The organism is Blastococcus sp. SYSU D00695 (assembly GCF_054050555.1).
Genome location: NZ_JBJGZP010000004.1, coordinates 115344 through 173014 on the forward strand (window position 1 = coordinate 115344; position 57671 = coordinate 173014).

The 57671-nt window shown below is 75.8% G+C and carries 49 protein-coding genes and 1 pseudogene (2 of these 50 cut by a window edge); 29 read left to right on the forward strand and 21 right to left on the reverse strand.

What is annotated here, in order from left to right; translation table 11 throughout:
• The 4 genes in view from ACI781_RS04305 to ACI781_RS04320 are tightly spaced (at most 34 nt apart) and all read left to right on the forward strand, a layout consistent with a single transcriptional unit that may run on beyond the window.
• Positions 1–288, forward strand: partial view of a response regulator gene (locus ACI781_RS04305; protein ID WP_456564834.1) — the 3' portion only. The gene continues 96 nt to the left of window position 1, outside the view; only the last 288 of its 384 coding nucleotides appear in the window; its start codon lies off the left edge, out of view; its stop codon occupies positions 286–288.
• Positions 285–785, forward strand: a complete 501-nt coding sequence (locus ACI781_RS04310) for a chemotaxis protein CheX (RefSeq protein WP_456564835.1) — start codon at positions 285–287, stop codon at positions 783–785. Before ACI781_RS04305 ends, ACI781_RS04310 begins: the two co-directional genes overlap by 4 nt.
• Positions 786–819: 34 nt before the next feature.
• Entirely contained in the window at positions 820–1182 is a 363-nt protein-coding gene (locus ACI781_RS04315) for a response regulator (protein WP_456564836.1), read from the forward strand.
• Positions 1179–1670, forward strand: coding sequence for a hypothetical protein (locus tag ACI781_RS04320; protein WP_456564837.1), 492 nt, complete (start codon positions 1179–1181; stop codon positions 1668–1670). Before ACI781_RS04315 ends, ACI781_RS04320 begins: the two co-directional genes overlap by 4 nt.
• Positions 1671–1850: 180 nt before the next feature.
• Here the strand turns inward: ACI781_RS04320 and ACI781_RS04325 are convergent, their stop codons facing one another.
• Entirely contained in the window at positions 1851–2309 is a 459-nt protein-coding gene (locus ACI781_RS04325) for an ATP-binding protein (protein WP_456564838.1), read from the reverse strand.
• 151 nt (positions 2310–2460) lie between these two features.
• Here ACI781_RS04325 and ACI781_RS04330 point away from each other — a divergent pair, with 151 nt between their 5' ends.
• Complete coding sequence (locus ACI781_RS04330; RefSeq protein ID WP_456564839.1) at positions 2461–4185, forward strand: SpoIIE family protein phosphatase; 1725 nt, start codon at positions 2461–2463, stop codon at positions 4183–4185.
• 114 nt (positions 4186–4299) lie between these two features.
• On the opposite strand, the gene ACI781_RS04335 is transcribed toward ACI781_RS04330, so the two are convergent.
• The 3 genes from ACI781_RS04335 to ACI781_RS04345 form a co-directional block, all read right to left on the reverse strand.
• Positions 4300–5052, reverse strand: coding sequence for a ZIP family metal transporter (locus tag ACI781_RS04335; protein ID WP_456564840.1), 753 nt, complete (start codon positions 5050–5052; stop codon positions 4300–4302).
• Between the two features lie 163 nt (positions 5053–5215).
• Positions 5216–6403 carry an AAA family ATPase gene (locus ACI781_RS04340; RefSeq protein WP_456564841.1) on the reverse strand — a complete coding sequence of 396 codons (1188 nt, stop codon included), beginning with the start codon at positions 6401–6403 and terminating at the stop codon, positions 5216–5218.
• 96 nt (positions 6404–6499) lie between these two features.
• Entirely contained in the window at positions 6500–6649 is a 150-nt protein-coding gene (locus tag ACI781_RS04345) for a hypothetical protein (protein WP_456564842.1), read from the reverse strand.
• Positions 6650–6863: 214 nt separating this feature from the next.
• Here ACI781_RS04345 and ACI781_RS04350 point away from each other — a divergent pair, with 214 nt between their 5' ends.
• Positions 6864–7232: a phage holin family protein gene (locus tag ACI781_RS04350; RefSeq protein WP_456564843.1), complete on the forward strand. Its 369-nt coding sequence runs from the start codon at positions 6864–6866 to the stop codon at positions 7230–7232.
• Positions 7233–7373: 141 nt separating this feature from the next.
• Positions 7374–12368 carry an NAD-glutamate dehydrogenase gene (locus tag ACI781_RS04355; protein ID WP_456564844.1) on the forward strand — a complete coding sequence of 1665 codons (4995 nt, stop codon included), beginning with the start codon at positions 7374–7376 and terminating at the stop codon, positions 12366–12368.
• 120 nt (positions 12369–12488) lie between these two features.
• On the opposite strand, the gene ACI781_RS04360 is transcribed toward ACI781_RS04355, so the two are convergent.
• Together ACI781_RS04360 and ACI781_RS04365 are read right to left on the reverse strand one after the other, a co-directional pair.
• On the reverse strand, positions 12489–13904 hold the full coding sequence (locus ACI781_RS04360; protein WP_456564845.1) for an amidase: 1416 nt from the start codon (positions 13902–13904) through the stop codon (positions 12489–12491).
• Positions 13901–14254: a winged helix-turn-helix transcriptional regulator gene (locus ACI781_RS04365; RefSeq protein ID WP_456564846.1), complete on the reverse strand. Its 354-nt coding sequence runs from the start codon at positions 14252–14254 to the stop codon at positions 13901–13903. The genes ACI781_RS04360 and ACI781_RS04365 overlap by 4 nt, the downstream gene beginning before the upstream one ends.
• A 105-nt stretch (positions 14255–14359) precedes the next feature.
• On the opposite strand from ACI781_RS04365, the gene ACI781_RS04370 reads away from it, so the two are divergent.
• Positions 14360–15016: an FMN-dependent NADH-azoreductase gene (locus ACI781_RS04370; protein ID WP_456564847.1), complete on the forward strand. Its 657-nt coding sequence runs from the start codon at positions 14360–14362 to the stop codon at positions 15014–15016.
• 7 nt (positions 15017–15023) lie between these two features.
• Here the strand turns inward: ACI781_RS04370 and ACI781_RS04375 are convergent, their stop codons facing one another.
• The 5 genes from ACI781_RS04375 to ACI781_RS04395 form a co-directional block, all read right to left on the reverse strand.
• Positions 15024–17630, reverse strand: a complete 2607-nt coding sequence (locus tag ACI781_RS04375; RefSeq protein WP_456564848.1) for a SpoIIE family protein phosphatase — start codon at positions 17628–17630, stop codon at positions 15024–15026.
• A gap of 227 nt (positions 17631–17857) precedes the next feature.
• Positions 17858–18649: a peroxide stress protein YaaA gene (gene yaaA / locus ACI781_RS04380; RefSeq protein ID WP_456564849.1), complete on the reverse strand. Its 792-nt coding sequence runs from the start codon at positions 18647–18649 to the stop codon at positions 17858–17860.
• 155 nt (positions 18650–18804) lie between these two features.
• A complete protein-coding gene (locus ACI781_RS04385) occupies positions 18805–19911 on the reverse strand; it encodes a spore photoproduct lyase family protein (RefSeq protein WP_456564850.1) in 1107 nt (368 codons plus the stop codon).
• Between the two features lie 127 nt (positions 19912–20038).
• Positions 20039–23431 (reverse strand): bifunctional lysylphosphatidylglycerol synthetase/lysine--tRNA ligase LysX, encoded by a 3393-nt coding sequence (lysX, locus tag ACI781_RS04390; RefSeq protein WP_456564851.1) that lies wholly within the window; start codon positions 23429–23431, stop codon positions 20039–20041.
• 146 nt (positions 23432–23577) lie between these two features.
• Positions 23578–24381, reverse strand: coding sequence for an exodeoxyribonuclease III (locus ACI781_RS04395; protein WP_456564852.1), 804 nt, complete (start codon positions 24379–24381; stop codon positions 23578–23580).
• A 125-nt stretch (positions 24382–24506) separates the two neighbouring features.
• On the opposite strand from ACI781_RS04395, the gene ACI781_RS04400 reads away from it, so the two are divergent.
• Positions 24507–26162 carry an LCP family protein gene (locus tag ACI781_RS04400; protein ID WP_456564853.1) on the forward strand — a complete coding sequence of 552 codons (1656 nt, stop codon included), beginning with the start codon at positions 24507–24509 and terminating at the stop codon, positions 26160–26162.
• Between the two features lie 120 nt (positions 26163–26282).
• Positions 26283–26483, forward strand: a complete 201-nt coding sequence (locus tag ACI781_RS04405; RefSeq protein ID WP_456564854.1) for a hypothetical protein — start codon at positions 26283–26285, stop codon at positions 26481–26483.
• Positions 26484–26745: 262 nt separating this feature from the next.
• On the opposite strand, the gene ACI781_RS04410 is transcribed toward ACI781_RS04405, so the two are convergent.
• Positions 26746–28392, reverse strand: coding sequence for a carbamoyltransferase family protein (locus tag ACI781_RS04410; protein WP_456564855.1), 1647 nt, complete (start codon positions 28390–28392; stop codon positions 26746–26748).
• A 97-nt stretch (positions 28393–28489) separates the two neighbouring features.
• Positions 28490–30427: a RecQ family ATP-dependent DNA helicase gene (locus tag ACI781_RS04415; RefSeq protein WP_456564856.1), complete on the reverse strand. Its 1938-nt coding sequence runs from the start codon at positions 30425–30427 to the stop codon at positions 28490–28492.
• 116 nt (positions 30428–30543) lie between these two features.
• On the opposite strand from ACI781_RS04415, the gene ACI781_RS04420 reads away from it, so the two are divergent.
• The 8 genes and pseudogenes from ACI781_RS04420 (at position 30544) to ACI781_RS04455 (ending at position 37408) form a co-directional block, all read left to right on the forward strand.
• On the forward strand, positions 30544–32577 hold the full coding sequence (locus tag ACI781_RS04420) for a DUF222 domain-containing protein (protein WP_456564857.1): 2034 nt from the start codon (positions 30544–30546) through the stop codon (positions 32575–32577).
• A gap of 364 nt (positions 32578–32941) precedes the next feature.
• Positions 32942–33334 carry a TOBE domain-containing protein gene (locus ACI781_RS04425; RefSeq protein WP_456564858.1) on the forward strand — a complete coding sequence of 131 codons (393 nt, stop codon included), beginning with the start codon at positions 32942–32944 and terminating at the stop codon, positions 33332–33334.
• A gap of 40 nt (positions 33335–33374) precedes the next feature.
• On the forward strand, positions 33375–34181 hold the full coding sequence (gene modA, locus ACI781_RS04430) for a molybdate ABC transporter substrate-binding protein (protein ID WP_456564859.1): 807 nt from the start codon (positions 33375–33377) through the stop codon (positions 34179–34181).
• Complete coding sequence (gene modB / locus ACI781_RS04435) at positions 34178–35197, forward strand: molybdate ABC transporter permease subunit (RefSeq protein WP_456564860.1); 1020 nt, start codon at positions 34178–34180, stop codon at positions 35195–35197. The genes modA and modB overlap by 4 nt, the downstream gene beginning before the upstream one ends.
• 53 nt (positions 35198–35250) lie before the next feature.
• Positions 35251–35670, forward strand: a pseudogene (locus ACI781_RS04440) (ATP-binding cassette domain-containing protein); the annotation flags it as partial.
• A 120-nt stretch (positions 35671–35790) separates the two neighbouring features.
• The gene (locus ACI781_RS04445; protein WP_456564916.1) at positions 35791–36246 is read left to right on the forward strand and encodes a TOBE domain-containing protein; all 456 of its coding nucleotides are present in this window, start codon (positions 35791–35793) and stop codon (positions 36244–36246) included.
• 99 nt (positions 36247–36345) lie between these two features.
• Positions 36346–36918, forward strand: coding sequence for a nucleotidyltransferase family protein (locus ACI781_RS04450; protein ID WP_456564861.1), 573 nt, complete (start codon positions 36346–36348; stop codon positions 36916–36918).
• A 64-nt stretch (positions 36919–36982) separates the two neighbouring features.
• Positions 36983–37408, forward strand: a complete 426-nt coding sequence (locus ACI781_RS04455) for a molybdenum cofactor biosynthesis protein MoaE (protein ID WP_456564862.1) — start codon at positions 36983–36985, stop codon at positions 37406–37408.
• Positions 37409–37438: 30 nt separating this feature from the next.
• On the opposite strand, the gene ACI781_RS04460 is transcribed toward ACI781_RS04455, so the two are convergent.
• The 4 genes from ACI781_RS04460 to moaA form a co-directional block, all read right to left on the reverse strand.
• Entirely contained in the window at positions 37439–37957 is a 519-nt protein-coding gene (locus ACI781_RS04460) for a GAF domain-containing protein (protein WP_456564863.1), read from the reverse strand.
• Positions 37958–38208: 251 nt separating this feature from the next.
• Positions 38209–38463 (reverse strand): hypothetical protein, encoded by a 255-nt coding sequence (locus ACI781_RS04465; protein ID WP_456564864.1) that lies wholly within the window; start codon positions 38461–38463, stop codon positions 38209–38211.
• A gap of 99 nt (positions 38464–38562) precedes the next feature.
• Positions 38563–38826 carry a MoaD/ThiS family protein gene (locus tag ACI781_RS04470; protein ID WP_456564865.1) on the reverse strand — a complete coding sequence of 88 codons (264 nt, stop codon included), beginning with the start codon at positions 38824–38826 and terminating at the stop codon, positions 38563–38565.
• Positions 38819–39874 carry a GTP 3',8-cyclase MoaA gene (moaA, locus tag ACI781_RS04475; RefSeq protein WP_456564866.1) on the reverse strand — a complete coding sequence of 352 codons (1056 nt, stop codon included), beginning with the start codon at positions 39872–39874 and terminating at the stop codon, positions 38819–38821. Before moaA ends, ACI781_RS04470 begins: the two co-directional genes overlap by 8 nt.
• Positions 39875–40044: 170 nt before the next feature.
• On the opposite strand from moaA, the gene ACI781_RS04480 reads away from it, so the two are divergent.
• Positions 40045–41298 (forward strand): MFS transporter, encoded by a 1254-nt coding sequence (locus tag ACI781_RS04480; protein WP_456564867.1) that lies wholly within the window; start codon positions 40045–40047, stop codon positions 41296–41298.
• Between the two features lie 70 nt (positions 41299–41368).
• Positions 41369–42208, forward strand: coding sequence for an aldo/keto reductase (locus ACI781_RS04485; protein WP_456564868.1), 840 nt, complete (start codon positions 41369–41371; stop codon positions 42206–42208).
• Between the two features lie 99 nt (positions 42209–42307).
• On the opposite strand, the gene ACI781_RS04490 is transcribed toward ACI781_RS04485, so the two are convergent.
• Entirely contained in the window at positions 42308–43117 is an 810-nt protein-coding gene (locus ACI781_RS04490) for a DUF3097 domain-containing protein (protein ID WP_456564869.1), read from the reverse strand.
• 332 nt (positions 43118–43449) lie between these two features.
• On the opposite strand from ACI781_RS04490, the gene ACI781_RS04495 reads away from it, so the two are divergent.
• Positions 43450–44352 (forward strand): DUF2382 domain-containing protein, encoded by a 903-nt coding sequence (locus ACI781_RS04495; RefSeq protein ID WP_456564870.1) that lies wholly within the window; start codon positions 43450–43452, stop codon positions 44350–44352.
• Positions 44353–44448: 96 nt separating this feature from the next.
• Here the strand turns inward: ACI781_RS04495 and ACI781_RS04500 are convergent, their stop codons facing one another.
• A complete protein-coding gene (locus ACI781_RS04500) occupies positions 44449–45720 on the reverse strand; it encodes a M18 family aminopeptidase (protein ID WP_456564871.1) in 1272 nt (423 codons plus the stop codon).
• 225 nt (positions 45721–45945) lie between these two features.
• On the opposite strand from ACI781_RS04500, the gene ACI781_RS04505 reads away from it, so the two are divergent.
• The 6 genes from ACI781_RS04505 to ACI781_RS04530 all read left to right on the forward strand — a co-directional run bounded on the left by ACI781_RS04505 (position 45946) and on the right by ACI781_RS04530 (position 53117).
• Positions 45946–46875, forward strand: coding sequence for an AAA family ATPase (locus ACI781_RS04505; protein WP_456564872.1), 930 nt, complete (start codon positions 45946–45948; stop codon positions 46873–46875).
• The gene (locus tag ACI781_RS04510) at positions 46865–48019 is read left to right on the forward strand and encodes a vWA domain-containing protein (RefSeq protein WP_456564873.1); all 1155 of its coding nucleotides are present in this window, start codon (positions 46865–46867) and stop codon (positions 48017–48019) included. The genes ACI781_RS04505 and ACI781_RS04510 overlap by 11 nt, the downstream gene beginning before the upstream one ends.
• 81 nt (positions 48020–48100) lie before the next feature.
• Entirely contained in the window at positions 48101–49222 is a 1122-nt protein-coding gene (locus tag ACI781_RS04515) for an XdhC family protein (protein WP_456564874.1), read from the forward strand.
• Between the two features lie 27 nt (positions 49223–49249).
• Entirely contained in the window at positions 49250–49870 is a 621-nt protein-coding gene (locus ACI781_RS04520) for an MOSC domain-containing protein (protein WP_456564875.1), read from the forward strand.
• Positions 49871–50031: 161 nt separating this feature from the next.
• On the forward strand, positions 50032–51171 hold the full coding sequence (locus tag ACI781_RS04525; RefSeq protein WP_456564876.1) for an NDMA-dependent alcohol dehydrogenase: 1140 nt from the start codon (positions 50032–50034) through the stop codon (positions 51169–51171).
• Between the two features lie 74 nt (positions 51172–51245).
• Positions 51246–53117 carry an AAA family ATPase gene (locus tag ACI781_RS04530; RefSeq protein WP_456564877.1) on the forward strand — a complete coding sequence of 624 codons (1872 nt, stop codon included), beginning with the start codon at positions 51246–51248 and terminating at the stop codon, positions 53115–53117.
• A 10-nt stretch (positions 53118–53127) separates the two neighbouring features.
• Here ACI781_RS04530 and ACI781_RS04535 read toward each other — a convergent pair whose 3' ends face one another.
• Positions 53128–54003 carry a response regulator transcription factor gene (locus ACI781_RS04535; protein ID WP_456564878.1) on the reverse strand — a complete coding sequence of 292 codons (876 nt, stop codon included), beginning with the start codon at positions 54001–54003 and terminating at the stop codon, positions 53128–53130.
• A gap of 162 nt (positions 54004–54165) precedes the next feature.
• On the opposite strand from ACI781_RS04535, the gene ACI781_RS04540 reads away from it, so the two are divergent.
• Positions 54166–55866, forward strand: coding sequence for an AMP-binding protein (locus ACI781_RS04540; protein WP_456564879.1), 1701 nt, complete (start codon positions 54166–54168; stop codon positions 55864–55866).
• A gap of 48 nt (positions 55867–55914) precedes the next feature.
• Here the strand turns inward: ACI781_RS04540 and ACI781_RS04545 are convergent, their stop codons facing one another.
• Positions 55915–57042 carry an NDMA-dependent alcohol dehydrogenase gene (locus tag ACI781_RS04545; protein ID WP_456564880.1) on the reverse strand — a complete coding sequence of 376 codons (1128 nt, stop codon included), beginning with the start codon at positions 57040–57042 and terminating at the stop codon, positions 55915–55917.
• A 133-nt stretch (positions 57043–57175) separates the two neighbouring features.
• On the opposite strand from ACI781_RS04545, the gene ACI781_RS04550 reads away from it, so the two are divergent.
• On the forward strand, positions 57176–57671 hold the 5' portion of the coding sequence (locus ACI781_RS04550) for a bifunctional 3-(3-hydroxy-phenyl)propionate/3-hydroxycinnamic acid hydroxylase (RefSeq protein WP_456564881.1). The gene runs 917 nt beyond the window's last position; 496 of the gene's 1413 nt are visible here — the first part of the coding sequence; the start codon lies at positions 57176–57178; its stop codon lies off the right edge, out of view.

Here is a 57671-nt window from a genome sequence, read left to right on the forward strand (position 1 = left end):
GGCGGGGAGGCCCTCGAGGTGCTCAACGAGGGCTGGCTGCCCGACCTGGCCACCATCGACTGGAACATGCCGGTGATGGACGGGCTGCAGTTCGTCTCCGCCGTCCGCGCCAACCCGGCGTGGCGCTCGATGACCATGATGATGGTCACCTCCGAGAGCGAGCACACCCAGATCGTCCGTGCGCTGGCCGCTGGCGCGCACGAGTACGTGATCAAGCCGTTCACGGCCGACGCCATCCGCGACAAGCTGGCGCTGCTCGGCCTTCTCCCCCAGGAGGTCGTCCTGTGACCACCGTCGAGACCGCCCGCCCGCTGATCACCGAGCTGATCGACGCCGCGACGATCGAGTCCATCGCCGCCGAGGCGTGGATCTCCCTCGTCGGCGAGGACGAGGTGCTCGTCCCGCTCCCCGCGCCGCTGCCGGCCGACACCCTCTCCAGCTGGGTGGACGTCGTCGGCCCGTGGACCGGCAGCGTCGTCCTCACGGCCTCGCGGGCCACCGCGGAGGCGCTGTCCCGGGCCCTGCTGCGCGACAGCGCGCCGGCCGAGCTCGAGGAGGAGGACGTCGTCGACGCCTTCGGCGAGATCGCCAACGTCGTCGGCGGCAGCGTGAAGGCCGTCCTCCCGGGCCACTCGGCCCTCAGCCTGCCGTCGGTCGGCACGGGCCCCGAGGTCCGCAACCCCGCCGACGTCTGCCGCGTCGAGGTCCTCTGGCGCGGCGAACCCATCGTGATCTCCGCGCAGGGCGCCCTCCCCGCCCTGCCGTCGCACGGCACCACCCACTGACCCGACCCCCGGCACACGAGAACGGAGTCACCCCGTGAAGATCCTCATCGCTGACGACAGCCGTGTGATGCGGCAGATCGTCATCCGGACCCTGCGCCAGGCCGGCTACGACGACCACGACATCGTCGAGGCCGAGGACGGCGCCGACGCGCTGGCCAAGGTCTCGTCGGAGAAGCCCGACCTGGTCCTGTCCGACTGGAACATGCCCAACATGACCGGCATCGAGTGCCTGCAGGCGCTGCGCGCGTCCGGCTCGACGGTGCCCTTCGGCTTCGTCACCTCCGAGGGCTCGGAGGAGATGCGGGGCCGCGCGGCCGACGCCGGCGCGCTGTTCCTCATCGCCAAGCCCTTCACCGCCGACACCTTCACCGAGCACCTGGACGGGGTGATCGCGTGACCGCCCCGCTCGCCGTGGTCCTGCCGGCCCTCAAGGACGTCAAGGACATGCTGTCCGGGCTGGTCGGCAAGCCCGTCGCCGTCGCCCCGGGCGCCCCGGTCACCCCGACCGAGCGCTCGCCGGTGTCGGTCGCGGTCTACGTCGACCCGCAGATGAACGTCAACGCCCTGTGCGTGATGGACCTGGCCCTGTCCGCCTACACCGGTGGTGCCCTGGCCCTGCTGCCCCCCGGCGGCTGCCAGGACGCCGTCGAGGAGGACCGGGAGCTGACGCCGATGCTGACCGAGGCGCTGCACGAGGTCGTCAACGTCGTGTCCGCCCTGTTCAACGTGCCGGGTGCGCCGCACTCCAAGCTGCACAAGCTGTTCGCCCCCGGTGACGACGTCGACGGCGACATCGCGGGCATGCTCGCGGCCTTCAACCGGCTCGACGTCGCCGTCGAGGTCCCCGGTTACGGCAAGGGCAACCTCTCGCTCGTCATCCCGTAGCGACCGGGCTCGCCCCCCGACGCGGGGCGACCACCCGACCGGCCGGGCGCGACCCGGCCACAGGGAGCTGCCCCGGGGCGGCGCAGGGCCACCGCGCCCCGCCGCCCCGGGCGCGACCCGTTCCGCCGCCGTCCACCGGACGGCGGCCCCGCCCCGGCGACACCCGACCGGGGTCGCCGCTCAGCCGTAGCTGGGCTCGCGGTCCTCGACCGCAGTGGGCAGGCAGGCCCACACGTGCTTGCTGACGTCGTCGACGTACCAGCCGTGCGCCACCGCCAGCCGCGCGACCAGGTACAGCCCCAGCCCGCCCTGCGCGGGGTCGCGGTCCACCGCGGGGGACGGCATGGTCTGCCGCGCGCGGTCGCTGATGTCCAGGATCCAGCCGCCGCTCCCGGCGATCACCGTGGCCACCACGGGCCGGTCGCCGTGCCGCAGGGCGTTGGACGCGAGCTCGTCGAACGCCAGGATCATCCGGTCGGCCACCGGGTCGTCGGGGTCGCGCGGGAAACCGACCTCGTCGAGCCGGGCACGCAGCGCGGCGCGGACGGCCGGCAGCTCCGACAGGGAATCGAGGTCCCACCGCCACATCTCGCCCCGGCCGTCCGGCAGCGGCCGCAACGGCCACGCCAGTCGACTCATGTCCTCGCCCCCGTCAGGTCCGGTTCTGGGATGTCCTGGCAGGTGCCCAGGCCCGCGCGGGCTCAACCGTGCGATGGGCCGCCCGCTCCCGACGGGGTGGCGTCCTCCCGGCGACGACGGTCCCGAGCCGGGGATGAGGCAGAGTGTCCGGGTGATCACCGACCGGGCGCTCCCCCCGCCCAGCGACCTGCTCGTGCAGGCCGTGGAGGGGATGGACCGCCCGCTGTTCGTGCTCGACGAGGACTGGCGGTTCACCTACGTGAACCCGGCCGGCGCGGCGGTGCTCGGCCGGACCGTCGCCGACCTGGTCGGCACCGGCATCTGGGACGAGTTCCCCGAGGCCGTCGGGGGGCCCTTCGACGAGCTGTACTCCGCGGTGCGCCGCAGCGGCGAGTCCGGCAGCACCGTGGCCTGGTTCGCGCCGCTGTCCGCGTGGTTCCAGGCCGACGCGTTCCTCACCGACGCCGGCCTCGTGGTCACCTACGACGACGTCACCGAGCGCCGCCGGGCCGAGGAGGAGTGGGCCGCGGCCGTGGTCTCCCGGGAGGAGGCGGCCTCCCGCGCCGCCGACGCCGCGCTGCGGGCCGCCGACGCCGCCGCCCGCGCGGAGCTGGCCGGCCGCCACCTGATGCTGCTCGGGGACATCAGCCAGGCGATGACCTCGACCCTGGACACCGACGAGGCCGTGGCCCGGTTCGCCCGCCTCGTCGTCCCGCTGCTGGCCGACTGGTGCCTGGTGAGCGTCGTGGACCCCGACGGCACCCGGCGCGACGTCGGCCGCGCGCACCGCGACCCCGCCATGGTCGAGGCGATGCACCGCTACGCCGACGCCCGGGTGGGCAGCAACCGGCCCAGTGCGCCGGTCCCCACCGCGCTGCGCAGCCGCCAGCCGGTGGTGATCCCGCAGGTGACCAGCGCCCACATCGAGCAGATGGTGGCCGACGAGGTCGCCCGCGAGGCGCTCGCGCCGCTGCAGCCCTCGGCCGTCGCCAGCTTCCCGCTGCTGGCGCGCGGCGAGCAGTTCGGGGCGATCACGCTGGTCAACGGGCCCGACCGCGGGCCGCACACCGACGTCGAGCTGCGCACCGCCGAGGTCGCCTCGCGGCGGGCCGCCCTGGCGCTGGACAACGCCCGGCTGGCCGCGGCCAACCAGCAGGTCGCCGAGCGGCTGCAGCTCTCGCTGCTCTCCCCGCCGGTGCAGCAGCCGCACCTGGAGACCGCCGTCCGCTACCGGGCGGCCACCCGCGGGGTGTCCATCGGTGGCGACTGGTACGACAGCTTCCTGCAGCCCGACGGCGACATGGTGCTGGTCATCGGCGACGTCATGGGCCACGACATCGAGGCCGCGGCCGCCATGGGGCAGGTGAAGACCCTGGTGCGGGGCATCGCCTTCGACCGCCTCGAGCAGCCCGCCGAGGTGCTGCGGCGGGTCGACCACACCCTGGTCGGGCTGGCCGTGCCGACCATGGCCACGGCGCTGGTCTCCCGCGTCGAGCACGACGGGGCCGGTGGCCGCACGCTGCGCTGGTCGTCGGCCGGGCACCCGGAGCCGATGATGCTGCGCGCCGACGGCACGGTCGTCGACCTCACCGCCCCGGTCGGACCGCCGCTGGGCATCGGGTGGCGGGGGCCGCGGGCCGACGGCGCCGCCGACCTGCCCGACGGCGCCACCGTGCTGCTGTTCACCGACGGGCTGTTCGAGCGCCGGGGCGTGCCGCTGGACGACGGCCGCGACCAGGTCCGGCAGCTGCTGGTGGAGCACGGCGGGCGGCCGCTGGAGGAGCTGTGCGACCGGCTGCTCGGGGTGATGCTCGCCGACGGCGCGGAGGACGACGTCGCCGTCCTGGCGCTGCGCACCCGCACCGCGGCCCGCTGAGCCCGCCTCCCCCCTCCCGCTCCGGCCGTTCCAGCCGTGATCATCGGCAGGTGGCGGCCGACACGCGGGCGGCGAGCAGCCACCCGCCGATGATCACGGCCGGGGCCGCGGCGCTCAGCCGGCCCGTTCGATCGCGAAGGCCACGAGGAAGCCGACGGTCGTGATGAGGCCGGTCCAGGTGCGGGTCTGCTCGAACGCCTCGGGGATCATCGTGTCGGCGACCATCGTGAGGATCGCGCCGGCCGCGACCGCGGTGATGACGGCGACCGCCTCGGGCGGGGCCCCGCCGAGGGCGAGGTAGCCGACCAGGGCGGCGACGGCGCTGATCAGCGCGATGCCGCCCCAGATGCCGAAGACGTAGCCGGCCGGGCGGCCGCTGCGCTTCATCCCGGCCGCGCTGGACAGCCCCTCGGGGACGTTGGAGATGAACACCGCGGCCAGCACCGACAGGCTCACCCCGCCGCCGCCGAGCAGGCCCAGGCCGAGGACGACGCTCTCCGGCACGCCGTCGAGCAGGGCGCCCACGGCGATGGCCGCGCCGCTGCCGGCCTGCTCGTCCTCCGACGGCTGCTGGCCGCCGGAGCGCTTGCGGTGCCGGGCGCCGCGGCGGGCCAGGAGCGCGTTGGCACCCAGGTAGGCCAGCGCGCCGCCGAGGAAGCCGACCGCGGTCGGGCCGAGCCCCCCGGTGTCGGCGGCCTCGGCGACGAGGTCGAAGGCCACCGCGGAGATCAGCACCCCCGAGCCGAACGCCATCACCGACGCGATGACGCCGGCCGGGACGCGCACGAACCAGGCGATCGCCGCGCCCAGCACGAGCGCCGCCCCGCCGAGCAGCCCCCACAGCCCCGCTTGGATCCACTCCGGCACGGCTGCTCGTTGCCCTGCGCAACCGCCGTCGAACCCCTGAGGCATGGGAGGCGATCCCCACGTCCGGGGGCGCCGACACGGGGGGATGGCTTCCCATGCCGGGGGGCCTCAGCCCGGGGGACCTCAGTCCGCGGGGCTCAGCCCGGGGGCCGTCCGCGGGGGCTCAGTCCGGGTGGCTGAGCAGGTACCGGCCGAAGTGCGGGACGGTGAAGGCGATCTGCCCGCGCTCGGCCGAGTACACGAGCCCCTTCTTGATCAGCGAGTCGCGCGCGGGGGACAGCGACGCGGGCTTGCGGCCCAGGGACACCGCGACCTCCGAGGTGGCCACCGCGGCGCCCTGCGGCCCGCCCAGCTCGGCCATGGCGTGCATGTACTCCCGCTCGGCGGGGGTCGCGCGGTCGTAGCGGGAGCCGAAGAAGCCGACGGCGAGCTCGGCCTCGGCGACGGGGGCGGCCATCGCGACGTCGGCGGCGGTGATGGGGGAGGCGGCGGCGACGTCCCAGGTGACCTTGCCGTAGGCCTGCACGAAGTAGGGGTAGCCGTCGGCGGCGGCGTACAGGGCGTCCAGGGCCGCGGGCTCGAACTCGACGTCCTCCCGCTCGGCGGGGGCCAGCAGCGCGCGGTCGGCGGCGTCGCGGTCGAGCCGGTCGATGCGCAGGTAGCGGAACAGCCGTTCGGAGTAGCTCTTCGACGCGCTGAGGACGGCGGGCAGGTGGGGGAGGCCCGCGCCGACGACGATCAGCGGCGCCCCCTGCTGCGACAGCTCGTGGCAGGCCGCGCAGATGGCCGAGACGTCCGGGGCCTGCACGTCCTGCATCTCGTCGATGAAGAGCGCCACGCCCTTGCCGACGTCCGCGGCGAGACCGGCGGCGTCGCTGAGCAGCTCGACCAGGTCGATCTCCATGTCCCCGGAGTCGGCGCGCCCGCTGGCCGCGGGGACGTCGATGCCCGGCTGCCACCGGTCGCGCACCTTCGCGTCGGCGCCGACCGCGCGCTGGGCAAAGGCCTTCACGGTGGCCAGGACGGCGTCCATCGACTCCTGGTCGGGGTGGCGCAGCTCGCGCAGGGCCATGTGCAGCGCCGAGGAGACGGGCCGGCGCAGCGACTGGTCCGGCCGCGCCTCGATCTTGCCGGTGCCCCAGCCGCGGCCGATCGCGGCCGAGCGCAGCTGGTTGAGCAGCACCGTCTTGCCGACGCCGCGCAGCCCGGTGAGCACCAGCGACCGCTCCGGCCGGCCGCGCGCGATGCGCTCGAGGACGACGTCGAACGCCGACAGCTCGTCGTCCCGGCCGGCGAGCTCGGGCGGGCGCTGGCCGGCGCCGGGGGCGTAGGGGTTCCGGACGGGGTCCACGTCGAGCACCGTATGGCCCCGTCTAGCGCGCGCCGTAGACATCCGTAGAACGGCATACGCGTGTCGCGTGGGACGGGTGGGGCGGAGACGGTGAGGTCAGTGGACGCGCAGCGGGGGAGTCGCCGCCAGCAGCAGCGCGGAACGGCGGACGGCGGCCCGGTGCCGGCGGGCGCGGAGGGCGACCGCGCGCTGCCGGGCCTGGCGGAGGACGTCGTCGGAGGGCTGCGGGAACGCGGGGATCGGCATGCCCCGATGCTCGGGCCGGGCGCGGCGACGGCGGCACCGTGACGACCACGGGGGTTCCCCGCCCGGCTACGGGGAAGGCCTCGCCCGGCTACGGGGGACGGGACCCGACGGCCCCGCCTCGACGGGCCTCTACCGCTCTCTGGCGGCGACGCTAGACGGGCGTAGACAGTCCTCGTCCGGGCCGGGGGAGCCCGGGGCCGCTAGCGTTCGGCGGGTGATCAAGTTCGCCATCAAGGTCGTGCTCATGGCCGGCGTCTTCTACGGCGTCGCCTACCTGCTCGACGGCGTGGAGGTGATCCCCAACCCCGACGGCCCGCTCGGCGAGTTCGGCACCTGGCTGTGGATCGCGCTCGTCTTCGCGGTGGTCAACGCGATCGTCGGGCCGGTGCTGCGGCTGTTCGCGCTGCCGTTCGTCATCGTCACGCTGGGGCTCTTCCTGCTGGTGGTCAACGCCGCGCTGCTCGGCCTGACCGCGGCGCTCACCGACCGCCTGACCGTCGACGGCTTCGGCAGCGCGCTGCTCGGCGGCCTCCTGCTCGCCATCGGCGGCTGGGTGATCGACCAGGTGCTCGACCGCGACTGACCGCACGCGGTCCCGCCCCCGGCCGTCGGTCCCCGGTGGCCGGTCGCCGCTGCGTGGCCCGCCTCACCCCGACCCCGGTGATCCGGGCCTCACCCGCCGCGTCGGCGGGCTCGCGGCCCGCGGCAGGGATAGTTTCGTGTCATGGTCCGCACTCCCGGCAGCGTCGCCGAGGCCGACCCCCAGCCCCCCACCGCCGACGGCAGCGGCCCGGACGACGTCGCCGCGCTGGAAGCCGCCCACGAGGAGAAGCGGCGCCTCCTCGCCGAGGCGGCCGAGCAGGCACCCGAGACCTCCGCGGAGCTCCCGCCGGGGTGCACCCCGGACGACCTCCCCGGCCTGATCCGCCGCTACTACCGCAGCGAGCCGGCGGCCGAGGTGGTCCGCCAGCACCCCGCCGAGCTCGCGACCCTGGCGCTGGACCACCTGCGGGTGGCCACCGTGCGGCCGCCGGGGTCGGCCGCGGTCGAGGTCACCCACCGCGAGGGCGGTGACCGTCCCCGCTCCGTGGTCTTCGTCGTGACCGACGACATGCCCTACCTGGTCGACTCCGTCACCGCCGAGGTGGTCCGCCAGGGCTTCCGGCTCGAGCACGTCGTCCACCCGATCCTCGCCGTCCGGCGGGACGCGGGGGGCCGGATCACCGAGCTCGTCGACGGCGTCCCGGGTGCCGACGCGGTGGTCGAGTCGTGGATGGCCGTCGTCCTCGACGGGCCGCTGGACGACGAGGCGCGCAGCGACCTCGTCGGCGGGCTGCGCACCGTGCTGGCCGACGTCCGGGCCGTCGACGAGGACGCCGACCGGATGCGGGAGCGGGCGCGGGCGCTCGCCGACCGCCTGGACCGGCTGCCGCGCGCCGCGCAGGAGCCGGCGCAGAGCACCGTGCAGGACCCGGCCCAGGACCCGGCGCAGGACCCGGCGCCCGGCGCTGCGCAGCCGCCCACGGTCTCTGCCCAGGACCCCGCGCAGGACCCGGCCGAGGCCGCCGCGCTGCTGCGCTGGCTGGCCGACGGCCACTTCGTCTTCCTCGGCGCGCGCGACGTCGAGCTGCCCGCCGGTGACGGCGACGCCGTCCGCGCGGTGCCCGGCAGCGGCCTGGGCATGCTGCGCAGCGACCCCGCCGGCGGTGCCGCCCCGCCCGAGGCCCCGGCGGCCGACGGCGCGGAGCTGCTCGCGGTCACCAAGGCCGACGTCCGGGCGACCGTGCACCGCCGGGCCTGGCTGGACCTGGTCACCGTGACCCTGCCGGGCGACGACGGCGTGGTGCGCGAGCACCGCCTCGCCGGGCTCTGGTCGACCGCGGCCTACGCCAGCAGCGTGCGCGACGTGCCGGTCGTGCGCCGGCGGGTGGCCCAGGTCGTCGCCCGCACCGGGGTCACCGCCGACAGCCACACCGGCAAGGAGCTGGTGGACCTGCTCGAGACGCACCCGCGCGACGAGCTGTTCCAGGTCGGCGCGGACGAGCTGCTGCCGGTCGCGCTGGGGGCCCTGCAGCTGCAGGAGCGCCGCCAGACCCGGCTGTTCCTCCGCCGCGAGCCGCAGGGACGCTTCTGGTCGGCGCTGGTGTACCTGCCGCGCGACCGGTACACCACCGAGGTCCGCACCCGCATGCAGCAGCTGTTGCTGGCCCGGCTGGGCGGCAGCGGCATCGAGTACACCGCCCGCGTCACCGAGTCGGTGCTGGCCCGGCTGCACTTCGTGGTGCGGCCGCCGGTCGCCCGCGAGGGCCGGGCCGCGCTGCCCGAGGTCGACGTCGCCACGCTGCAGGCCGAGCTCGCCGCGGCCGCCCGCAGCTGGACCGACGACCTGACCGACGCCCTGCGCGGGCGCTACGGGGTGGAGGGCGAGCGGCTGCTGGCCCGCGTCGCCGACGCCTTCCCGGCCGCCTACCAGGAGGACTTCCCCGCCGCGACGGCCGTCGACGACCTGGCGCGGCTGGACGCGCTGGGCCCCGGCGAGCTCGGCCTGCGGCTGCGCCGGCCGCGGGACGGCGGGGAGGCCCGGCTGTCGGTCTACCGGGTGGGGGAGCGGCTGCTGCTGTCCGACGTCCTCCCGGTGCTGCAGCACATGGGCGTCGACGTCGTCGACGAGCGGCCCTACGAGATCGACCGGATCGGCGCCCCGCACGCGTGGATCTACGACTTCGGCCTGTCCGCCCCCGTCGGTGACCTGCCGTTCGCCGGGTCCCTGCCGGAGCGGTTCACCGACGCCGTCCTGGCGGTGTGGCGGGGCGAGGCCGAGGACGACGGCCTCGGCGCGCTGGTCCTGCTGGCCGGGCTGAACTGGCGTCAGGTCACCGTCGTCCGCGCCTACGTGCAGTGGCTGCGCCAGGCCGGTCTGCCCTTCGGCCAGGCCTACGTGGAGTCCACGCTCGCCGCGCACCCCGGCATCGTCGCCCGGCTGGTGGCCCTGTTCGAGACGCGCTTCTCCCCGGACCGGGCCACCGGCCGCGAGCGGCGCCAGCAGGAGCTGGCCGACTCGCTGCGGACGGCGATCGGCGAGGTCGAGTCGCTGGACGCCGACCGCGTCCTCACCGCGCTGCTGGCCGCCGTGCTGGCGACCCAGCGCACCACCTACTACGCGCCCGCCCCGCCCGGCACCCCGCTGGCGCTCAAGCTGCACCCGGCCGAGGTGCCCGACGTCCCGCAGCCGCGCCCGGAGCGGGAGGTGTGGGTCAGCTCGCCGCGGGTGATGGGCGTGCACCTGCGCTTCGGCGCCGTCGCCCGCGGTGGGCTGCGGTGGTCCGACCGGCACGAGGACCTGCGCACGGAGATCCTGGGCCTGGTCAAGGCGCAGATGGTGAAGAACACCGTCATCGTGCCGACCGGCGCCAAGGGCGGCTTCGTGGTCCGGCGCCCGCCGGCCGACGCCTCGCGCGACGCGCAGCTGGCCGAGGGCCAGGCCTGCTACCGGCTGTTCATCGGCGCGCTGCTGTCGATCACCGACGACCTGGTCGACGGTGCGGTCGTCCCGCCCGAGGGCGTCGTGCGCCACGATGGCGAGGACAGCTACCTGGTCGTCGCGGCCGACAAGGGGACGGCGACCTTCTCCGACCTGGCCAACGAGGTCGCGATCGAGCGCGGCTACTGGCTGGGCGACGCGTTCGCCTCCGGCGGCTCGGTCGGGTACGACCACAAGGCCATGGGCATCACCGCCCGCGGTGCCTGGGAGTCGGTGACCCGGCACTTCCGCGAGTTCGGGGTCGACGTCCAGACCCAGGAGTTCACGGTCGTCGGCGTCGGCGACATGTCCGGCGACGTGTTCGGCAACGGGATGCTGCTGTCGGAGCACATCCGCCTGGTGGCCGCGTTCGACCACCGGCACGTGTTCGTCGACCCGGACCCGGACGCGGCGACCTCCTACGCCGAGCGTCGGCGGCTGTTCGAGCTGCCCCGCTCCTCGTGGGCGGACTACGACCCGGCGCTGATCAGCCCCGGCGGCGGGGTCTGGCCGCGGACGGCGAAGGCGATCCCGGTCAGCGAGCCGATGCGCTCGGCGCTGGGCCTGCCCGACGACGTGGACAGCCTCTCGCCGGTCGAGCTCATCCGGGCGGTGCTGCTCGCCCCGGTCGACCTGCTGTTCAACGGCGGCATCGGGACCTACGTGAAGGCCTCGACGGAGAGCGACCTGGAGGTCGGCGACAAGGCCAACGACGCCGTCCGCGTCGACGGCCGCCAGCTGCGGGTCCGCGTCGTCGGGGAGGGCGGCAACCTCGGCCTCACCCAGCGCGGCCGAGTCGAGTTCGCGCTGTCCGGCGGGCGGGTCAACACCGACGCCATCGACAACTCCGCCGGGGTCGACACCTCCGACCACGAGGTCAACATCAAGATCGCGCTGAACGGCGTCGTCCAGCGCGGGGAGCTGGACGCGCCCGGCCGCGCCGCGCTGCTGCAGGAGATGACGGACGAGGTCGCCGTCGCGGTCCTCCTCGACAACCACGACCAGAACTCCACCCTGGCCGGGGACGTGGCCGCGGCGCGCAGCCTGCTGGACGCCGGTCAGCGGTTCATCCGCGCGCTGGAGCGCTCCGGCCGGCTGGTGCGCGAGGTCGAGGCCCTGCCCGACGACCGCGCGCTCACCGAGCGGCGCCGCGACGGGCAGGCGCTCACCGGGCCGGAGTTGTCGGTGCTGCTGGCCTACGCCAAGCTGGAGGCCGGCGAGGCGGTGCTGGCCTCCGGGCTGCCCGACGACCCGGCGCTGGAGCCGCTGCTCACCGGCTACTTCCCGACCGCGCTGCGGGAGCGCTTCCCGGAGGCGGTCGCCGGGCACCCGCTGCGGCGGGAGATCGTCGCGACCGCGCTGACGAACCGGGCGGTCAACGTCGCGGGCGTCACCGGCCTGTTCCGGCTGGTCGAGGAGACCGGCGTCGGGGCGGCCGGGGTCGTGCGCGCGCACGCGGTCGCCCGCGCCGTGTTCGCGGTGGACCGCCTGTGGGACGGCGTCCGGCCGCTGGACAACCGGGTGCCCGCCGCCACGCAGGTGGAGCTGCGCACCGAGGGGACGCGGCTGGCCGAGCGCGCGACCCGCTGGCTGCTGCGGCTGCCCGAGCTGGCCGGGGACCGCCCGGCTCCGATCGGCGAGGTCGTGGCCCGGTTCGCCGGCCCCGTCGCCACCGTGCGCGAGGGGCTGCCGGGCTGGCTGCTGGGTGCCGAGGCCGCCGCCTACGCCGAGCGGACCGAGCGCCTCCGTGCGGTCGGCGTCCCGGCGGAGATGGCCGCCGAGGCGGCGGCCGCCCCGCTGCTGCCCGCCGCGCTGGACCTCGCGGTGGTGGCCGAGCGGACCGGCGCGCCGATCGAGCTGGCCGGGCGGGTGCAGCAGTGTCTGGCCGAGCGGCTCGGGCTGGTCACGCTCCACGACCGGGTGACGGCGCTGCCCCGGGACCGGCGCTGGCCCTCGCTCGCCCGCGCCTCCCTGCGCGACGACATCGCCAGCGAGCAGGCCGCCCTGACCGCCCAGGTGGTGGCGGGTGCGCCGGCCGGCGCCGACGCCGCCGAGCTGGTGGCCCGCTGGGTCGAGCAGTGGGACGCCGGGCAGCGGCGGGCCGCGGCGCAGCTGGCCGACCTGACCGCGGGGGACCGGCACGAGCTCGCCGAGCTGCTGGTCGCCGTCCGCACCCTCCGGGGGCTGCGCCGCCGCTGAGGAGCCCCGATGCCGTCGTCTGCGGCTGTCTAGCGGAACCGCTAGACAGCCGCAGACGGCGTCAGAGGACCGAGGTCGGGCGGTCGGAGGATCCGGGGCCGGGCGGTCCCGGGGGCGACGTCAGAGGGACGGCGGCGGGAACGGGCCGCGGGCCCGCTCGAACGCCGCCCCGACCTCCAGGGCCCGCCGGTCGGCCCGCGGCGCGGTGACCACCTGCAGCCCGACCGGCAGACCGTCGGGCGTGCGGCCGGCCGGCACCGACAGCGCCGGGCAGCCCGTCGGGGTGATCAGGGTGCAGGAGCGCATCCACTCCAGGTAGGTGCCGAGCGCGACGCCGTCGATCTCGGTGGGGTACTCCTGCGCCACGGGGAAGGGCAGCACCTGCGTGGTGGGCGCCAGCAGGACGTCGTAGCGCTCGAAGAAGTCGACGACCCGCCCGTACAGCCGGGTGTGCTCCTGCTCGGCCCGCGCGACGTCGGCCCCGGTGAGCCCGGCCCCCTGCGCCACGTTCCACCGGATGGTCTCCTTGACCTGGTCCGGGGCGCGGCGGGACAGCTCGCCGAACGCGGCCTCGAACAGCCACGCGCGCAGCGTGCCGAAGACGTCGTCGGCCCCGCTGAGGTCCGGGCAGGCCTCCTCGACCTCGGCGCCGAGGTCGCCGAACACCGCGACCGCCGGCGCCAGCGCCGCCCGCACCGCGGGGTCGACGGCGATCCGGCCGCCGAGGTCGGGCGCCCACGCCACCCGCAGCCCGGCCAGGTCGCCGGCCAGCGGGGCGGCGAAGGACGCGCCGTCGTCCTCCAGCGCGATCGGCACCCGCGGGTCGGGCCCGGCGATGGCGGCGAGGGTGAGCGCGACGTCGCCGACGGTTCGCCCCATCGGCCCCTGCACGGACAGCTGGGACCAGGCCATCGGCGCCGGCCAGGTCGGCACCCGGCCGGGGGTCGGGCGCAGGCCGACGACGCCGCAGAAGGCGGCGGGGTTGCGCAGGGAACCGCCCATGTCGCTGCCCTCGGCGACGGCGACGAGCCCGGCGGCGAGCGCGGCCGCGGCACCGCCGCTGGAGCCGCCCGCCGACAGCCCGTGCCGGTAGGGGTTGTGCGTGGCGCCGAACAGGGTGTTGAAGGTGTGCGACCCGGCGGCGAACTCCGGGGTGTTGGTCTTCCCCACCCGCACCACGCCGGCCCGCCGCAGCCGCTCCACCACGAGCTCGTCGCGCAGCGGGACGTGCTCGGCGTGCAGCGGGGAGCCCCAGGTGGTGCGCATGCCGCCGGTGGCGTGGGTGTCCTTGTGCGCCGCCGGGAGCCCGTGCAGCGGCCCGACGGGGTCGCCGGCGGCCAGGGCGGCGTCCGCGGCGTCGGCCGCCGCCCGCGCCCCCTCCGGGTCCCGGGTGACGATCGCGTTGACCACCGGGTCCACCCGCTCGATGCGGGCCAGGTGCGCCTCGAGCAGCTCGCGGGCGGACACCTCCCGGGCCCGCACGAGCGCCGCGAGTTCGGTGGCCGGCCGCAGGCACAGCTCCTCGTCGGCGGTCACAGCGCCTCTCTGCACCCCTCGACCGGGAGGTTGGCCCGGGCCCACTCGGTGAGGTGGTCGAGCACGGGCAGCAGGGCGGCACCGGCGTCGGTGAGCTCGTAGGTCACCGCGACCGGCGGGCCCGGGTCGACGGCCCGGTGCACCAGCCCGGCTGCCGCCAGCTCGGTCAACCGGTCGGACAGCACCGAGTCGCTGATCCCCCCGACCGCACGGCGCACCCCGCTGAAGGTGGCCGGGCCCCGGGTCAGCACGCCGATGATCAGCCCATTCCAGCGCTTGCCGAGGAAGCCGAAGGCGCGGCTCAGCGCGTCGTCGCACGCCTGCGGGGTGTGCAGGGCCTCCTCGGACACGCGCTCATCCTAGGCGACCCGACCCGGGAGTCACTTCGCTTCCCGAAGTGCTAGCCTTCTCGAAGTACTAGCAGTTTCCTAGCAACTTCCAGAGAGCGAGCACCCATGTCCCTGTTCCGACTGGACGCCAGCATCCGCGTCGAGGGCTCGGCCAGCCGCGAGATCGCTGACATCGTCGAGGCGGGGTGGCGCGAGGGCGACCCCTCGGCCCCCGTGGTCCGTCGACACCTCGGCACCGAGCCCGTGCCGGCCACCGCCTGGGCCGCGGCCGTCACCGGCTCTGCCACGCCGGCCGAGGAGCGCACCGCCGAGCAGGCCGAGGCCGTGGCCCTGGCGGCCACGCTGACCGACGAGCTCGTCGACGCCGAGGCGCTGCTGTTCGCCGTGCCGCTGTACAACTTCGGCGTCTCCCAGCACTTCAAGACCTGGGCCGACCTGGTGATCACCGATCCGCGGATGGGTCCCGGCGCGCCGCCGCCGCTGGCGGGCAGGCCCGCCGTCCTCGTCACCGTCCGCGGCGGCAACTACTCCGCGGGCACTCCGCGCGAGGGCTGGGATCACGCCACCTCCTGGATGCGCCGCATCCTCGAGGACGTCTGGCAGCTCGATCTGCGCGTGGTCGAGCGCGAGTTCACCCTCGTCGGCGTCAACCCGGCCCTGGACTCCTTCGCCGACGTCGCCGCCGAGCTCAAGCAGGCCGCCGAGCGGGAGGCCGCCGCGCACGCGCCGCACCTGCGCGGACGCGGGTCGCTCGCCGCCTGACCGGCGGTCAGGCGGTCGCGGGGTCGTCGGGCACGACGGCGGACACGCGGTTGGGACCGGCCTCGGCGGGCCGCGGCCGGTCCTGCCGGTGCAGCCGGACGGCGACCAGCGCGACGTCGTCCTCGGGCCGGCCGTCGACCAGCCGCTCCAGCACCTCGTCCAGCAGCTGCTCCAGGGGCAGGTGGGCGAGCTCCGCGAGGGTCTCCCGCAGCCGCCGGATGCCGGCGTCCAGGTCGGAGTCGCGGCGCTCGACGAGCCCGTCGGTGTAGAGCAGCACCGTCGAGCCCCGCTCCAGGACGAGCTCGTACTCGCGCCGCGCCGTGCCCGAGTCCACGCCCAGCAGCAGGTCGCCGAGCCACGAGGCCGGCTCCCCGACGCTGCCGTCGGGGCGCAGCACCAGCGGCGGCAGGTGCCCGGCGTTCGCCCAGCGCAGCCGGGTCAGGCCGCGACGCAGCTCGTCGTCGGTCTGCTCCAGCCGGGCGACGGCCGCGGTGGCCAGCACGTCGGTGCCGAGCACGGCCATCGAGGCGTCCAGGCCGCGCAGCACCTCGGCCGGGGCGGCGTCGCTGTAGGTGGCGATGCCGCGCAGCAGGCCGCGCAGGTGCCCCATGGCGGCCGCGGCCTCGGTGTCGTGGCCGACGACGTCACCGATGACGAGGACGGTGGCCCCGGAGGACTGCAGGAAGGCGTCGTACCAGTCGCCGCCCACCCGGGCCGCCTCCGCGGCGGGCAGGTAGCGCACGGCGATCTGGGCGTGGTCCGGCTCGGGCGGCTCGGTGAGCAGGCTGCGCTGCAGGCCCTCGGCGAGCTGCTGCTGCTGCCGGTACAGCCGGGCGTTGTCCAGGGCCAGCCCCGCCCGGTCGGCGACGTCCTGGGCGGTCGCCAGGTCCTCCTGCCGGGGCGTCCAGCCCGGCCGGAAGAACAGCGTGAGGACGCCGAGGGTGCGGCCGCGGGCCCGCATCGGCAGCACCACCCCGCGCTCGGGGGCGAGCTCGGCCAGGGCGTCGTGCGCCGTGCCCGGGGAGAGCAGGGCCAGCACCTCCTGACCGGCGGCGTGCACCGGCTCCCCCGAGAGCAGCGCCCGCGGCACCGGTGCCGTGGCGGGCATGGCGTCGAGCCGGTTGCCGGCGTAGCGGGCGACCAGGTCGCGCCGGTCCGGGTCGGCGTGCCAGTGGCCGGCGTCGCGCAGCCGGCCGTCGTCGTCGACCAGGGTGACGATGCACCACTCGGCCAGCGCCGGCACCACCAGCCGCGGCAGGTGCCCGGTGGCGCCCTGGACGTCCAGCGTGCCGGACAGCTCGGCGCTCACCTGGGCGAGCAGGGCCAGCCGCTGGGCGGCCCGCTCGGCCCGCGCCTGCACGTTGCGGCGCTCGGTCACCTCGGTGAAGTAGACCGACAGGCCCTCGGGGCTCGGCCAGGCCCGCAGCTCGAACCAGCCGTCCAGCGGCGGCGGGTAGTAGGCGTCGAAGGTCGCCGGCCGCCCCGTCCGGACGGCGGTGCGGTACCGCTCCTCGAACACACTGCCCACCGTGGCGGGGAAGGCGTCCCAGAGCAGCTCGCCGAGCAGGTCGTCGCGGGAGTGCGACAGCAGCCGCTCGGCCTCGGCGTTGACGTAGGTGAACCGCCAGTCGGGGTCGAGGGAGTAGAAGCCGGCGGGCATGGCCTCCAGGACGCGGGTGACCCGCACGTCCCGCGCCCGCCGCTCGGTGGTGTCGTAGGCGGACCCGAGGAAGCGCAGCGGTGCCCCGTCGGCGTCGCTGACGGTCCGCCCGCGGGAGTGTGCCCAGCGGATCTCCCCGCTGGGCAGGATGATCCGGTACTCGACGTCGAGCACGCCGCGGCTCTCCACGGCCCCCTGCAGGGCCTCGGTCACCCGGGCGAGGTCGCCGGGGTGCAGCCGCGCGCTGAACGCGTCGATGGTGGCGGTGAAGGTCTCCGGCGTGTAGCCGAACATCGTGATGAGCCGCTCGTCCCAGGACAGCTCCCCGGTGCGCAGGTCCCAGTCGAACGCGCCGACCCCGCCGGCGTCCATCGCCAGCCGCCAGCCGAGCCGGACCTGCTCGTACTCCCGGGCCAGCGCGTCCAGCTCCAGCTCGGTGGCGGCGGAGGCGGCCAGCTGGGCGAGCAGGCCGGCGTCGGCGTCCGTCCAGTCCCGCGGGAGGGGGTCGAAGACGCACAGCGTGCCCACGGTCTGCCCGTCGGGACCGGCCAGCGGCGCGCCGAGGTAGGCGCCGATCCGGCCGCCGGTGACCCAGTGCAGCTCGCGGACCCGCTCGTCGGTGGCGGCGTCGCCGATCACCAGCGGGGCGCGCTGGGCGACGGCGAGGCTGCAGAACGACTCCTCCACGGGCATCTCGGTGCCCACGGTCGCCTCGGCGTCCCCGGCCGCGCCGGCCACGAGGAGCACCTCGTCGAGCAGGTTCACCTGCGCCGACCGTGCCCCCAGCAGCTGCGCCGCCAGGGCGGAGATGCGGTCGAGGGCGGGGTTGCCGGCCTCGGCGGGCCGCAGCCGCAGTGCGGCCCGGATCCGCGCCGCGTCGACCCGGAGAGCGGCGGCGGCACGGGCGGTCGCCGGTCCGCCGGCGGCGGGCCCCGGCGGCGCGGCGTCTGGCACGGGCTCTCCTCTGCCCCGGGGGACGCGCTGCGGGCCGCCGCTGCGCCGCCCCGGTGTCGGGACAGTTATGACATGCCCATGGGGCCGGGGCAACAGCCGCGCCGGACCCGGGGCCTGCGCCCGCTCGGCCCGCCCGGCCCCCGGCTCGGCCGACCCCGAGAGCCGTCAGACCCCGCCCGGCCTCGGTCCCGGCTCACCTGGTCGGCCGGCTCATCTGGTCGGCCAGCTCACCTGGTCCGCCGGGTCACCTCGTCCGCCGGGACGACCAGGGTCAGCGCGCTGCCGCCGTCGTGTTCCACGTGCAACCCCGCCCGGCGCAGCAGCGCCCGCAGCCGGACGACGTCCGCGGGCTCGGCCGTGGTGGTGGCCAGCAGCCGGGCGACCCGGCCCTTGTGCGCCTTGTTGAAGTGGCTCACCACCGACCGCGAGCCGTCGGGGCGCTCGCTGAGCACGTCGACGGTCACCGCGCCCGGCACCGGCGCCAGCGCCTGGTAGGAGCCGCTGCGCAGGTCGACCACGAGCTCGCCGGCGCTGGCCAGCACCGGGGAGAGCAGCGGCTTCCACAGCGCCCGCAGCGTGGGGAGGCCGGGCAGCACGGTGCCGGCCGAGAGCCGGTAGGCGGGGATGGCGTCGGCGCCGCGGACCAGCCCGAACAGCGCCGAGCCGACGGCCAGGCGGCGGTCGGCGCGGGCGCGCTGGGCCCGGGTCAGCGAGCGGACGTCGAGGGCGTCGTAGAGGACGCCGGTGTAGCGCTCGAGCGCCGGCAGGGTGGGCGCCGTCCGCAGGCTGCCGTTGCGTGCGGCCTCGCCGGTCTGCTTCGCCGACAGCCCGAGCACCGAGCACGCCAGCGCCGGGTCGGCGGCCAGGCAGGTCAGCGCCTCGACCAGCCGCTCGCGCACCGGCGTGAGCTCCGGCGTGGCCAGCGTCGCCAGGTCGAGCGGGGCGCCGTCCCCGCCGGGGTGCTTGGTCTCCGACGGGGGCAGCAGGACGAGCACGAGGCGCCAGCCTACGGCGGGCACGGGAGGCCATCCCCACGTCCGGGAGAAGCCGGCCGGGCCCGGGGCGAGCCCGGCCGGCATGGGAGGCGATCCCCACGTCCGGGGGCCCGAGACGAGGGGATGGCCTCCCATGCCTGGAGAGGGGACGACGGCGGGGCTCAAATCCAGGACGGGGCTCAGGTCCAGTAGAGGAGGCGCGCTGCGGGGAGGCGGGCGGGGAGCTCGCGCTCGAACCAGCTGCGCAGCTCGGCCATCGTGTCCCTCGGGTACACGTGCTTGACCGAGCCGAACCGGCCGCGCTTGGTGGTGCGCCGCTCCTCGTCCATCTCCAGCCTCGTCCGCGGGTACCAGTCCAGCAGGGTCTGCTTCGAGCCGGGCGTGAACCGGTGGGTGATGCACTCGACGGTCAGGTCGGCGCCGGCCGGCAGGGCGGCCGCGGCGGCGTCGAGCAGCTCGCCGTACTCCTCCCGCCACCCCGGCACCGGCATGATCGGCGCGATGGTGAGCCCGACGGGGTAGCCGGCCGCGGCGACGGCGCCCAAGGCGGCCAGCCGGGCGGGCACCTTCGCCGTCGCCCCCTCGAAGCGGCGGTCGACCGACGCCGCGTTGACCGAGGAGCGCAGCCGCGTCCGCCCGCCGTGGGGCAGGTCGAGCAGGCCCGCGACGTCGTCGAACTTGGTGGTGGCGCGCAGCTGCACGGGGCCCGGCCAGTCATGGGTGCCGAAGTGCTCGACCATCCGCGCGAGCCCGCCGGTCAGGTGCTCCAGGGCCAGCGGGTCGGTGTAGCAGGACGCCTCGAACGTCGTCCCCTCCTCGCCGCGCCCGGCGGTGCCGGAGGTGACGGCGCCGCGGCCGACGTAGCCGTCCAGCCCGTCGAGCACCTCGTCGAGGTCGGCCCACACCCGGGTGATCGGTGGCCCGGACAGCGAGCCGGCGAGGTAGCAGTACTGGCAGTGGGCGGGGCAGCCCTCGGCGAGGTCGAGCCGGAAGTCCGCCGACGGTGGGATGGGCTGCAGCGCCCGCTTCGACGGTGGCGGGACGACCAGCGCCATCGTGTCCTTGGCCGCCATGAAGGCCGCGCGGTCGCCGTCCCCGCGGAGGTTCGGGAGCCGGTCGCCGCGCAGCAGCTCGATCGCGTCGACCCCGGCCGCCTCCAGCCGGGCGATGACGCGCTGCCCGTGCGGGCGCTCGGCCGCGGAGCGGGTGACGAGGACGCGGGAGGGGGTCCACAGGCGGGCGGGGGAGGGGGCGAGCACCGGGGTGGTCATCGCCTCGTACAACACCGGCGGACGACGGTCCCGCCCCGCGGGGGAGGTGAGGTCGAGCACCCGTGGCACCCGACCACCCACGGCCCGGACCACCCTGACTACCCCGGGCAGCGCCGCACCGCGGCGGGGCCGCCCCGGCGGCTCAGCGCCGGCGGTCGGGGCGCACGAAGGGGAACGCCAGCGTCGAGCGCACGGTGCCGCCGGTCAGCAGCATGACCAGCCGGTCGACGCCGAGCCCCAGGCCACCGGTCGGCGGCATGCCGTGGGCGATCGCGCGCAGGAAGTCCTCGTCGAGCTGCATGGCCTCCGGGTCGCCGGCCGCCGCGCGCAGCGACTGCTCGGTGAACCGGTGCCGTTGGTCGACGGGGTCGGTCAGCTCGGTGTACGCGGTGCCCAGCTCCATGCCGAAGGCCACGAGGTCCCAGCGCTCGGACAGCCGCGGGTCCTCCCGGTGCACCCGGGTCAGCGGCGAGGTCTCCAGCGGGAAGTCGGTGTAGAAGGTCGGCGTCGTCGTCGCGGGCTCGACCAGCGCGTCGTACAGCTCGAGCACCGCCTCGCCCGCGCTCGCCCGGGCCGGTACGTGCACGCCCAGGCGACGGCAGACCGCGAGGACGTCCTCCTTCGGGGTCCCCGGGTCCAGCTGCACGCCCGTCGCGCGGCTGACCGCCTCGTGCACCGGCACGACCGGCCACGGGCCGGACAGGTCGACCGGCCCGGTGTCGGGCCGCATCGCCACCGGCGCGCCGTGCATGGCGACCGCCGCGGCGACGATCAGCTCCTGGGTGAGGGTGCGCATGACCGTGTAGTCCGCGTACGCCTGGTACACCTCCAGGGAGGTGAACTCCGGGTTGTGCGTGGCGTCGGCGCCCTCGTTGCGGAAGTTGCGGCCCAGCTCGAACACGTTCTGCAGGCCGCCCACGCACAGCCGCTTGAGGAACAGCTCCGGCGCGATCCGCAGGTACAGGCCCATGCCGTAGGCGTTGATCGTCGTGGTGAACGGGCGGGCCTGCGCGCCGCCGTGCACCGCCTGCAGCACCGGCGTCTCCACCTCGCTGAAGCCGCGGCCGGTGAGCAGGTCGCGCAGCGCCCGCACCGCCCGGCTGCGGGCGAGCACGGTGGCGCGCGAGGGCTCGTTGACGATCAGGTCCAGGTGCCGCTCCCGCACGCGGGCCTCGGGGTCGCTGAACGAGCCCCGCAGCCCCGGGACCGGCTCCAGGCACTTGGCGGCCATCGCCCACGAGTGCGCGACCACGGACAGCTCGCCGGTGTCGGAGGCGACGACCTCGCCGGTCACGCTGACGACGTCGCCCAGGTCGACGCCCCGCCGCCACGTGCGGATCGAGTCCGTGCCGACGGCGTCGCGGGTCAGCATCACCTGCAGCAGCGCGCCCTCCTCCTGGAGGACGGCGAACACCAGGCCGCCGAAGTCGCGGACCGCCCGCACGCGCCCGGTCACCGACTCGGTGCGGCCGGTGCGCGTCCCGGCCGGGAGGCCTGCGTGGGCCGCGCGCAGGGTCCGGACGTCGCAGGTCCGGGGCACCGACGCCGGGTAGGGCTCCATGCCGGTGGCGCGAAGGAACTCCATCGCCGCGCGCCGGTCCCGCTCCTGCTGGGTCAGCCGCGGGCCGTCGACGCCGCGGGCCGCCGCCTGCCGCTCCAGCTCGGCGACGGCCTCGGCCAGCGGCACCGTGCGGCCCTCCTGCGTCACGGTCCGCTCGCCGGTGTCGGGGACGTCGGCGCCCCACAGCGGGAGGAAGCCCTCGGCGGCCATCGAGGCGACGGCGACGCGGGGGAGGGTGAAGACGGTGTCGTAGCAGATGTAGCGCGGCTCCCAGCGGGGCCGGTAGCGGGCCGTCGTCCGGTAGAGCGACTGCAGCTGCCAGAAGCGCGAGGCGAACACGAGCGCGGCGTTGCCGGTGCGGACCAGGGGGCCGGCGCCGACCCGCTCCGCCGCCTCGAAGATGCCCCGGAGGACCGCGAAGTTGAGCGACACGCGCGCGACGCCCAGGTCCGGGCAGGCGCCGATCGCGGCCGCCACCATCGCCTCGGTCAGGCCATTCTCCGCGTCCGGGTCGTGCCGCATGAGCTCCAGCGACAGGCCGTTGGTGCCCCACGGCACGAACGACAGCACGCCCTGCAGCCGGCCGGCGGGGTCGCGGGCGAGCACGGCGACGCAGTGCCCGTCGGCCGGGTCCCCGAGCCGGTTGAGGGCCATCGAGAAGCCACGCTCGGGCTCGTCGCCCCGCCACGCCTCGGCGCACCGCGCGATCTCGGCGAACCCGTCGTCGCCGAGGTCGGCGTGCCGGACGACCGTGAGCGTGTACCCGGCCCGGGCCACGCGGTCGACCGCCCGCTGCACGGGCTGCAGTGCCGAGGAGCGCAGGGAGAAGGACCGGACGTCGACGACCGCCTCGTCCCCGATCGGGATCGCCTTGAGCCCGGCGGCGACGTAGGCGCGGGCGCCGGCCTCGCTGACCCCGAGCACCGCCGGGTACCAGCCGTAGGTGCGCGCCTCGGCCAGCCAGTCGCGGATGGCCGGCGCCCAGGCGTCCGGTGACCCGACCGGGTCGCCGGAGGCCAGGCTCACGGAGGCCAGGACGCGGTGGGTGACCGCCGCCCGCCGCCCGGGGCCGAACACCACGGACTTGTCGCGGCGGGTCGCGAAGTAGCCGAGCGAGTCGCGGCCGCCCCAGTCGGCGAGCAGGCGGCGGACGTCGAGCTCGTCCTCCGCGTCGAGGAAGGGCTTGGCGCGGGCGGCCCGGAGGAAGACGACGGCCGCGACGACGAGCGCGAGGCCCGAGAGCAGCCCGACGACGGCGGCGACCCACTGGTGGCCCTGGTGCAGGGTGCCGGCCGCGTCCAGGCGCCCGGTGTCCACGCCGACGACGACGCGCAGCGCCCACAGCACCCGCTCGCCCGCTCCCTCCAGGCTGCGCGGGAACAGCCAGGTGAGCAGCAGCGAGACCGCGGCGGAGACCGCCAGCCCGACGAGCAGCACCAGCGGCGCCGCGCGGCGCGAGGGGCGGTACAGGCGGGCGGGGAAGGCCGGCCGGGCGGCCCACACCACCGGGGCGAGGACCAGCGCGCTGACCGTGACGACCCCGAGCTCGACCCAGTCCCAGGCCGAGAACTGGCGCAGCAGCGAGCCCCCCTCGTTGCTGAGGGCCAGCAGCACGACGGCCGCCGCGTCGAGCAGGGCCAGGACCTGGAAGAGGAACAGGACCCAGGCGCCCAACCGCATCCGGCGGTGCAGCGTGCCCGCCAGCAGGAACAGCAGGGCCAGGTTGAACAGCGTGGGACCCACCGGCAGGTTGACGATGCCGAAGAGGGTGTCCCCGAGGTCGCGGAACGAGCCGCGCGCGACGATCGACAGCAGGGACCAGATCGCGGCCAGGCTCACGACGGTCCCGGCGGTCCGCGCGAACCGTTCCTGCCACGGGCGTGCCCCCGCCGCCGGGCGCGCGGTCCGCGCCGGGCCCGGCTCCGGGACGGCGGGAGGTGCAGCCGTCGGGGCCGGCGCGGACGTGGTTGCCATGTGGTCGCTCCTCGGGTCCTCGCTCGTCGGGGCGCGGGTCCCCGTGACGCCGCTGCTGGGGGCGCCTGTCCCTGCAACGTCGCAGGCCGGGGCGTCGTCCCCGGACCCCCGCGCCGGTCCGGGGCGGCGCGGTCGGGCCCGCAGGCTCAGCCGGCCAGCTCGACGACCACGGGCGCGTGGTCGCTGGCGCCCTTGCCCTTGCGCTCCTCGCGGTCGATCCGGGCGCCGGAGACCTGCCGGGCCAGCGCCGGTGAGCCGAGCACGAAGTCGATCCGCATGCCCTCGCGCCGCGGGAAGCGCAGCTGGGTGTAGTCCCAGTAGGTGTACACGCCCGGCCCGGGGGTGTACGGGCGGACGACGTCGGCGTAGCCGGCCTCGACGACGGCGCGGAAGGCCTCCCGCTCCGGCGGCGACACGTGCGTGGAGGCGCTGAAGACCGACATGTCCCACACGTCGTCGTCCTGCGGGGCGATGTTCCAGTCGCCCACGAGCGCGATGGGGGCGTCGGCGTCCTCGGTCAGCCAGCCCCCGGCGGCGACGCGCAGAGCCTCCAGCCAGGCGAGCTTGTAGTCCAGGTGCGGGTCGCCGAGCTGGCGGCCGTTGGGCACGTACAGGCTCCACACCCGCACGCCGTCGCAGGTGGCGCCGAGCGCGCGGGCCTCCGGCGCCGGGTCCACGCCCTCCTTGGCCGACCACGACGGCATCCCGGGGAAGCCGACCTGCACGTCGGAGAGCCCGACCCGGGACAGGACGGCGACGCCGTTCCACTGCGAGTGGCCCACGTGGGCGACCTCGTAACCGAGCTCACGGAACCGGTCCTCGGGGAACTGGTCGTCCCGGCACTTCGTCTCCTGGAGAGCCAGGACGTCGACGTCCGAGCGCTGGAGCCAGGCGACCACGCGGTCGACTCGGGATCGGATCGAGTTGACGTTCCACGTGGCCAGGCGCACGCCTGACGAGCTTACGTATCCACCCGATGGGGGTAACCGGCCCTCGTCGTCAGCGGGCGCGCCTCCCGTGACCTGGACGGATGGGACCATGGCCTGATGAGCACCGAGCGCGCAGGAGTGCGTGCGTGACCGACGCGGACGACGCGACGCGGCCCATCGGGTCCGCGCGGGCCGACCTGCCGCCGGTTCCCGCGCCCGGGTCCCGGCGCTCCCGCCGGGCGGACCGGCGCACCGCCGCCGGCTCGGGCTCCCCGGCGGAGGACACGGCGGCGGAGGCGCCCCCGCGGCGGCGCGGCCTGGCGGCCGTCCTCGGCTGGACGGTCGCCAACGCGGTCCTGCCCGGCACCGGGTTCCTCGCCGCCGGGCGCCGCCGTACCGGGCTCGCCGTGCTCGCGGCCTTCCTGCTGCTGGTCGGCGGCGGGGTCTGGCTGGCCACGGCCGGGCGCTCGACGGCGGTGCACATCGCCGTCGACACGGTGCAGCTGCGCTGGCTGCTCGCCGGCGTGGTGGCCGTCGCCCTGCTGTGGGTGGCGGTCGTCGTCCTCGGCTACCGGGCGCTGCTGCCGCGGCCCGCCTCGCGCGGGCGGCACGTCGTCGGCGGGCTCCTCGTGGCCGCGCTGGTCGCGGGGGTCGTCTACCCCGCCTACCTGGTTGGCCAGGTGGCGGTCGCGCAGACCGGGCTGATCGACGACGTGTTCGCCGACGACCGGCAGTCGGCGACCGTGGTGGACGAGCCGGACCCCTTCGCCGACCAGCCGCGGGTCAACGTGCTGCTGCTCGGTGGGGACGGCGGCGAGGGCCGGGACGGGGTGCGCACCGACACGGTCATCGTGGCGAGCATCGACACCCGCACCGGCGACACGACGCTGTTCAGCCTGCCCCGCAACCTGGAGGAGCTGCCGTTCCCGCCGGACAGCCCGCTGGCCGAGGTCTACCCCGACGGCTTCGAGGGCAGCAGCGAGAGCGAGGGGCTGCTCAACGCGATCTACCGCAACGGGCCGGAGGCGCACCCGGGCATCCTGGGCCCGACCGACGACCCGGGCGCCGACTTCCTCAAGCTCGGCGTCGGTGAGGCGCTGGGCCTCGACATCGACTACTTCGTGCTGGTCAACCTCGACGGGTTCGCGCGCTTGGTCGACGCGCTCGGCGGCATCACGGTCAACGTCAACTACTACGTGCCGATCAACGGGATCACCGGCCAGGAGCTGCCGGACGGCTACATCGCGCCGGGGCCGGACCAGCACATGGACGGTTTCACCGCCCTGCAGTTCGCCCGCGGCCGCTACGGGCTCACCGACTACGACCGGATGGCCCGCCAGCGCTGCACGATCGACGCGATCATCGACGCCGCCGACCCGCTGACGCTGCTCCGCAGCTACCAGGAGCTGGCCGCCGCGACCCGCGACATCGTGAGCACCGACATCCCCCGCTCGGCGCTGCAGGACTTCGTCGAGCTCGGGGACGAGGTGAAGTCCGGGGAGGTGACGAGCGTCGTGTTCGACAACACCGTGATCGACCCGGCCTACCCCGACTACGACAAGATGCGGATCATCGTGCTGGCCGCGCTGTCGCCGGAGGCCGTGCCGAGCTCCAGCGCCCCGCCGTCGCCGGCGGGGGAGACGCCCCCGGCCGGGGAGACGCCCCCGGCGGGGGAGACGCCCCCGGCGGGGGAGACGTCCGCCTCGCAGCCGATCACCGACGTCGGTGACGCGTGCGCCTACGACCCGGCGCGGGCCGCCGCGGCGCGGGCCGCCGGCGAGCCCCCGAGCAAGGCCGGCTGAGGTCCCGGGCACCGGGGCGCGCGCCCGCTCGGGGCCGTCCTGGCCGGCCGTGGGGTGGCAGTCGGGTGTGACCGGTACGACACTCGGCCGGGACGGAGCCGACCGAGGACGGGAGCGCACGTGAAGCTGGACAAGCAGGAGCTCGTCAGGACCCTGCGCACCGAGGGTGACAACGACACGGCGGACAAGGTCGAGGCGCAACTGCCCGACCAGATCGACACCGACGCCGACGCGTCCGCGCTGGAGGCGGTGGGGCTGGACCGGACGCAGCTGATGGCCAAGCTGGCCGGCGGCTCGTTCGGGACGACGCTCAGCCCCTGAGCGGCCCGGTGCCCGCGAGCGGCGGGGCTCCTCCGAGCGGCGGGGCACCTGAGCGGCGAGGCGCCGGGGCATCGGGGGCGCTCCCGGGTGACGGGCACTCCCGTGCGGCGGGGCACCTGAGCGGCGGGGCACCCCGGGCCGGGGTGCCCCGCCGCTGCCGCGTCCGGGCTCTGCAGGCCGGGGGAGCGGTGCGCCGGCGCGGGCCACCCGGTCCTCGGGAGACCTACCCGGCGGGCGCGCTCGGGCCACTCCCGAGGTCGGCTCAGCCGGCGAGCGTGGACCTCCGCCGGCGGACCACGAAGGGACCGATCGCCAGCAGGTCCACCGGGGCCGAGCCGAAGCACTCCAGGGCGTCGCGGGGGTCGTCGACCATCGGGCGGCCCGCGGTGTTGAGGCTGGTGTTGACCACGACGGGCAGGCCGGTGCGTCGTTCGAAGCACTCGAGCATGCGGGCGACCAGCGGCTCCTCGGCGCGGTCGACGGTCTGGATCCGCGCCGTCCCGTCGACGTGCGTGACCGTCGGGATGCGGTCCTTCCACTCCTGCGCCACGTCGTGCACGAACAGCATGTAGCGGGAGGGGATCGGCCCGCGGCTGAAGATGTCGGCCGCCCGTTCGGCCAGCACCATCGGGGCGACCGGGCGGAACTGCTCCCGGCCCTTCACGTTGTTCATCCGCTCCAGGTTGGCCTCGTAGCCGGGGTGGGCCAGCAGCGAGCGGTGCCCCAGCGCGCGCGGCCCGAACTCGCTGCGGCCCTGGAACCAGGCCACGATGCCGTTGTTCGCGAGCATCTCTGCGACGGCGTCGGCCACGTCGCGCGGCCGCTCGTACTCGATGGCGGCGGTGTCGAGCCACTGCTGGATCTCCTCGTCGGACCAGCCGCGGCCGAGGTCGGCGCCAGGCATCGGCTGGGTGGTCTCCCCGAGGCCACGGGCGACGTGCAGGGCGCTGCCCAGGGCGGTGCCGGAGTCGCCGGCGGCCGGCTGCGCCCACACCTGCTCGAACGGTGTCTCGGCGAAGATCCGGGTGTTGGCCACGCAGTTGAGGGCCACCCCGCCGGCCAGGGTCAGAGTGCGGTCACCGGTCTGCTCGTGCAGCCAGCGGGCGAGGTCCAGCAGCACCTCCTCGACGCGCTGCTGGACGCTCGCGGCCAGGTCGGCGTGGTCGGGCGTCCAGTCGTCGCCCTTGGTCAGCCGCGGGGCGTACTCGCTGAAGTCGATCCTCGGCGTCCGGAAGCCGCCGTCGTCCGTGACGACGATCAGCTCCGACAGCTCGCCGAGGAACCGCGGCTTGCCGTAGCTGGCCATCGCCATGACCTTGAACTCGTCGCTGCTGCGCAGGAAGCCCAGGTGGTCGGTCAGGTCCTCGTAGAGCAGGCCGATGGAGTGCGGCAGGGCCTGCCCGGCGAGGATCTCCAGCTGCCCGTCGGTGTAGCGGCCGGCCAGGTGGCTGTGCGCCTCACCGCGGCCGTCGAGCACGAGCACCGAGTTGTCGGCCGTGGGGGCGCCCAGACCCGCGGAGGCGGCGTGCGCCACGTGGTGCTTGACGAACCGGACCTTGGCCGGGTCGAGGCCGGGCAGCGCGTGGGCCAGGAACTCCGGGGCCTTCTCGGCATACATCTTGCGCATGACGTCGCCGGGGTCGTTCAGCCCGGACTCCTCCGGCGTCCCCATGAGGGCGGGGTCGAAGGAGTACGCGACGGCGTCGAGGTCCTCCGGCCGCAGGCCCGCCTCGGCCAGGCACCAGGCGGCCGAGAGCTCCGGCAGCTCCCACGCGCTCCAGGGCAGCGGCCGCTTGCCGTGCTTGCGCCGGCTGAACCGCTCCTCCTCCGCGGCGGCCACGATCCGGCCGTCGACGACCAGCGCTGCCGCCGGGTCGTGGTAGATCGCGTTGATGCCGAGGACCTTCACGCGTGCGCTCCTCACTCCCGGGCGCGACGCCCGGCTCTGCTGGTGATCCTCGGGGTGGGACGCCTGCTCCGCAGGCCGAGATCTCTGACGGGTGGGCTCAGGCCGGTGTGCGCGGGCGCAACAGGTCGTTGGCGAGGACGGCGGCCAGTCCGAGCGTCTTGTAGCCGACCTCCTCGAACAGGACGACGACGCGGTCGTCCTCCACGCGCATGACGACCCCCGGGCCCCACTCGCTGTGCTCCACCGCGGTCTGGGCGGCGAAGGGGCTGTCGTCGCCCTCCGCGGCCGGCTGCTCGCGGGAGGACCCGGCCGAGCAGTTGTCGCAGTTCCCGCAGGGCTCCTCGAGCTGCTCGCCGAAGTAACCGAGGAGGAACTGCCGCCGGCACTCGGTGGTCTCGGCGTATCCGCGCATCATCTCCACCCGGCTCTGGTCGACCCGCTCGTGGTGCTCGGCCAGCTCGCGGGCCGCCGCGGCCGCCTCCGCCGGTCCGGGACCGCCCTCGGCGGGATGCGCGGCGCCGTCCTCGTCCAGCACGACGGCCGACACCTGCTCGAGCAGGTTCAGGTCGCGGGCCAGGGGCGTCGCGCCGCGGCCGGTCTCCTCCCGCAGCTGCGCGATCTCCACGCCGTCCTCCACTCCGGCGACGGGGGCGGCCGCGACCAGGCCGGCCACCTGCTGCAGCTCCTCCTCGGCGGGTGCCCCGGCGGCGAAGAAGCGGCGCAGTCCGAGGTCCTCCTGCCGGTAGACGAGCACTGCCAGGGCCGGCTCGCCGTCGCGGCCGGCGCGGCCGATCTCCTGGTAGTAGCTGTCGACGGAGTCCGCGGGCTCGGCGTGCACGACGAAGCGGGTGTCGGGCTTGTCGATGCCCATCCCGAAGGCGGTGGTGGCGACGACGACGTCGAGCTCGTCGTCCATGAATGCCCGCTGGGTGTCCTCGCGCTCGCTCTTGCCCAGGCCCGCGTGGTACGGCCGGGCGCGCAGCCCGCGCTCCGTGAGGTCGTTCGCGACCTCCTCGGTGCCCTTGCGGGTGGCGCTGTAGACGATGCCCGGGACGTGTCCGGCGCCGACCTCGGCGAGCACCCGGTCGAGCACGGCCTGGTGCTTGCCGTGCGCGTCGGCGTGCTGCTCGACCTCCAGCCGGATCTCGGGCCGGTCGAAGCCGGCGACGACCACGGCCGGGTCGCGCATGCCCAGCCGCTCGACGATCTCCGCACGCACCGGCGGTGCGGCGGTCGCGGTGAGCGCCAGCACCGTGGGATGACCCAGCTGCTCCACCACCGCGCCCAGCCGCAGGTAGTCGGGGCGGAAGTCGTGCCCCCAGGCCGAGACGCAGTGGGCCTCGTCGACCACGAACAGTGCGGGGCCGGCTGCCGCCACGGCTTCCACGATTTCGGGCTTCGCCAGCTGCTCGGGAGCCAGGAACAGGTAGCGGACCGTTCCGTCCGCCAGACCCTCGAGGGCCGCGCGCTGGTCGCCGGCCGAGAGGCTGGAGTTCAGTTGGGCGGGGCGCCCGGTCAACCCGTCGAGGTCCTCCAGGCGCTGCACCTGGTCGTGCTGCAGCGCGATCAGCGGGGACACGACGAGTACTGGCCCCTCGAGGAGCTGGCCGGCGACCTGGTAGACCGCGGTCTTCCCGGCGCCGCTCGGCAGGACCCCCAGGGTGTCGCGCCCGCCGAGCACCGCCTGCATGGCCTCCTCCTGGCCGGGGCGCAGGTCGTCATAGCCGAGGACGTCGCGGGCGACCTCGCGGAGCCGGCGGGTGCGGACGGCAGCGGTCTTCCCCGCCGGGTTGTGTGGCACCCGGTGCCGCTGCCCGCGGTCGGAGATCGGCAAACGACGGGCGCCCGGGCGGAGCTCTCCCGTTCGGCGCCGCTCCCGGGGCCAGGCGTCCTGTGCGCGTCGCCGGCTGCGAGCGGCGGCGTCGGGGGTGTCCCTCGCTGCGGTGGTCGGGAGGTCGGGTCCGCTGGTGCGGTCGGTGCGGTCGGTGCGGTCGGTGGCGTCGAGGGCGTCGAGGGCGTCGAGGGCTGTCCGCATGCGTCGACGATGACCGACGAGGGGCGGAGGCAGGGAGATCCATCCACAGGCGGACTCGTCGTCCACAGATCTGTTTGCGCTGGTGAGCGGCCGGTCCTGAGGCTATGATCGAACATGTGTACGAGATCGGATGGGTCGACGAGGGCGGCGTCGAGTCGCTCGTGGAGGTTGCGCTGGCCACCCGGCTGCGCGCCCTCCCGGCCCGGATCGACGTCCGCCGCCCACGCGGCGTCTGGATCGTCGACGCCGTGCACGGCCGCCGGGGGTGCGGGCCGGTGCGTCCCGTGGCGGGATCGGCTGGTCCCGGTGAGCGGCCGGAGGTGCTGAGCCGGCCGGACGTGCCACCCCAGGAGAGCGGATCCGGCCGGGTGGCGGAGGTGCCGGACGACCCCCGGGCCCGCCTGCTCGACGAGGGCGCCAGGTGGCTGGACGTGGCCGTCGAGACGGAGCGGGGGCTCGCCCAGCTGGCGGGTGCGCGCGTGCGCGCCCTGGCGGCCTTTGCCGGATGCCGCCCGGCGTCGTGGGATCGACAGCCAGGGGAGAGGGGCGCGGCGTCGGTAGTGACTCGGGCGTCCCGGCCGGCGGCGCTGACCGCGGTCAGCGAGTGGGCGGTGGCCGAGATCGCCGCCCGGTTGCAGGTGTCCACCTCGGCGGCAGCGACGCTGCTGGTCGAGGCCGTGGAGATGGCCGAGCATCTGCCGGGCACCCTGGCGGCCCTGGAGGCGGGGGACATCACCTGGGCGCAGGCCCGGGCGCTGGTGGAGCTCGTGCGCCCCGTGGCTGCGGACAAGAAGTCCGCGGTGGAGGCGCGGGTGTTGCCGCGGGCGCCGCGACAGACGGTCGCCCAGCTGCGTGAGTGCACCCGGCGGGCGGTGGCCCGCATCGACGCCGAAGCTGCGGTGCGACGGCTGACCGCGGCGATCCGGGGGCGGAAGGTGTCCCGGCACCCGGCCGAGGACGGCATGGCCGTGCTGTCCGCGTCGCTCCCGGCGCCGGTCGCCCGCGCTTGCTGGGAGGCGCTGCGCGCCCATGCCGTGGCCTGCGCGACGGGCGAGGACGGCAACCCGGATCCTCGCAGCCTGGACGAGCGGATGGCCGATTGCCTGGCCGATCTGATCCTGCGGCCGGACGCAGACGGCCGCTCGCCTGTCCAGGTCCTGCTGACTCTCGTCGCCGGCGTCGACACCCTGACCGGGGTCGGCCCGGATGCGGACGAGCCCGGCGAGCTCGATGGCGACGCCGTTCCCGCTGTGCTCGTGCGGGAGATGGCCCATGCCTTCCGCCTGCTGCCCCGGCCGGGCGTCGAGCCGCACCGGCGGCCCACTTCGCTCGCGCCCGAGCCCGTTGCTGCGCTGGAGCGGGGCGTGAGGGTTGCGACGGGAGATGCCGGCGTCGTGCCGGCTCCGGCTGAGGCATTGGCGTCCACGGGTGGCGCGGCCCGGGCGGCTGAAGCGGCGTCGACGGGCGGCGCGGACGGGGCGGAAGGGGCGGCGTCCACGGGTGGCGCGGACGGGGCGGAGCAGGACATTGCGCAGCTGGGTCTGGCCCAGCTCCTGGACCTGCGCCGACTGGAGGGCGCCGCTCTCGCGGAGCGTCCGCGGATCGCCGTGACCGAAAAGCTGACCGGCTGCCTGCTCGCGCTCACCAACACCGTCGAGCTGAGCAGCGCGGCCAGCGAGGGCCGGGGGCTGGGCCCTCCGGGCGAGACCGCCGGCTATCGGCCTTCCCGTCCGCTCGACCGGTTCGTCCGGCTCCGGGATCGGCGCTGCCGCTTCCCCGGCTGCCGTGCCCGCGCGCGCCGCGGCGACCTCGACCACCGCGTGCCGCACCCGCACGGCCCGACCGCGCACCACAACCTCGAGAGCTTGTGCGAGCACCACCACCGGCTGTCCCACCAGGCCCCGGGCTGGCGCCTCCAGGGGGCGCCCGGCGATGGGCTGGTCTGGGTCCTGCCCGGCGGTACGACGATCACCACCGTGCCCCCGCGCTTCGGGACCGACGGCAGCCAGCCCTCGTCCACCGGTGGCAGCGAGCGGGGTCCGGCAACGGATTGGCGGCGGCTGTCCCCGACGGAGCGACGTGAGCGGCTGCGTGAGCTCGTGTGCGGGCGACCTGCCGCCAGGAGAGACGGGCCGGCGCCCCCGTTCTGACGGTCGCCGGTGGCAGGCGGCCGGTTCGTCGTGCGGGGGGATCGGGGTGTCGCACCGAGGTGTGCGGGCCGATCGGTCAGCAGTGCTGCGGTGCGTGAGTCCATCGGTCAGCGGTGCGGGGGGTGTGAGGGCGGTCGGTCAGCAGTGCCGAGGGTTCGAGGGCGGTTAGGTCGTCTCATCCAACGGAGGCGTGCGGGCGGCTGGCCTCGTTGCGTCGGGCGGAGACGTGCGGGCGGCCGTCCTCGTCGGCCGCTCAATGGACGGCGCGGAGTCGGGTCGCGCGTCTCGACGCGGCACGCCTCCCGGGGTCCCGTCCGAGCGGCCATCCTCCTGGTGGTGGGCGTGCTGGCTACCGTCTCCGGTCATGGCCAGTTACCGGATCGCCGAGGCCGCCGAGCTGCTCGGGGTCAGCGACGACACGGTCCGGCGGTGGATCGACAGCGGCCGCCTGCCCGCCTCGCGCGAGGGCGGTGGGCCGGCGGTCGTCGACGGTGCCGCCCTGGCGGGTGTGGCGGCGGGCCTGCACGAGGCGCCCGAGCCCGGCGCGACACGGCACTCCTCGGCGCGCAACCGATTGGCCGGGATCGTCACGCGCGTCGTCCGGGACACGGTGATGGCCCAGGTGGAGATCCAGGCCGGCCCCTTCCGCGTGGTCTCGCTGATGTCCCGGGAGGCCGCCGACGAGCTGGGCCTGGACGTCGGGGTGCGCGCCGTCGCCACGGTGAAGGCCACCCAGGTCAGCGTCGACGTGCCCTGATCCGTGCGTGCGGGCCGATCGAGCCGCTAGTGTCCCGCGCATGCGGATCCCCACCCGTTTCCTGGTCGCCGCGTCCGCGGTCGCGCTGCTCGTCGGCTGCGGAGCGGACGGCGACACCGGCGCGGCGGGGGACGGCGGCAGCGGCGGCGGGGGCGGCGGGGGCGGCGACCTCACCGGCACGCTCACCGTCTTCGCCGCGGCCTCGCTCACCGACGTCTTCACCGACCTCGGCGACCGGCTCGAGGAGGACCACCCCGACCTGGACGTGCAGTTCAACTTCGCCGGCAGCTCCGCGCTGGCCACCCAGATCACCCAGGGCGCGCCGGCCGACGTGTTCGCCTCGGCCAACCCCGCACAGATGACCGTCGTGACCGATGCCGGCCTGGCAGACGGCGACCCGCAGGTCTTCGCCTCCAACGTGCTCGAGATCGCCGTGCCGGAGGGCAACCCCGCCGGCGTCACGGGCCTGGCGGACTTCGCCCGCGAGGACCTCACGCTCGCCGTGTGCGCCCCGGAGGTCCCGTGCGGGTCCGCCGCCGAGGACGTCCTCGCGGCCGCGGGGGTCACCGCCGTCCCGGACACGCAGGAGGAGGACGTGCGCGCCGCCCTCACCAAGGTCGAGCTCGGCGAGGTCGACGCGGCCCTGGTCTACGCCTCGGACGTCGTCTCCGCCGGCGACTCCGTCGAGGGCATCGCGTTCCCCGAGGCCGACGACGCGGTCAACGACTACCCGGTATGCGTGCTGGCGGACGCCCCCAACGCCGCGGCGGCCCGGGCGTTCGTCGACCTCGTGACCTCCGGCGAGGGGCAGGCCGCCCTGGCTGACGCCGGCTTCCGGACGGCGTGAGCGGCTCCCAGGACGCCGAGGCCCAGGACGCCCAGGCCCAGGACGTCCAGGCCCAGGACGCCGCGGCCCAGGACGCCGAGGCCCCGGACGTCCAGGCCCAGGACGTCCAGGCCCAGGACGTCCAGGCCCAGGACGCCGACGTCCCGCCGAAGAGAGTTGCGACCAGCCGGGGCCGTGCGAACGGTCCGAGCCCCCAGCGCCGCCGTCGGCGAGCGCGGCGCCGGGACGGCGGGGTCCCCCTCCCCCTGCTCGTCCCCGCGGCCCTCGGCGTCGCGTTCCTGGTGCTCCCGCTGGCCGGGCTGCTCGTCCGCACCCCGTGGAGCGAGCTCTGGCCGCACCTGACCGGCCCGGGCGTCGGCGAGGCGCTGCGACTGTCCCTGCTGTCGGCGACCCTGGCCACCGCCGTCTCCCTGGTGCTCGGCGTGCCCCTGGCCTGGGTGCTCGCCCGCTCCCGGGTCCGCGGCCGCGGGGTGCTCCGGGCGCTGGTGACGGTGCCCCTGGTGCTGCCACCGGTGGTCGGCGGCGTCGCCCTGTTCCTGGTGCTGGGCCGCCAGGGCATCATCGGCCGCTGGCTGGACGAGGCGTTCGGCCTCACCATCCCGTTCACCACCACCGCCGTCGTCATCGCCGAGACCTTCGTCGCGATGCCGTTCCTCGTCATCAGCGTGGAGGGCGCGCTGCGCGCCGCCGACGCGCGCTACGAGGAGGCCGCGGCCACGCTGGGCGCCGACCGGTGGACTACGTTCCGGCGCGTCACGCTCCCCCTCGTGGCACCCGGCATCGCGGCCGGGGCGGTGCTCTGCTGGGCGCGGGCGCTGGGCGAGTTCGGCGCGACGATCACCTTCGCCGGCAACTTCCCCGGCACGACGCAGACGATGCCGCTGGCCGTGTACCTCGCCCTGCAGCGCGACCCCGACTCGGCGATCGTGCTCTCCCTGGTCCTGCTCGCCGTCTCGCTGGCCACGCTGCTGCTGCTCCGCGGCCGGTGGCTGGGCCGCGCCGGGGCGGCGCCGTGAGCCTGGCCGCCGCGATCCGGGTGCAGCGGGGCGCGTTCCACGTGGAACTCGACGTCTCCGTGGCCGACGGCGAGGTGCTCGCCGTCCTCGGGCCCAACGGCGCGGGCAAGTCCACCCTGCTGCGCGTGCTCGCCGGCCTGCTCCCGCCCGACCACGGCCGGGTCGAGGTCGACGGCGAACCGTGGGACGACATCGCGGCCGCCGTCCACGTGCTGCCGCACCACCGCCGGCTCGGCATGGTCTTCCAGGACCACCTGCTCTTCCCGCACCTGAGCGTCACGGAGAACGTCGCGTTCGGCCTGCGCTCCCGAGGCGCCGCGCGACGGGAGGCGCGCGCGGCCGCCGCGGAGTGGCTCGCCCGGGTCGACCTCGCCGACCTCGGCGACCGGCGGCCGGGACAGCTGTCCGGCGGCCAGGCGCAGCGGGTCGCGCTGGCCCGCGCGCTGGCCGGCGAGCCGGCGCTGCTGCTGCTCGACGAACCCCTCTCGGCCCTGGACGCGCGGACGCGGCTGACCGTGCGCGCCGAGCTGCGCCGGCACCTGGCCGCCTTCGCCGGCAGCACCGTGCTGGTCACCCACGACCCGGTCGACGCGATGGCCCTGGCCGACCGGGTGGTCGTGGTCGAGGACGGGCGGGTGGTCCAGACCGGCGCCCCCGCCGAGGTCGCCCGCCGCCCGCGCACCGACTACGTGGCCCGCCTCGTGGGCCTCGCCCTGCTGCCCGGCACCGGGGAGGGCGCGTCCGTCCGGCTCGACGCGGGCGGACGGGTCGCCGTCGCCACCGAGGCGTCCGGGCCGGTCCTCGTCGCCGTCCGGCCGGAGTCCGTCGCGCTGTGGCCCGAGCGTCCCCGGGGGAGCCCGCGCAACGTCTGGCCGGTGCGCCTGGCCGGCGCCACCCCCCAGGGCACCACCGTCCGCTGCGAGCTCGACGGGGAGGTGCCCCTGCAGGCCGACGTCACCGCCGCCGCGTTCGCCGAGCTGGGCCTCGCCCTCGGCGCGCAGCTGTGGGCGTCGGTGAAGGCCTCCGAGGTCGCCGTCTACGCCCGGTGAGGAGCCCGGTGACGAGCCCGGTGCGGAGACCCGCCGAGGAGACCCGCCGAGGAGACCCGCCGAGGAGACCGGTGGACAGCCCGCTGGGAGGCTGGCCCCGTGACGTCCACCGCTGCCCTCGTCCTGGCCGCCGGAGGCGGCCGCCGCTACGGGATGCCGAAGGCGCTGGTCGAGTACGAGGGCAGCCTGCTGGTAGAGCGCACCGTGCGGACGGCGCGGGCGGTCTGCGACCCGGTGCTCGTCGTGCTCGGCGCCCGGGCGGTCGACGTGTGGCGGACGGCGGACCTCGACGGCGCCACGGTCCTGGCCAACCGGGACTGGGAGACCGGCATGGCCTCCTCGCTGCGCACCGGGCTCGAGGGCCTGCGCGGCTGGCCCGGACGGGTCGACGCCGCGATGGTGCTGCTCGTCGACATGCCGGGCATGACCCCCGCGGCGTTGGAGCGGGTGGCCGGGCACTCGGCTCCCGACGCGCTGGCGGTGGCGACCTACGACGGGGTCCGCGGCCACCCCGTCCTGCTGGGCCGCGACCACTGGCCGGGCGTGGCGGAGACGGCGACCGGGGACGAGGGCGCCCGCCGCTACCTGGCCGGACGCGCGGTCACCGAGGTCGACTGCACGGGCCTGGCCGATCCGGTCGACCTGGACGTGCCGCCCGACGGCGTCCGGTGACCGCTCCCGCCGGCCGCGCCGTCACCGGCCGGGACCTGCCGTGCCGCGGGGTACCGTCGGCGCCGTGATCGCGCCCACGATGATCGCCCGGGTCGTTGACGAGCCGCTCTCGGTGGCCGAGCACGAGCAGGCGGTGGCCGACGCCGGCGCCGGCGCGGTCGTCTCGTTCTCCGGCGTCGTCCGGGACCACGACGGCGGCCGGTCGGTGACCGAGCTGGAGTACGTGGGCCACCCCAGCGCCACCGACGTCGTCGTGGAGCTCGCCCGGGAGTTCGCCGCCCGCCCCGGCGTGCGGGCGGTCGCGGTGTCCCACCGCATCGGCCTGCTCGGCATCGGCGACGTCGCCCTGGCCTGCGCCGTGAGCGCCGCCCACCGCGGTGAGGCGTTCACCGCCTGCGCCGAGCTCGTCGACGAGGTGAAGAAGCGGCTGCCCATCTGGAAGCGGCAGGTCTTCACCGACGGCGAGGAGGAGTGGGTGGCCTGCCCCTGAGGGCAGTGCAGCCGAGCGGGGCGGCGGAGCTCAGCTCGGCGGGTCGCGGGGCGCCGGCGGCAACGGCACGGGGACCGGCCCCGGGTCCAGGCCGGCCGCCAGCAGCGAGCTGAGCAGCCGGCTGACCAGCTCGGCCAGCGGCAGGTCGCGGGACGCGGTGAGCGGCCGGGCGCGGGCGGCCACCCCGCACAGCGTCCCGAACAGCTCGTCGTCCGGTCCGACCAGCGGCACGCCGAGGTAGGCGGCCACGCGCATGCCGTTGGGCAGCGTGCGGCTGGCGTACTCCGGGACGGCGGCGGTCACCGTCGCCACCCGCGGCGCCAGGCCGCTCACCATCTGCTGGCAGAAGCTCTCCGCCCACGGCAGGCTGACGCCCGGTTCCGCGGCGTCGACGGGCTCCGCGGAGAGCACCACCTGGCGGTCACCGACCACACGGGTGAGGAGCCAGGCGTCCCACGTCGACTGGGTGTGCAGGTACTCGAGGGCGCCGCACACGGCCGCGGGCCAGGTCCGCCAGGGCGCCATGTCCAGGATCCCCGGGATCGACATACCCGACCTCGTTACCCGTTCCGGGCCGTCCCACTCACCACGGCGGCGTGCCGGAACGACATCGGCTTGGTGTGCCGGGCGCCTCCCGGCAGCCATCGGCCGGGGTCGGTGGCGGGGTCGGTGGTGGGGTCGGGACGCCGCTCAGCGGGCGCCGGCCAGCCCCTCGTCGGGGTGGGTGGCGGGGTGGGGTCGCCGCTCAGCGGGCGCCGGCCAGCCCCTCGTCGGGGTGGGTGGCGGGGTGGGGTCGCCGCTCAGCGGGCGCCGGCCAGCCCCTCGTCGGGGTCTGCGGTGGACCCGCCGGAGGCGCGGGGAGCGGTGTCGTCCCCGGAGCCGGCCTCGAACGGGTGCTCCGCGCGCTCGGCGACCTCCTCCTCCACCTCGCCCTCCAGCCGGCGGGCCTCGCCGTCGAGCGTGGCGGCGGCGTCGCCGTGCGACTCGCCGTACAGCTCCTCGGCCCGCCCGAGCAGCTGCTCGGCCTTGGCCTTGAGCTTGTCGAAGACGCTCATGTTCCTCTCTCCTCCTGCGGCGGTCGGCCCCCGGCGGGAGCCGGCCGGGCGGTCACCGGCGGTGGTGCCGGGGACGGGACGGGGGTCGGGGGGCGGCCCTCATCCTCCCGCGAAGGGGGGCAGCACGTCGACGACGGCCCCCGGGGCGAGCGCGGCCTCCGGGTCCCGGGCCTGCGCGCCGTCGACCAGGAACGAGCAGGCCGTGAGCACCTTCTCCAGCCGCGGGCCGTGGGCGTCGGCGATCTCGCGGACGAGGTCGGCCAGCGTGCCCGCCGTCCGCTCCTCGGTCTCCACCCCCGCGGCGGCCCGGGCCCCGGCGAAGTAGCGGACGGTGACCGTCCCGGTCGCGCCCACGTCAGCCACCGATGGCCGACATCGGACGGGCCGGCTGCAGGAAGCTCGGGTCGTCGATGCCGTGCCCGGGCAGCTTGCCCAGGGTGGCGGCCCGCCAGCGGCCGGCGAGCTCCTCGTCGGTGGCACCGGCCCGCATCGCCTCGCGCAGGTCGGACTCCTCGCGCGCGAACAGGCAGTTGCGGACCTGGCCGTCGGCGGTGAGCCGGGTGCGGTCGCAGGTGCCGCAGAACGAGCGGGTGACCGAGGCGATGACGCCGACCGTCGCGGGCCCCCCGTCGACGAGCCAGCGCTCGGCCGGCGCCGACCCGCGCTCCTCGGTGTCGGGCGTCAGGGTGTGCGCCGCCGACAGCCGCTCGAGGATGTCCTCGGCGGTCACCATCCGGCCCCGGGTCCAGGCGTGGTGGGCGTCCAGCGGCATCTGCTCGATGAACCGCAGCTGGTAGCCGTGCTCCAGGCAGTAGTCCAGCAGCGGGACGGCGTCGACGTCGTTGATCCCGTGCAGCAGGACGGCGTTGACCTTGACCGGGGTGAGGCCGGCGGCCTGCGCGGCGGCGAGCCCGGCCAGGACGTCGTCGAGCCGGTCGCGGTGCGTGAGCTGCTTGAAGCGGTCCCGGTCCAGCGTGTCGAGGCTGACGTTGATCCGGTCCAGGCCCGCCTCGGCCAGCGCCGGCGCCACGCGGGCCAGGCCGATGGCGTTGGTCGTCAGGCTGACCTCCGGCCGGGGCCGCAGCGCGGTGGCCGCGGCGACGATGCCGGGCAGCCCCGGGCGCAGCAACGGCTCGCCCCCGGTGAACCGCACCTCGCGGATGCCCAGCTGCTCGACGCCGATGCGCACCAGCCGGGCGATCTCGTCGTCGGTGAGCACCTCCACCTTCGGCAGCCAGTCCAGGCCCTCCGGTGGCATGCAGTAGGTGCAGCGCAGGTTGCAGCGGTCGGTCAGCGACACCCGGAGGTCGGTCGCCGTGCGGCCGTGGCGGTCGACGAGCCCGCCGCTGCCCGGACCGGGCACGGGCGCGGCACGCACCACCGGGTCGGGGAGCGCTGTCGGCGAGGTCACAGCCCGAATGTAGTGCTCGGAGGCCCTGTCGCGCCGCCCCCGCCGACGCCGCCCCCCGTCCGGGAAGCCGGGAGCGGAGGGAGGGGCGGCGTTGCTACGGTCGCCGGGCCACCCGAGAGCCCGGCGGGCCCCCTCCCGCACTCGCCCGTGGCGAGGAAGCGCGAGAGCCCGTGTCACCCCGCACCGTCTTCGCCCCCTACGCCCGCCTGTTCGCCGTCCCCGGCGCCCGGCGGTTCACCGTCGCCGGCGGGTTCGCCCGCCTCCCCGCGCCGATGCTGGGGCTGGGCGCCGTCCTGCTCGTGGAGGGCGAGACCGGCAGCTACGGGGTGGCCGGCGCCGTCTCCGGCGTCCTCGCCCTCTCCTTCGGCCTCGCCGGGCCGCAGTGGGGCCGGGCGATGGACCGCCGCGGGCAGGGGCCGGTGCTGCGCGTGGCCATGGGCTGCTTCGCGCTGACCGGGCTCGCGTTCTGGCTCGCCGTCGTGCTCGGGGCACCCACCTGGTCCTGGTTCGTCCTCGCCGCGCTCGCCGGGGCCAGCGGGCCCAACATCGGCTCGCTGGTCCGCGCGCGCTGGTCGGCGCTGCTGGACCCGTCCGGGCGGCAGACCGCGTTCGCCTTCGAGGCCGTCGCCGACGAGGTCACCTTCGTCCTCGGTCCGCCGCTGGTCACGCTCCTGGCCACCCTGATCGCCCCGCCGGTCGGCTTCCTCACCGGCGTCGTGTGCGGCGTGGCCGGCGGGCTGCTGCTGGCCGCCCAGCGCGACACCGAGCCCCCGGGGCAGCCGCTCGTGCGCGGCGCGTCCGGGCGCCGGCGGTCCGTGCTCACGCCCGGCCTGCTCGTCGTCGTCGTGACCTACGCGGCCGTGGGGGCGGTGTTCGGGTCGCTGGACGTCGTGGTGGTCGGCTTCGCGGAGGCGGAGGGCGCGCCCGCCCTGTCCGGTCTCGCGCTGGCGGTCTTCGCCTTCGGCAGCCTGCTCGCCGGCCTCGCCTACGGCCTGGCGCGGCTGCCCGGCTCCCTGGCCGCGCGCTTCGTGGGGACGGCGGTCGCCTTCGGGGTGGCCGCCCAGCTGCTGTGGACCGTCGGCTCGCTGCCGGTCCTGGTCGCCTGCGGCTTCCTCGCCGGGCTCACCATCGCCCCGGTGCTGGTGTCGGGCACGTCGATGGTCGAGTCGCGGGTGGCCTCCGGCGTCCTCACCGAGTCGCTGGCCTGGACGATCACCGGCCTCACCATCGGCGTGACCGCGGGCTCGGCGCTGGCCGGGGCCGCCGTCGACGCGTGGGGGGCCGAGGCGGCGTTCGCCGTGCCCGCGCTGGCCGCCGGCGTCGCCGCGCTGCTCGCGCTGGCCGGCGCGCCGCTGCTCCGGCGCGGCGGCAGCGTGCCGCACGACGCAGTCGCCGCCCCGGTTGAGCGGGAGGCGGCGGGGTAGCGGCCGACCCGGAAGGAGGTGCGCGACCGGGTGTCGCGCACTCCGCCGCGATCCGTGAGAGGACACCCCTGTGGCGACCGTGCCCACCATCCGCCTGAACAACGGCGTCGAGATCCCCCAGCTGGGCTTCGGCGTGTACCAGATCCCGCCGGAGGAGACCGCCGACGCCGTCGGTGCCGCGCTCGAGATCGGCTACCGGCACATCGACACCGCCGAGATGTACGGCAACGAGAAGGGCGTCGGCGAGGCGATCCGCCGGTCGGGCGTCCCGCGCGACGAGGTCTTCGTGACCAGCAAGCTCAACAACGGCTTCCACCGCCGGGACGACGCCCTGCGCGCCTTCGACCAGACCCTGGCCGACCTCGGCCTGGAGACGCTCGACCTCTTCCTCGTCCACTGGCCGCTGCCGACCATCGACGTGGACTACGTCGAGACGTGGAAGGCGATGGAGGAGATCTACGCCGGCGGTCGCTGCCGCGCGGTCGGCGTCTCCAACTTCAACGCCTCCCATCTCCGCCGGCTGTTCGACGAGACGCAGGTGCGCCCGGCGGTCAACCAGATCGAGGTGCACCCCTACCTGGCGCAGGACGAGCTGCGGGCCTTCGACGCCGAGCACGGGATCGTCACCGAGGCCTGGTCGCCGATCGCCCAGGGCAAGGTGCTCGACGACCCGGCTGTCGTGCGCGTCGCCGAGCGCTCCGGGCGGACGCCGGCGCAGGTCGTGCTCCGGTGGCACGTGCAGCGCGGCGACGTCGTCTTCCCCAAGTCGGTGACCCGCAGCCGGATGGAGGAGAACTTCGCCCTGTTCGACTTCGAGCTCGACCAGGACGCGATGACCGACATCACCGCCCTCGACCGCGGCGAGCGCACCGGCCCCGACCCGGACACCTTCGACTACGTGCCGCGCTGAGGCCCACCTCCACCCCCGCGTGATCATCGGCGGATGGCTGCCACCGACGGCGTGTCCGGCAGCCATCCGCCGATGATCACGGCGTGACGGGCGTGCGCCTCAGTCCGTCGTCACGAAGTCGATGAGCTCCTCGACGCGGCCGATCAGAGCCGGCTCGAGGTCGGTCCACGTGCGCACCCGGGCCAGGATGCGCTGCGCCCACACGTAGCCGGTGTCGTCCTCCCAGTCCAGGCGCCGGCAGACGCCGGTCTTCCAGTCCTCGCCCTTGGGCACGGTCGGCCACGCGCGGATGCCCACCACCTGCGGCTTGACGGCCTGCCAGATGTCGATGAACGGGTGGCCGACGACCAGCGCGTGCCGGCCGGTCACCTGCTCGGCGATCCGGGACTCCTTGGACCCCCGCACCAGGTGGTCCACCAGCACACCGAGCCGGCGACCCGCCGACGGGCGGAAGTCGCGCACGATGCCCGGCAGGTCGTCGACGCCGTGCAGCGGCTCCACGACCACGCCCTCGATGCGCAGGTCGTGGCCCCACACCTTCTCCACGAGCTCGGCGTCGTGCTTGCCCTCGACGTAGATCCGCCCCTCCCGCGCGACGCGTGCGCGGGCGCCGACCACGTAGGTCGAGCCGGAGGCGCTGCGCTGCGGACCCGACGGCGCGTTCTGCTTCGGCCGCACGAGCACGACCGGCCGGCCGTCGACCCAGAACCCCGGACCCAGCGGGTAGGCGCGGACCTTCCCGAAGCGGTCCTCCAGGTGGACGACGTCCTTCTCGCAGCGGACGACGGCGCCGACGAAGCCGGAGCTCGGGTCCTCCACGACGAGGTCGCGCTCGGCCTCCACCTCCGGCGAGGCCTTCCTGACAGTCCGCGGGTGGACGAGGTTGTCGTAGGGGGAGCGAGGTGGCACGTCCCGAGTCTGTGCAGCGGTCCGCGCGACGACGCGGAGGACGCGCCGGGCGGTGGTCCGCGACACGCGCGAGGCGCGCCGGTCTCACTCTCGGTCACCGGACGATCTGGACTTCTCCGGCCCCGTCTGGTGGCGACCGGTGACGGCGCGCCCACCAGCGGAGTCGTCGACCGTGGGCCCTCGTGGCGCTGGGTCGCCCGGCCGCGACACGCCGTGCCCGCGCGTGTCGATCATGCCGTTCTCGTTTCGTGATCTCCGGGTGGGCAACCCCTGGTGACGACCGCTTCGACAGTCCCCCCCGTGAGACCACAGCGATGGGAGCGACACACACCATGATCGGCACCGAGAGCATCAGCCGCGTCATCGGCCAGGACGTGTACGACGAGGCCGGCAACAAGATCGGCTCGGCCTCCGAGGTGTACCTCGACGACGAGACCGGCCAGCCGGAGTGGGTGACCGTCCGCACCGGCCTGTTCGGCACCAAGGAGTCCTTCGTCCCGCTGCACAGCGCCGACCTCACCAACGAGGGCGTACGCGTCCCGGTCAGCAAGGAGCGGGTGAAGGACGCCCCGAAGATCGACACTGACGGCCACCTCTCCCCGCAGGAGGAGCAGGAGCTGTACCGGTACTACGGCCTGGGCGGGCAGTCCGGCCAGCAGTTCGCCACGACCGGTGAGACGACCCGGGGCACGACGACCGGCGACACCATGACCGGGACCATGTCGGGCACCACGGACGACATGCGGTCGACCACCGGCATGGCGGCCGGCACGGACCGCGACCGCGACCTCGACACCCGCGGCACCGTCGGCCACGACACCTCAGGCCCGACCACCGACAACGCGATGACCCGCTCCGAGGAGCGGCTGTCGGTCGGCACCCGCAGCGAGGAGGTCGGCCGCGCCCGGCTGCGCAAGTACGTGGTCAGCGAGAACGTCACCGAGACCGTTCCCGTGTCGCGCGAGGAGGTCCGGGTCGAGCGCGAGCCGATCACCGAGGCGAACGTCGGCAACGCGATGGACGGCCCCGCCATCTCCGAGGAGGAGCACGAGGTCACGCTGCACGCCGAGCGTCCGGTCGTGCAGAAGGAGGCCGTGCCGGTCGAGCGCGTCCGCCTGGACAAGACCACGGTGACCGACCAGGAGACCGTCAGCGAGAACGTCCGCAAGGAGCAGATCGAGATGGAGGGCGGCGAGACCACCCTCGACCGCGACCGGGACGGCCGCATCGGCTGAGAAGCACCCAGCACCGGCGGCGGCCGGGCCCTCCACGGGCCCGGCCGCCGTTCGGCTCTCAGTGGGTGGGAGCAGCTGGTCGGCGCGGGGTCTTGCCTAGTCGGCGAAGCAGCTGGTCAGCGCGTCGATGACGAGGGGGACGTCGAGCGCCGACGCCAGCTCCCGGCACGAGTGCATGCCCAGCATCGGCGCGCCGATGTCGACCGTGGGCAGGCCCATCCGGGTGGCGGTCAGCGGCCCGATGGTGCTGCCGCAGGGCAGGTCGGCGCGGCTGACGAAGGACTGGACGGGCACGCCCGCCTCCGCGCACCGCTCGGCGAACCAGGCGGCGCCGGCCGCGTCGGTGGCGTAGGCCTGGTTGGCGTTGACCTTGACGACCGGCCCACCGCCGAGCCGCGGCTGGTGCGCCGGCTCGTGCCGGTCCGACCGGGTCGGGTGGACGGCGTGCGCCATGTCGGCCGAGACCAGCCGCGAGCGGGCCAGGGCGCGGGGCAGCGCCTGCGGGTCGCCGGGGTCGCCGATGGCCACCAGCCGGGCGACGACGTCCTCCAGGAAGCTGCCGCGCGCACCCGACATCGAGCCGCTGCCCACCTCCTCGTGGTCGTTGGCGACCAGCAGCTGGGTGCGGGGACCGGCCGGCGCGGCGACCAGCGCGGTGACGCCGGCGTGGCAGCTGGCCAGGTTGTCCAGCCGCGGCGCGGCCACCCAGGTGCCGTCGGCGCCGGCGGTCCCCGCGGGCTGGGTGTCGGCCAGCACGAGGTCGGAGGCCAGCACGTCCTCCGCCGCGACACCGGCGGCCTCGGCGACGGCCGCGGTGAGACCCGGGACGTCGCCGAGGTCGGCCGACCACGTCGGCACCAGCTCCCGCTGCGGGTCCAGCGTCAGCCCGTCGCGGACCCCGCGGTCGAGGTGGATCGCCAGCGACGGCAGCCGCAGCGGTGCGCCGGGGAGCCGGACCAGCGCCTGCCCGCCACCGCGCAGGGCGACCCGGCCGGCCACGGTGAGCTCGCGGTCCAGCCACGTGTGCCAGAGGCCGCCGCCGTAGGGCTCGACCCCGACCAGCCGGTAGCCGGCCTGCCGGACGTCGGGGCGCGGGCGCACCCGGAACGTGGGCGAGTCGGTGTGCGCGCCGACCAGGCGCAGCCCCACCTCCGCCGCCGGGGCGGTGCCCATCCGGAAGGCGATGAGGCTGCCCTGCCGGACGACGAAGCGCCGGTCCCCGGGCGCCAGCTCCCAGGCGTCGGCCTCGGCGAGCTCGGTGAACCCGGCCGCGGCCAGGCGGCGGGACATCTCCGCGACGGCGTGGAAGGGACTGGGGGCGGCGTCGACGAAGGCGCGCAGGTCGTCGCCGGTTCGCGGGTCGGGCATGCCGCCATCGTGCCCTGAGGGCTGTGCCGGGGGACGCGCCCCGGGGTGGCCCGGCCCGTGCCGGGACCTGGCCCGGGGTGGAGTGCGAGGTGGCGCCGGGGTGCCGGCCCCGAGGCGGCCCGGCCCGCGCCGGGACCTGGTCCGAGGTGGAGTGCGAGGTGGCGCCGGGGTGCCGGCCCCGAGGCGGCCCGGCCCGCGCGACCACGAGGTGGGATGCTCGGCGACGTGACTGAGACCACCGTGCCGCCGGCCGGGTCGACGGAGGGCTTCGCCGATCCCGACGCGCTGGCCGGGGCGCTGCGGGACACCGGTTACCTGCCCGACGAGGGCCTGGCCACCGCGGCCTACCTCGCGCTGGTGATGCGCCGGCCGCTGTTCCTGGAGGGCGAGGCCGGCGTCGGAAAGACGGCGCTCGCGCGGGCGCTGGCGGAGGTGACCGGACGCCCCCTGTACCGGCTGCAGTGCTACGAGGGCCTGGAGGCCAGCCAGGCGCTCTACGACTGGGACTTCGGCCGCCAGCTGCTGCACCTGCGCACGGCCGAGGCCGCCCACGCCACCGGCTCCGCCCGCCCCGAGGACGTGCAGCAGCTGGAGGCCTCCCTCTACGACCGCCGCTTCCTGCTCGCCCGCCCGCTGCTGCAGGCGCTGGAGGACTCGCCGAGCGTGCTGCTGGTCGACGAGGTCGACCGCGCCGACGACGAGTTCGAGGCGTTCCTGCTCGAGGTGCTGTCGGACTTCACGATCTCCATCCCGGAGCTGGGCACCGTGCGCGCCGAGGTCCCGCCGCTGGTGGTGCTCACCTCCAACCGCACCCGCGAGGTGCACGACGCGCTCAAGCGCCGCTGCCTCTACCACTGGCTGCAGCACCCCGACTTCGACCGCGAGGTGGCGATCCTGCGCTCGCGGCTGCCCGAGGTGACCGAGCGGCTGGCCCGCGAGGTGGCCGCGGCGACGGCGAAGCTGCGCGGCCTGGACCTGCTCAAGCCGCCGGGTGTCGCCGAGGCGATGGACTGGGCCAGCGCGCTGCACGCCCTCGGGGCCCGCGAGCTCGACCCCGACCTGGCCGCCCGGACGCTGGGTGCGGTGCTGAAGTACCGCGAGGACACCGACCGGGTGCACGCCCTCGCGCGGGGGGCGCTCTTCGGTGGCGGCTGAGCCGGTGGTCCCGCAGGAGCCCGGCCCGCCCGGGGACCGGGAGCCGCGGGACGTCGTCGCCACCGTCCTCGGGTTCGCCCGCACGCTGCGGGTGGCCGGCGTCGCCGCGTCCCCGGACCGGGTGGAGGCGATGCTGGCGGCGGTCGGCGCCCTCGACGTGCTGGACGCCACGGACGTCTACTGGGCCGGCCGGCTGACCCTGTGCAGCAGCCCCGACGACCTCGGGCGCTACGACGCCGCCTTCGCCGCGTACTTCGGCGGGGAGGCGCCGCGGACCCGCCCGTCGGCCGTGCCGCCGAAGCCGGTCACGGCGATGTCGGCACCGCTGGAGGCCGGCACCGGCCAGGGGGAGGACGACGAGCCGTCCGACGTCGCCGGGCAGGCCAGCGCCGACGAGGTGCTGCGCCACCGGGACGTCGCCGAGCTGACCGTCGCCGAGCGGGAGGAGCTGCGCCGGCTGTTCGCGCTGCTGCGGCCGGCCAGCCCGATGCGGGCGTCCCGGCGGCGGCGGCCCAGCGCCCACGGGTCGGTGCACGCCGCGCGGACGGTCCGCCGGGCGCTGCGGGACGGCGGCGAGGTCAGCCGGCTGCTGCACCGGCGCGCCCGCCCGCGCCCCCGCCGCGTCGTCCTCCTCGTCGACGTGTCCGGGTCGATGAGCCCCTACGCCGACGCCCTCCTGCGCTACGCCCACGCCGCCGTGCGGGCCCACCCGGCCGCCACCGAGGTGTTCACCATCGGCACCCGCCTGACCCGGGTGACCCGCGAGCTGCGGCTGCGCGACCCGGACAAGGCGCTGGCCGCCAGCGGCGCGGCGATCCCCGACTGGTCCGGCGGCACCCGCCTGGGCGAGGTGCTCAAGGCGTTCCTCGACCGCTGGGGCCAGCGCGGCACCGCCCGGGGCGCGGTCGTCGTGGTCTGCAGCGACGGCTGGGAGCGCGGCGGCACCGAGCTGCTGGCCGAGCAGATGACGCGGCTGCACCGGCTCGCGCACGCGGTGGTCTGGGTCAACCCGCACAAGGGCCGGGCCGGGTACGAGCCGCTCACCGGGGGCATGCAGGCGGCCCTGCCGTCGTTGGACGCGTTCGTCGCCGGCCACAGCCTGGCCGCGTTCGAGGAGCTGACGGGAGTGATCCAGAGATGTTGATGAAGGACCCTCCTGCCCCCCGCCACTCGCAGGCTCGCGGCGGGCCCCTGCAGGAGGGCCGAGGCGAGATGGAGATCTTTCATGCGTGACGTGCTCGACGACCTGGTCGGCTGGTGGCAGGCGGGCGAGACGGTCGGGATGGGGACCGTCGTCGCCACCTGGCGCTCGGCACCGCGCCCGGCCGGCGCCTCCATGCTGGTCGGACCCGACGGCACCGCCGTGGGCAGCGTCTCGGGGGGCTGCGTCGAGGGGGCGGTGTACGAGGAGGCGCGCGACGTCGTCGCCAGCGGCGTCCCCTCCCTGGAGCGCTACGGCGTGAGCGACGACGACGCGTTCGCCGTCGGGCTGACCTGCGGCGGCATCCTCGACGTGTTCGTCGAGCAGGTGTCGCGCGAGTCGTTCCCCGAGCTGGGTGAGATCGCCGAGTCGGTGGGCCGGCACGAGCCGGTCGCCGTCGTGACCTGCGTGACGGGCCCGGAGGACCGGCTGGGCAGGCGGCTGGTCGTGTGGCCCGACCGCGTCTCCGGCACGCTCGGCCTGCAGCGGCTGGACGACGCCGTGGTCGCCGACGCCCGCGGCATGCTCGCCGCCGGGCGGACCGCGCTGCTGCACGTGGGCCACGACGGCGAGCGGCGCGGTGACGACCTGACGCTGTTCGTGAACTCCTTCGCCCCCGCGGCGCGGATGGTGGTGTTCGGCGCGATCGACTTCGCCGCGGCCGTCGCCCGGGTGGGGGCGTTCCTCGGCTACCGCGTCACGGTCTGCGACGCCCGGCCGGTGTTCGCCACGCCCAAGCGCTTCCCGGACGCCCACGAGGTGGTCGTCGACTGGCCGCACCGCTACCTGCAGGAGGAGGTCGACGGCGGCCGGGTCGACGAGCGCACCGTCCTGTGCGTGCTGACCCACGACCCGAAGTTCGACGTGCCGCTGCTGGAGGTCGCGCTGCGACTGCCCGTGGCCTACGTCGGGGCGATGGGCTCGCGCCGCACCCACGACGAGCGGATGGCGCGGCTGCGCGAGGCCGGGATGACCGAGGCCGAGCTGGGCCGCCTGTCGTCGCCGATCGGGCTCGACCTCGGCGCCCGCACCCCCGAGGAGACCGCGGTGTCGATCGCCGCCGAGATCATCGCCGGCCGGTGGGGCGGCAGCGGCGAGCGGCTGACCGGCCTCGACGGGCCGATCCACGAGACGGCGGAGCGCTGAGCGGGCAGCCCTGTTGATCATCGGCGAGTGGTCGCCCCTCCCGGCGTGGCGGGCAGCCACCCGCCGATGATCGACGGTGACCCGCCCTTCCGGTACGACGTCGAGGTGGTCGGGCTGGTCGTCTCGCCCGTGCACCGCTACGACGGGCGACCGGGCGCTCTCGACGTGGACGGGCAGCACCTCGACCGGGCGGACCGCGCCGTGGTGCGCGCCGGGCACGGCGTCGTCGGTGACCGCTACGCCGGCCGGGCCGCGCACCGCGACGCCGCGCTGACGGTGCTGGCGGTCGAGTCGCTGGAGGCGCTGGCCGAGGAGCTGGGCGTGCCGCCGCTGGACCCGCTGCTGGCCCGGCGCACCGTCGTCCTGCGTGGCGCGGAGGTCGAGGCGCTGCGGGGCGTGGAGTTCGCGCTGGACTGCGGCGAGGGCGTGGTCCGGCTGCGCGGTGGCCGGCCGGCGAACCCGTGCGCCTGGATGGACGTCGTCCTCGCGCCCGGCGCGCACCGCGGCATGCGCGGCCGCGGCGGGGTCCGCTGCGCGGCGCTGTCGGACGGCGTCCTGCGGGTCGGCCGGGCGGTGCTCACCAGCGCCGTCCCCCTCGACCCCTCCCGCGCGGGGACGGCGGTCCGTCCCGCCCTTCGGCCGCGGTAGCGGGACCTCCGCTCCTGCACCCCCGTCCGGGGGTGGTCCCGGTTCCACCGGCGCTCCGACGATGACGACCCGGCCCGGCGCCCCCGCGGCGACCGGCACCGGCAAGTCGTCCGTGCAACGCGTCCGGTGCCCGCCACCCGGGACCGGGGACTGGAGGGTCGATGAAGACCAGGGCAGCCGTACTCCGCGACGTCGGCAAGCCGTTCGAGATCACGGAGCTCGAACTCGACGAACCGAAGGCGGGGGAGGTGCTCATCCGCTTCGTCGCCGCCGGCCTGTGCCACTCCGACGAGCACCTGCGGCACGGCGACATCGTGCCGCGGTTCCCCATCGTGGGCGGCCACGAGGGCGCCGGGGTCATCGAGCGGGTCGGCCCGGGCGTGACCCGGCTGCAGCCCGGTGACCACGTCATCTGCTCGTTCCTGCCGGTGTGCGGGCACTGCCGCTGGTGCTCCACCGGCAAGTCCAACCTCTGCGACCAGGGCGCCACGATCCTCGACGGGCAGATGACCGACGGGACCTACCGCTTCCACGACGACGAGGGCATCGACTACGGCGGCATGTGCATGCTCGGCACGTTCAGCGAGCGCGCCGTCATCAGCGAGAACTCCGCGGTCAAGGTCGACCCCGACCTGCCGCTGGACAAGGTCGTGCTGATCGGCTGCGGCGTCCCCACCGGCTGGGGCTCGGCGGTCCACGCGGCGGCCACCGAGGCCGGCGACACGATCGTCATCTACGGCATCGGCGGCATCGGCATCAACAGCGTGCAGGGCGCGGCGCTGGCCGGGGCGCGCAACGTCGTCGCCGTCGACCCGCTGCCCAACAAGCGGGAGGCCGCCGAGCAGCTGGGCGCCACGCACAGCTGCGAGACCGCCGAGGAGGCGCACGAGCTGGTCCAGGAGCTCACCCGCGGCGTCGGCGCGGACAAGGCGATCATCACCGTCGGCGTGGTCGACGCGAAGGTGGTCGGCGACGCGGTCAACACGATCCGCAAGGGCGGCGTCGCCGTCATCACCGGGCTGGCCGACCCGACCAAGACCAACATCGAGCTCAACAGCGCGATGCTCACCCTGTTCGAGAAGACGGTGAAGGGCAGCCTCTTCGGCTCCGGCGACCCGTTCCACGACATCCCGAAGATGGTCGAGCTCTACCAGTCCGGTGACCTCAAGCTCGACGAGCTGATCACGCAGACGTATACGCTCGACGAGGTCAACCAGGGGTACAGCGACCTGGTGGAGGGCAAGAACATCCGCGGCGTCGTCCTGTTCGACACCCCGCCGCTGGAGGGCGCACCCGCCTGATCGGTCGGCGAGATCTGCACGGTCGCGCTCCGACGGGGACCACCGTGCAGATCTCGCCGGCAGGAGAGGGGACCGTGACCGCGCAGACGGAGCCGCACCCGGTGATCGGGTTGCGACGGGAGCGCGAGGTGCTCACCGTCGCGCTGCGCACCAACCGGCACGTCGTCCTGGAGGGGCCGCCGGGCACGGGCAAGTCGACGCTGCTGCGGTCGATCGCCGCCGACGTCGGCCAGGAGGTCGTGTTCGTCGAGGGCAACGCCGAGCTCACCCCGGCGCGGCTGATCGGGCAGTACGACCCGGCCGCCGTCCTCGCCGACGGGTACGTGCCGGGCAGCTTCACCGACGGCCCGCTGCTGACGGCGATGCGCGGCTCGGGGCTGCTCTACCTCGAGGAGCTCAACCGCATCCCCGAGGAGACGCTCAACGTCCTGATCACCGTCCTCACCGAGGGCGAGATCACCGTGCCCCGGCTCGGGCACGTGCGCGCCGCGGCCGGTTTCCGGCTCATCGCCGCCATGAACCCGTTCGACGCGATCGGCACCGCCCGTGTGGGCCAGGCCATCGCCGACCGGATGTGCCGGGTGGTGCTGGGCTACCAGGACGAGGACGCCGAGCGCGCGATCACCGGCGCGGTGACCGCCGCACCCGCGGACCTGACGGCGCTGGCCGTGCGGCTGGTGCGGGCCAGCCGGGAGCACCGTGACGTGCGCATGGGCTCCTCGGTCCGGGGCGCCATCGACCTGGTGCTGCTGCTCGGCGGCCTGCTGGAGATGCGCGGCCTCGCGCATCTGCTCGCCCCGGGCGCCCGCGACACCGCCCGCGACGCCGCGCACGCCGCGCTGTCGGGCCGGATCCGCATCGCCGACGGCGTCGAGCGCACCCCCGAGGCCGTCATCGACGACCTGCTCGACCAGGTCTGGCCGGAGGACGGCGCACCGCCCGAGGCCGGGGACCCGCCCCCGCCCGGGGAGGGAGGAGACGCGGGAAAAGCTGAGGGCCCGCCTGCCGAGCAGGCGGGCCCGGAGTCCGCGTCCTCCCTCCGCCGCGACCGCCGCGGCGGGGGCGGCGCCCGGCGGCAGGCCGCCCGCTGCGAGCTCGCCGCCCGGCACGAGGCGTTCGCCGAGGTCAGCCCCGAGGTGGGCGAGTTCGACGAGGACGCCTTCTCGTCCCTGATGGCGTCCGACGCCGACGCCGCCGCGGCCCTGCTGTCGGACCTCGCGCTGGCCACCGACCGGGAGCTGCGCGCGGCCGCCCAGCGGGTCGCCGCCCGCGTGTTCGTGCAGGTCGGCCGCATCGGGCGGACCCGCACCCGCGGCACCCGCCGGCTGGTCCCCGACCGGCGCGGGGACGGCGACCTGGACCTCGACCGCACCCTGGACCGCTGGGACCCGGGCCGGGCGCTCGCCCCGGAGGACCTGGTGACCCGCCGCTGGACCGGGGCGCGCCGCGCCGTCTGCCTGGCCGTGGACACCTCCGGCTCGATGACCGGGCTCGGCGTGGCCATCGCGGCCGTGGCGGCCGCCGGCGTCGTCCTCACCGCCGACGAGAAGCTGCAGACCAGCGTGCTGACCTTCGGTCGCGAGGTGGACGTCGTCCAGCCGCACGGCCGGCGCCGCGCGCCCGAGGACCTCGTGCAGCACCTGGTCACGCTGCGTGGGCACGGGATGACCGACCTCGCCCGGGCGCTGCGCGCGGTCCGGGGGCAGCTGCTGCCCGCGGTCGCCGACGAGCGGGTCGCCGTCCTGCTCTCGGACTGCCTGCACACCACCGGCGACCCGCCGGAGACGGCGCTCGGCGGCATCGATCGGCTGCACGTGCTGTGCCCGCTGCCCACGCCCGAGGCCGAGGTCGCCGCCCGCGCCCTCGCCGCCCGCGGCGGGGGCACCGCCGTCATGGTGCACTCGATCCGCGACCTCGGGCCGGCCCTCACCCGCCTGCTCGGCTGAGGGGCCGCCCTCAGGGCAGCAGGCCGAGCCGGCGGGCCGCGACGACCGCCTCCAGGCGCGTGTGTGCGTCGAGCTTGCTCATCGCCGCGCCGAGGTAGCTCTTCACCGTCTCCGGCCGCAGGCTGAGCCGCTCGGCGATCTCGCGGTTGCTGCACCCCAGCGCCGCCTGGGCCAGGACGTCGAGCTCCCGCGCCGACAGGTGCACCGCCGGCGGGGAGCCGCCGGCGCCGGGCGGGGAGCCCAGCGCGGCGAGCCGGGTGCACGCGTCGAGCAGCCGGGCGCGCAGGGCCGGGTCGGCGGTGTCCTGGGCGGCCAGCCGCAGCTCGGCGTGCACCGCCCGCACCTCCTCCCAGCGGGCGGGGGCGTCCCCGGCGCGGGCGGCGGTGGAGGCCGCCGCCAGCAGCGCCACCCGGCGGTCCACCTCGTCGCGGATCGCCAGCTCCGCGGCCGTCCGGCGGGCCGCCCGGGCCAGCGCGTCGCGCACCCGGTCGCCCACCGACCCGCGCTCCCGGGAGGCCGCGTAGACCACGGCGCGCGGCCGGGCACCGACCAGCACGGGCACGGCGGCCACCGTGCAGAGCCCCTCGGCCAGCACCGGCCCGTCGTACTCGTGCGTGATGTCCAGCGACCCGGAGTACTGCTCCACCCCCGCCGGCCGCCCCTCGGAGACGACCCGCCCGCCCAGGCCCGCGCCCGCCTGCACCTCCAGCCCGCGCAGGTGCGGCGTCCGGGCGCCCAGGAGCTCACCGATGCGGATCACCGGCCCGGCGCGGCCGGCGCGCACGGGGCCCGCGAAGGCCACCCCCATGCCCGAGCGGGCGTGCACCTCGCGCACGGCGGCGCGCAGGGCGTCGCGGTCGTCGGGGCGGGCTGCCGGGACGGACACGGGCACCTCCTCCGGACCGGGAGCGACGGTGACCCCGGTCACGTTAGCGCAGGTCGCCCCGCAGGCCGCCCGCCCCGGTGCGCTGCCCGGCGCGATCGGGGGTGGCGGCCGGGCCCGCGCCGTGCGCACGATGCGGCGGACGACGAGAGGGGACCGCTCCCGATGCCCGACAGCACGGCCACCGACCGCTACCGCGCCGCCCGCGACCAGCTCCTCGGGCTGGCCGGGGACCACGACCGGGCGCTCGCCGAGTTCCGCTGGCCGCAGATCGACGGCCCGTTCAACTGGGCGGTGGACTGGTTCGACGTCATCGCCCGCGGCGTCGACCGGCCGGGCCTGGTCATCGCCGAGGAGGACGGCAGCGAGGGGCGCTGGTCCTTCGACACCCTGGCCCGCCGCTCCGACCAGGTCGCCGGGTGGCTGCGGGAGCGCGGCGTCGGCCGCGGGGACCGCGTGCTGCTCATGCTCGGCAACCAGGTGGAGCTCTGGGAGTCGATGCTGGCCGTGATGAAGCTCGGCGCGGTCATCATGCCGACCACCACCGCGCTCGGGGCCGCCGACCTCGCCGACCGCATCGACCGCGGCGGGGCGCGGCACGTCGTCGCCAACGCCGCCGACGCGGCGAAGTTCGACGACGTCCCGGGGGAGTACGGGCGGGTCGTCGTCGGCGGGGACGCCCCCGGCTGGGCGTCCTACGCCGACGCCGCCGGCGCGCCCGAGGAGCCGCCCGGCCACCCGGGCACCACGGCGACCGACCCGCTGCTGCTGTACTTCACCAGCGGCACCACCAGCCGGCCCAAGCTGGTCGAGCACACCCAGGTCAGCTACCCGGTCGGGCACCTGTCGACGATGTACTGGCTGGGCCTGCGCCCCGGCGACGTGCACCTCAACATCAGCTCCCCGGGCTGGGCCAAGCACGCGTGGAGCTGCTTCTTCGCCCCGTGGGCGGCCGAGGCGACGGTCTACCTCTCCAACTACAAGCGGTTCGACGCCCCGGCCATGCTCGAGCGGATCCGCTCCGCCGGCATCACCACGTTCTGCGCGCCGCCGACCGTCTGGCGGATGCTCATCCAGGCCGACCTGTCCGGCGGTCCGGGCACGCTGCGCGAGGTGATCGCGGCCGGGGAGCCGCTCAACCCCGAGGTCATCGAGCAGGTGCGCCGGCACTGGGGGCTGACCCTGCGCGACGGTTACGGCCAGACCGAGACGACGGCGTCGGTCGGCAACACCCCCGGGTCGGTCGTCAAGCCCGGCTCGATGGGCCGGCCGCTGCCCGGCGTCCCGGTGGTGCTCGTCGACCCGGTCACCGGGCGGCCCGGCGACGACGGGGAGATCTGCCTGGACCTCTCGCAGCGCCCGCTGAGCCTGATGACCGGCTACCAGGGCGACCCCGAGCGGGCCGCGGAGGCGATGGCCGGCGGTTACTACCACACCGGCGACGTCGCGACCCGGGACGCCGAGGGGCACATCACCTACGTCGGGCGCACCGACGACGTGTTCAAGGCCAGCGACTACAAGATCAGCCCGTTCGAGCTGGAGAGCGTGCTCATCGAGCACCCGGCGGTCGTCGAGGCCGCCGTCGTCCCGGTGCCGGACCCGGTGCGGGCCGCCGTCCCCAAGGCGTACGTGACGCTGGCGCCGGGCTGGGAGCCGGACGCGGAGACGGCGCTGGCGGTGCTGCGGCACGCGCGCGAGCGGCTCGCGCCGTTCCTGCGGGTGCGCCGGCTGGAGTTCGCGGAGCTGCCCAAGACGATCTCCGGGAAGATCCGCCGGGTCGAGCTGCGCGAGCGGGAGGAGCACCTGGCGCCGGCCGGCAGCGGCACCGAGTTCAAGGACACCGACTTCCCCGAGCTGCGGGGCTGAGCGGGGCCGCCGGGGAGCTGGTGGGCTCCCCGGCGGCCCCGCCCGGCATCAGCGGTCGGCGTCGGTGTAGACGATCATCCCGCGGATGTTCTTGCCGTCACGCATGTCCTCGTAGCCCTGGTTCACGTCCTCCAGGGAGTACTTGGTGGTCACCAGGCCGTCGAGGTTGAGCTGCCCCTGCTGGTAGAGCGACAGCAGCTCGGGGATGGCCGAGCGCGGCGAGAGCCCACCGAAGATGGCGCCCTGCAGGTCCTTCTGCAGCAGGGCCAGCTCGAACAGGTTGAGCTGCACGTCCATGTTCATCGCGTTGCCCATGCCGGTGACGACGGTGCGACCGCCCTTGCCGGTGACGCTCAGCGCCGCGGCGATGTCCTCGCCCTGGATGTCGCCGACGGTGATGATCACCTTGTCGGCCATCCGGCCCCAGGTCAGCTCGTTGATCGGGCCGGTGGCCTCCTCGATGCTGGCGAAGGCGTGGGTGGCGCCCATCTCCATGGCCCACTCGCGCTTCTTCGCCACCGGGTCGACGGCGAACACGCGCTTGGCGCCGGCCGCGGCCGCGCCCTGGACGGCGTTCATGCCGACGCCGCCGACGCCCATGACGACGACGTCGTCACCCGGGCGGACGTCGCCGACCTTGGTCGCCGAGCCCCAGCCGGTGGTGACACCGCAGCCGACCAGCGCCGCGACCTCGAGCGGGATGTCGGGCTCGATGCGCACGACCGACGCCTGGTGCACGGTGATGTACGGGGAGAACGTGCCGAGCAGGCACATCGGGACGACGTCCTTGCCGCGGGCCTGGACCCGGTAGCTGCCGTCGGAGATCGAGGTGCCGGCCAGCAGGCTGGCGCCCAGGTCGCAGAGGTTCTGCATCCCCTTCGAACACGGCGGGCACTGGCCGCAGGCGGGGATGAAGGCGGTGACGACGTGGTCGCCCTCCTTCAGGCCGGTCACGCCCGGGCCGACCTTCGTGACGATGCCCGCGCCCTCGTGCCCGCCGAGCACCGGGTACGACGCCACCGGCGTCGCGCCGGTGACGAGGTGCTCGTCGCTGTGGCACAGGCCGGAGGCGGCGAGCTGTACCTGCACCTCGCCCTCACGCGGGTCGCCGAGCTCGATCTCCTCGATCGACCACTTCTCGCCCACGCCCCACAGCAGCGCGCCCTTGGTCTTCACCCTGTCGTCCCTCCGTCGGCCCGCGTGCGGCGGGCGGTGCGTCGCGCGACACGCTGTCCTGGGAGAACGTGCTGCGCAAGGCCTGGTCGTGCCGAATGCAACGTCCTGCAGCGTAGGTGGGCAGACTGGCGGGGTGTCCGACGCCCCGGTGGTCGTGGTCGGTGCCGGGCCGGTCGGGCTGACCGCGGCGCTGCTGCTGGCCGGCCGCGGGGTGCCCGTCCTGGTGCTGGAGCGGCACCCGCGGCCCTACGCCCGGCCGCGGGCGGTCCACCTGGACGACGAGGCGCTGCGTGCCCTGGCCGACGCCGGCGTGGCCGACGCGTTCCTCGCCGTGAGCCGCCCGGCGGCGGGACTGCGGCTGCTCGACGCCCGGCACCGGGTGCTGGCCGGGTTCACCCGCGACCCGGGGGCCGGGCTGCACGGCTGGCCGCAGGCGTCGATGTTCCACCAGCCGGACCTGGAGGAGCTGCTGCGGGCCGCGGTGGCCGACCGGCAGCTGGTCCGGCTGGAGACCGGGGCCGAGGTCACCGGCCTGGTGCCGTGCGCGGACGGCGTGGTGGTCCGGGTGGGGGACCGGTCCGTGCGCGCGTCGGCCGTGCTCGGCTGCGACGGCGCCCGGAGCACGGTGC

Coding starts and splice junctions, on each gene's coding strand:
- ACI781_RS04355 (WP_456564844.1), top strand. CDS start 7,374: ATGGTCCGCACTCCCGGCAGCGTCGCCGAGGCCGACCCCCAGCCCCCC.
- ACI781_RS04460 (WP_456564863.1), bottom strand. CDS start 37,957: ATGTCGATCCCGGGGATCCTGGACATGGCGCCCTGGCGGACCTGGCCC.
- lysX (WP_456564851.1), bottom strand. CDS start 23,431: ATGGCAACCACGTCCGCGCCGGCCCCGACGGCTGCACCTCCCGCCGTC.
- ACI781_RS04500 (WP_456564871.1), bottom strand. CDS start 45,720: ATGCCCGACCCGCGAACCGGCGACGACCTGCGCGCCTTCGTCGACGCC.
- ACI781_RS04465 (WP_456564864.1), bottom strand. CDS start 38,463: ATGAGCGTCTTCGACAAGCTCAAGGCCAAGGCCGAGCAGCTGCTCGGG.
- ACI781_RS04525 (WP_456564876.1), top strand. CDS start 50,032: ATGAAGACCAGGGCAGCCGTACTCCGCGACGTCGGCAAGCCGTTCGAG.
- ACI781_RS04515 (WP_456564874.1), top strand. CDS start 48,101: ATGCGTGACGTGCTCGACGACCTGGTCGGCTGGTGGCAGGCGGGCGAG.
- modA (WP_456564859.1), top strand. CDS start 33,375: ATGCGGATCCCCACCCGTTTCCTGGTCGCCGCGTCCGCGGTCGCGCTG.
- ACI781_RS04370 (WP_456564847.1), top strand. CDS start 14,360: ATGTCCCTGTTCCGACTGGACGCCAGCATCCGCGTCGAGGGCTCGGCC.
- ACI781_RS04425 (WP_456564858.1), top strand. CDS start 32,942: ATGGCCAGTTACCGGATCGCCGAGGCCGCCGAGCTGCTCGGGGTCAGC.
- ACI781_RS04325 (WP_456564838.1), bottom strand. CDS start 2,309: ATGAGTCGACTGGCGTGGCCGTTGCGGCCGCTGCCGGACGGCCGGGGC.
- ACI781_RS04345 (WP_456564842.1), bottom strand. CDS start 6,649: ATGCCGATCCCCGCGTTCCCGCAGCCCTCCGACGACGTCCTCCGCCAG.
- ACI781_RS04495 (WP_456564870.1), top strand. CDS start 43,450: ATGATCGGCACCGAGAGCATCAGCCGCGTCATCGGCCAGGACGTGTAC.
- ACI781_RS04445 (WP_456564916.1), top strand. CDS start 35,791: ATGGCCCTGGCCGACCGGGTGGTCGTGGTCGAGGACGGGCGGGTGGTC.
- ACI781_RS04415 (WP_456564856.1), bottom strand. CDS start 30,427: ATGCGGACAGCCCTCGACGCCCTCGACGCCCTCGACGCCACCGACCGC.
- ACI781_RS04540 (WP_456564879.1), top strand. CDS start 54,166: ATGCCCGACAGCACGGCCACCGACCGCTACCGCGCCGCCCGCGACCAG.